42 protein-coding genes and 1 pseudogene (2 of these 43 cut by a window edge) are annotated in these 57,671 nt (G+C 42.1%); 28 read left to right on the forward strand and 15 right to left on the reverse strand.

The features are described from left to right. From A9267_RS14160 to A9267_RS14240, 17 genes are all read left to right on the forward strand, one after another. Nucleotides 1–138, forward strand: the end of a protein-coding gene (locus tag A9267_RS14160; protein ID WP_065109632.1) for a type II secretion system protein. Its footprint begins 360 nt before the window's first position; only the last 138 of its 498 coding nucleotides appear in the window; its start codon lies beyond the left edge, outside the window; it ends in the stop codon at nucleotides 136–138. Next, a complete protein-coding gene (locus A9267_RS14165; protein ID WP_065109633.1) occupies nucleotides 128–631 on the forward strand; it encodes a type IV pilus modification PilV family protein in 504 nt (167 codons plus the stop codon). Before A9267_RS14160 ends, A9267_RS14165 begins: the two co-directional genes overlap by 11 nt. After that, nucleotides 631–1,488 carry a PilW family protein gene (locus A9267_RS14170; RefSeq protein ID WP_065109634.1) on the forward strand — a complete coding sequence of 286 codons (858 nt, stop codon included), beginning with the start codon at nucleotides 631–633 and terminating at the stop codon, nucleotides 1,486–1,488. Before A9267_RS14165 ends, A9267_RS14170 begins: the two co-directional genes overlap by 1 nt. After that, nucleotides 1,478–1,957, forward strand: a complete 480-nt coding sequence (locus A9267_RS14175) for an MSHA biogenesis protein MshP (protein WP_065109635.1) — start codon at nucleotides 1,478–1,480, stop codon at nucleotides 1,955–1,957. The genes A9267_RS14170 and A9267_RS14175 overlap by 11 nt, the downstream gene beginning before the upstream one ends. 25 nt (nucleotides 1,958–1,982) lie before the next feature. Further along, complete coding sequence (locus A9267_RS14180; RefSeq protein WP_065110025.1) at nucleotides 1,983–6,581, forward strand: DUF6701 domain-containing protein; 4,599 nt, start codon at nucleotides 1,983–1,985, stop codon at nucleotides 6,579–6,581. A 292-nt stretch (nucleotides 6,582–6,873) separates the two neighbouring features. Further along, entirely contained in the window at nucleotides 6,874–7,923 is a 1,050-nt protein-coding gene (locus tag A9267_RS14185; RefSeq protein WP_055022908.1) for a rod shape-determining protein, read from the forward strand. A gap of 63 nt (nucleotides 7,924–7,986) precedes the next feature. Continuing rightward, complete coding sequence (gene mreC, locus A9267_RS14190) at nucleotides 7,987–8,883, forward strand: rod shape-determining protein MreC (protein ID WP_065109636.1); 897 nt, start codon at nucleotides 7,987–7,989, stop codon at nucleotides 8,881–8,883. Next, nucleotides 8,880–9,368, forward strand: coding sequence for a rod shape-determining protein MreD (mreD, locus tag A9267_RS14195; protein WP_055022906.1), 489 nt, complete (start codon nucleotides 8,880–8,882; stop codon nucleotides 9,366–9,368). The genes mreC and mreD overlap by 4 nt, the downstream gene beginning before the upstream one ends. Nucleotide 9,369: 1 nt before the next feature. Beyond that, on the forward strand, nucleotides 9,370–9,963 hold the full coding sequence (locus A9267_RS14200; protein WP_065109637.1) for a Maf family protein: 594 nt from the start codon (nucleotides 9,370–9,372) through the stop codon (nucleotides 9,961–9,963). 88 nt (nucleotides 9,964–10,051) lie between these two features. After that, on the forward strand, nucleotides 10,052–11,542 hold the full coding sequence (rng, locus tag A9267_RS14205; protein WP_065109638.1) for a ribonuclease G: 1,491 nt from the start codon (nucleotides 10,052–10,054) through the stop codon (nucleotides 11,540–11,542). After that, the gene (locus A9267_RS14210) at nucleotides 11,542–15,936 is read left to right on the forward strand and encodes a YhdP family protein (protein ID WP_065109639.1); all 4,395 of its coding nucleotides are present in this window, start codon (nucleotides 11,542–11,544) and stop codon (nucleotides 15,934–15,936) included. The genes rng and A9267_RS14210 overlap by 1 nt, the downstream gene beginning before the upstream one ends. Continuing rightward, nucleotides 15,860–16,699, forward strand: coding sequence for a carbon-nitrogen hydrolase family protein (locus A9267_RS14215; RefSeq protein WP_065109640.1), 840 nt, complete (start codon nucleotides 15,860–15,862; stop codon nucleotides 16,697–16,699). Before A9267_RS14210 ends, A9267_RS14215 begins: the two co-directional genes overlap by 77 nt. Nucleotides 16,700–16,792: 93 nt before the next feature. Continuing rightward, a complete protein-coding gene (tldD, locus tag A9267_RS14220; protein ID WP_065109641.1) occupies nucleotides 16,793–18,241 on the forward strand; it encodes a metalloprotease TldD in 1,449 nt (482 codons plus the stop codon). Nucleotides 18,242–18,394: 153 nt separating this feature from the next. Further along, entirely contained in the window at nucleotides 18,395–19,837 is a 1,443-nt protein-coding gene (locus A9267_RS14225; protein WP_156669172.1) for a TolC family protein, read from the forward strand. Continuing rightward, nucleotides 19,827–20,801: an HlyD family secretion protein gene (locus tag A9267_RS14230; RefSeq protein ID WP_065109642.1), complete on the forward strand. Its 975-nt coding sequence runs from the start codon at nucleotides 19,827–19,829 to the stop codon at nucleotides 20,799–20,801. Before A9267_RS14225 ends, A9267_RS14230 begins: the two co-directional genes overlap by 11 nt. A 51-nt stretch (nucleotides 20,802–20,852) precedes the next feature. Next, nucleotides 20,853–22,028 (forward strand): ABC transporter permease, encoded by a 1,176-nt coding sequence (locus A9267_RS14235; RefSeq protein ID WP_065109643.1) that lies wholly within the window; start codon nucleotides 20,853–20,855, stop codon nucleotides 22,026–22,028. After that, entirely contained in the window at nucleotides 22,025–23,164 is a 1,140-nt protein-coding gene (locus tag A9267_RS14240) for an ABC transporter permease (RefSeq protein WP_065109644.1), read from the forward strand. Before A9267_RS14235 ends, A9267_RS14240 begins: the two co-directional genes overlap by 4 nt. Nucleotides 23,165–23,267: 103 nt before the next feature. Here A9267_RS14240 and A9267_RS14245 read toward each other — a convergent pair whose 3' ends face one another. The 5 genes from A9267_RS14245 to yjgA all read right to left on the reverse strand — a co-directional run bounded on the left by A9267_RS14245 (nucleotide 23,268) and on the right by yjgA (nucleotide 28,680). Continuing rightward, on the reverse strand, nucleotides 23,268–23,762 hold the full coding sequence (locus A9267_RS14245) for a hypothetical protein (RefSeq protein ID WP_055022897.1): 495 nt from the start codon (nucleotides 23,760–23,762) through the stop codon (nucleotides 23,268–23,270). Nucleotides 23,763–23,890: 128 nt separating this feature from the next. Then, nucleotides 23,891–24,766, reverse strand: a complete 876-nt coding sequence (locus A9267_RS14250) for a LysR substrate-binding domain-containing protein (RefSeq protein WP_443018801.1) — start codon at nucleotides 24,764–24,766, stop codon at nucleotides 23,891–23,893. 196 nt (nucleotides 24,767–24,962) lie between these two features. Beyond that, the gene (locus tag A9267_RS14255; protein ID WP_055022895.1) at nucleotides 24,963–25,364 is read right to left on the reverse strand and encodes a hypothetical protein; all 402 of its coding nucleotides are present in this window, start codon (nucleotides 25,362–25,364) and stop codon (nucleotides 24,963–24,965) included. Between the two features lie 234 nt (nucleotides 25,365–25,598). Further along, nucleotides 25,599–28,115 carry an Ig-like domain-containing protein gene (locus tag A9267_RS14260; protein ID WP_065109647.1) on the reverse strand — a complete coding sequence of 839 codons (2,517 nt, stop codon included), beginning with the start codon at nucleotides 28,113–28,115 and terminating at the stop codon, nucleotides 25,599–25,601. Nucleotides 28,116–28,140: 25 nt separating this feature from the next. After that, nucleotides 28,141–28,680 carry a ribosome biogenesis factor YjgA gene (gene yjgA / locus A9267_RS14265; protein ID WP_065109648.1) on the reverse strand — a complete coding sequence of 180 codons (540 nt, stop codon included), beginning with the start codon at nucleotides 28,678–28,680 and terminating at the stop codon, nucleotides 28,141–28,143. A 247-nt stretch (nucleotides 28,681–28,927) separates the two neighbouring features. Between yjgA and pmbA the strand changes: the two genes are divergently transcribed. Both pmbA and A9267_RS14275 read left to right on the forward strand, forming a co-directional pair. After that, complete coding sequence (gene pmbA, locus A9267_RS14270) at nucleotides 28,928–30,271, forward strand: metalloprotease PmbA (protein WP_055022892.1); 1,344 nt, start codon at nucleotides 28,928–28,930, stop codon at nucleotides 30,269–30,271. A 209-nt stretch (nucleotides 30,272–30,480) separates the two neighbouring features. Continuing rightward, nucleotides 30,481–31,848: a hypothetical protein gene (locus A9267_RS14275; protein WP_065109649.1), complete on the forward strand. Its 1,368-nt coding sequence runs from the start codon at nucleotides 30,481–30,483 to the stop codon at nucleotides 31,846–31,848. 144 nt (nucleotides 31,849–31,992) lie between these two features. Here the strand turns inward: A9267_RS14275 and A9267_RS14280 are convergent, their stop codons facing one another. Beyond that, nucleotides 31,993–33,432 (reverse strand): methyl-accepting chemotaxis protein, encoded by a 1,440-nt coding sequence (locus tag A9267_RS14280; RefSeq protein WP_065109650.1) that lies wholly within the window; start codon nucleotides 33,430–33,432, stop codon nucleotides 31,993–31,995. Between the two features lie 188 nt (nucleotides 33,433–33,620). Next, nucleotides 33,621–34,604 carry a phosphotransferase gene (locus tag A9267_RS14285; protein ID WP_065109651.1) on the reverse strand — a complete coding sequence of 328 codons (984 nt, stop codon included), beginning with the start codon at nucleotides 34,602–34,604 and terminating at the stop codon, nucleotides 33,621–33,623. Nucleotides 34,605–34,800: 196 nt separating this feature from the next. Here A9267_RS14285 and A9267_RS14290 point away from each other — a divergent pair, with 196 nt between their 5' ends. Beyond that, nucleotides 34,801–36,363, forward strand: coding sequence for a S10 family serine carboxypeptidase-like protein (locus A9267_RS14290; RefSeq protein ID WP_082972396.1), 1,563 nt, complete (start codon nucleotides 34,801–34,803; stop codon nucleotides 36,361–36,363). A gap of 196 nt (nucleotides 36,364–36,559) precedes the next feature. Then, nucleotides 36,560–38,740 carry an ExeM/NucH family extracellular endonuclease gene (locus A9267_RS14295; RefSeq protein WP_156669173.1) on the forward strand — a complete coding sequence of 727 codons (2,181 nt, stop codon included), beginning with the start codon at nucleotides 36,560–36,562 and terminating at the stop codon, nucleotides 38,738–38,740. Nucleotides 38,741–38,810: 70 nt separating this feature from the next. Here A9267_RS14295 and A9267_RS14300 read toward each other — a convergent pair whose 3' ends face one another. Beyond that, entirely contained in the window at nucleotides 38,811–39,929 is a 1,119-nt protein-coding gene (locus tag A9267_RS14300) for a PepSY-associated TM helix domain-containing protein (RefSeq protein WP_065109653.1), read from the reverse strand. 62 nt (nucleotides 39,930–39,991) lie between these two features. Next, on the reverse strand, nucleotides 39,992–42,130 hold the full coding sequence (locus A9267_RS14305; RefSeq protein ID WP_156669174.1) for a TonB-dependent siderophore receptor: 2,139 nt from the start codon (nucleotides 42,128–42,130) through the stop codon (nucleotides 39,992–39,994). Nucleotides 42,131–42,445: 315 nt separating this feature from the next. Here A9267_RS14305 and A9267_RS14310 point away from each other — a divergent pair, with 315 nt between their 5' ends. Beyond that, a complete protein-coding gene (locus A9267_RS14310; protein ID WP_065109654.1) occupies nucleotides 42,446–43,600 on the forward strand; it encodes a DUF1624 domain-containing protein in 1,155 nt (384 codons plus the stop codon). Nucleotides 43,601–43,671: 71 nt separating this feature from the next. Here A9267_RS14310 and A9267_RS14315 read toward each other — a convergent pair whose 3' ends face one another. Then, nucleotides 43,672–44,775, reverse strand: coding sequence for a phosphoribosylaminoimidazolesuccinocarboxamide synthase (locus A9267_RS14315; RefSeq protein ID WP_065109655.1), 1,104 nt, complete (start codon nucleotides 44,773–44,775; stop codon nucleotides 43,672–43,674). A 244-nt stretch (nucleotides 44,776–45,019) separates the two neighbouring features. Here A9267_RS14315 and A9267_RS14320 point away from each other — a divergent pair, with 244 nt between their 5' ends. Then, nucleotides 45,020–45,970 (forward strand): DMT family transporter, encoded by a 951-nt coding sequence (locus tag A9267_RS14320; RefSeq protein WP_231919142.1) that lies wholly within the window; start codon nucleotides 45,020–45,022, stop codon nucleotides 45,968–45,970. Here A9267_RS14320 and A9267_RS14325 read toward each other — a convergent pair. The 4 genes from A9267_RS14325 to uvrA all read right to left on the reverse strand — a co-directional run bounded on the left by A9267_RS14325 (nucleotide 45,967) and on the right by uvrA (nucleotide 53,091). After that, nucleotides 45,967–47,043, reverse strand: coding sequence for a lipid A deacylase LpxR family protein (locus A9267_RS14325; protein ID WP_065109656.1), 1,077 nt, complete (start codon nucleotides 47,041–47,043; stop codon nucleotides 45,967–45,969). The two genes, A9267_RS14320 and A9267_RS14325, sit on opposite strands and share 4 nt — an antisense overlap. Before the next feature lie 127 nt (nucleotides 47,044–47,170). Next, nucleotides 47,171–48,985, reverse strand: coding sequence for a DEAD/DEAH box helicase (locus A9267_RS14330; protein WP_055022881.1), 1,815 nt, complete (start codon nucleotides 48,983–48,985; stop codon nucleotides 47,171–47,173). Nucleotides 48,986–49,151: 166 nt separating this feature from the next. Next, entirely contained in the window at nucleotides 49,152–50,156 is a 1,005-nt protein-coding gene (locus A9267_RS14335) for a M20/M25/M40 family metallo-hydrolase (protein WP_065109657.1), read from the reverse strand. A 40-nt stretch (nucleotides 50,157–50,196) separates the two neighbouring features. Continuing rightward, the gene (gene uvrA, locus A9267_RS14340; RefSeq protein ID WP_065109658.1) at nucleotides 50,197–53,091 is read right to left on the reverse strand and encodes an excinuclease ABC subunit UvrA; all 2,895 of its coding nucleotides are present in this window, start codon (nucleotides 53,089–53,091) and stop codon (nucleotides 50,197–50,199) included. A gap of 371 nt (nucleotides 53,092–53,462) precedes the next feature. Between uvrA and A9267_RS14345 the strand changes: the two genes are divergently transcribed. The 4 genes and pseudogenes from A9267_RS14345 to A9267_RS22070 all read left to right on the forward strand — a co-directional run bounded on the left by A9267_RS14345 (nucleotide 53,463) and on the right by A9267_RS22070 (nucleotide 56,113). Further along, complete coding sequence (locus A9267_RS14345; RefSeq protein ID WP_065109659.1) at nucleotides 53,463–54,830, forward strand: MFS transporter; 1,368 nt, start codon at nucleotides 53,463–53,465, stop codon at nucleotides 54,828–54,830. A gap of 121 nt (nucleotides 54,831–54,951) precedes the next feature. Beyond that, nucleotides 54,952–55,680 (forward strand): single-stranded DNA-binding protein, encoded by a 729-nt coding sequence (ssb, locus tag A9267_RS14350; RefSeq protein WP_065109660.1) that lies wholly within the window; start codon nucleotides 54,952–54,954, stop codon nucleotides 55,678–55,680. A gap of 178 nt (nucleotides 55,681–55,858) precedes the next feature. Beyond that, a pseudogene (locus A9267_RS21950) lies at nucleotides 55,859–55,975 on the forward strand (IS200/IS605 family transposase); the annotation flags it as partial. Next, nucleotides 55,961–56,113 carry an IS3 family transposase gene (locus A9267_RS22070; RefSeq protein WP_443018802.1) on the forward strand — a complete coding sequence of 51 codons (153 nt, stop codon included), beginning with the start codon at nucleotides 55,961–55,963 and terminating at the stop codon, nucleotides 56,111–56,113. The pseudogene A9267_RS21950 and the gene A9267_RS22070, both read left to right, overlap by 15 nt. A gap of 64 nt (nucleotides 56,114–56,177) precedes the next feature. On the opposite strand, the gene A9267_RS14355 is transcribed toward A9267_RS22070, so the two are convergent. Beyond that, the gene (locus A9267_RS14355) at nucleotides 56,178–56,876 is read right to left on the reverse strand and encodes an NUDIX hydrolase (protein ID WP_082972397.1); all 699 of its coding nucleotides are present in this window, start codon (nucleotides 56,874–56,876) and stop codon (nucleotides 56,178–56,180) included. A gap of 172 nt (nucleotides 56,877–57,048) precedes the next feature. On the opposite strand from A9267_RS14355, the gene A9267_RS14360 reads away from it, so the two are divergent. Next, on the forward strand, nucleotides 57,049–57,671 hold the 5' portion of the coding sequence (locus A9267_RS14360; protein ID WP_065109662.1) for an SPFH domain-containing protein. 385 nt of this gene lie beyond the right edge of the window; only the first 623 of its 1,008 coding nucleotides appear in the window; it begins with the start codon at nucleotides 57,049–57,051; its stop codon lies off the right edge, out of view.

Raw genomic sequence — 57,671 nt, forward strand, 5'->3', positions numbered from 1 at the left:
TCCAGTACCAGCTTTAGCATGGATTTCGATAATTTAGGCCGCTCAACATTGGCTTGTACTGGTAGTTGCTTTGTCGTTGTTGCTGATGAAAGCCTCACTATAGCCATGGAATCCGAGGGATATATTCATGGTTTATAAATGTCGAGGCGGAGGGTTTACGTTAATTGAGCTTGTTATTGGCATGCTGGTGCTTAGTATTGCCATCGTTATGTTGACGTCGATGTTATTGCCACAGGCTGATCGGGCTGTTGATACATTATCACGGGTTCGCTCTGCTGAACTTGCTCATTCAGTGATGAATGAAATCTGGGGTAAACGTTTTGATGAAAACACGAACTCTAATGGCGGTATTCCAGCGTGTAATTCCCCTTTAGGTGCCAGTTGCTCTTCTACACTTGGACCTAATGGCGAAAATCGCAATGACTTTAATGATGTCGACGATTATCACGGACTCAACATTAACAGCACCATGCTTGATTCTAGCCAGACCTATGCAGATGTTTATATTGGCTATCAGATGTCTGTCAATGTGGAATACGTAAATGGTCAAGCGCAAAAGCTGATTACCATTGATGTCACTACGCCTTCAAGCGAAGTTATTACTTACCAAGCGGTAAGGAGTAATTATTAATGAAGCAAAATGGCAAGCGTTATTCGAAGATGAAGCAAGCGGGTTTTACCCTAGTTGAAATGGTGACCGTTATTATCATTTTGGGGATTTTAGTGGTTGGGGTCAGCAGTTTCGTCATATTCGGAACACGTATTTTTGTTGAGTCGAGCTCAATTGACCAAGTCTTGGGGCAAAGCCGATTTGCTATGGAAAGAATGACGAGGGATATACGCAATTCAGTCCCCAACAGTGTCAGAATTAGGACGGCCAATTTAGGTATTTTTCAGTGTATTGAATTGCTTCCGATTGAGGCAAGCAGTAGCTATTTAGATTTGCCTATTTATCCAGATACATCATCAACGACAGGCACCATTGTTGATAATAATATTAATGTGGCGTCAGGCGTGTTTGCGATTGTTTACCCTCTAGCGAATGAAAGTATTGGCGGCGTTAACGATATCTATCAAGCGAGCCGAAATAAACGTTTTGAAGTGCAATCGAGTAGTTCTGCAGCAGACAAAATCACACTAACGTTTGCAAGTTCGGTTCAATTTGCTGAAGAGTCGCCTATTAAACGAATCTATTTTGCTAATGAGCCTGTGAGCTATTGTTTTGAAAGCGCAATTAACTCTTCGGTTGTCAATCTATATCGTTATGCCAACTATGGTTATTTCATTAGCCAACCAGTGCCATCAAGTATGGGAACTGGGGTATTAATGGCTGAAAATATTACCAATAATTTGTTAGTTGAACCGGCGATTAAAGTCACTGAGCAGAATTTAATGACGAATGCGATAGTCCACCTTGAACCACGCTTTAGTGTGAATGGGGAAACGTTTAAATATCAGCATCAAGTGCAGGTGACCAATGTCCCATAACTATCGACTTAATCGAAAACCACAGCAATATGTAAATCTTGGTGCGAGCAAGCAAAAAGGCAGTGCATTAGTTATTGCGGTTTTTGTCATTATTGTGATGTTTTTATTAGCAGGCACTTTGATTCGGATGCTTGAGGATGGCGATGCTTCTGTAAATGTGGAAGTTTGGGGGGCGAGGGCTTTGTTTAGTGCCAATAGTGCAGCAGATGCAGAGCTAGCAAAGTTATTTCCGCTCTCTGGTGCTGTTGGTGTATGTAGCGCTAATTCAACTTGGACACCGCCTAACTCTGTCGGATTTCATGGTTGCAGTGTCACGGTAACTTGCACACCTATTAGTGTTGACGGAGTAACACAATATCAAATTATTAGTAATGCTGTGTGTGAAACAGGTGACTGTGCGGGTAATGCTGCAACGACAAGTTGTTTAAGGGTCAATCGTCAAGTGGAGGTTGAAGCTCGTGGTAATTAATAAACTTCAGTTACTAAAAGCCTTTATGGCAATAAACTTCCTCATTATTTCATTCAATGTTTTTGCTTTTGATGATATCGACGAGTCAGCAATTTGGCCTGCTGTTGCGCAGGGACATCACTCTGAAAACGGAAGTGGCTGTAATAATATCAATAGTCCGCAATTAACAATTTATTCTGGCTCTAGTATCAGTGGCACAAATGGTGCTGATTTATCATATTGTTCCATTAACACGAATAGCGTCCCAAATGACAGTTGTGATACTGCAGCTGGCGGAAGTAGGGCATGTTCAATTTCAGGCAGTTCTATTCGTGGTTTAAAGATGAATGGTAATCAAGCCTTTAAAAGTAGTAATGGCTCTGCAGGCAGTATTGGTTTTTGTAATTCAGGAGATAATATTACCCTTGGCAACTCTGGTGATACTCAGTTTAATCAGTTAAGTTTTTTTTCTGACTGTACAGTGACCTTTACCAGTAGTAATTCAGAATACCGCTTTAACTCTATACGAGCTGGTGGCGGGTCAGTTCTAAACTTTCCTGAAGGTGACTATTGGATTGGTTCCTTACAATTAGATGCACCAAGTAAAATAGTAACTAGTGGTTCAGTAAGAATTTTTATTGATAATGGTTCTCAAATTAATGGTGGAACAATTAACTCGCTCGCTGAATCAGGAGTACAGGTTATTACTTATAATGACCTAACCCTTAATTCTAAAAACCTAGATGGTCAATCTATTCCGGGTACCATTAATGCAGATGTTTATAGTGAAAATAGAATTACCATCAATTCAGGCGATATTAATGGACGAGTCACTTCAAAGTATCTAGTCATGAATGCTGATGGACGGATAAATGAACCCATTGAACCAGTAGTTTCTTTTCATATTCAATATGGTAAATCCACCTCTGGTAGCGTGACTTTTGATACGGCTTTTCCTGACGGTGTTACGCCTCTTGTTTTTTTAATGCCGACTATCGAGCAAACGAATACTAATAGTGATGGCCCAGCTTCTGTATTTTTAGATGGCACACCGACGACAACCGGTTTTAGTTGGTCTCAACAGGAGTCTCCGTCACCCGCAAGTCGTTATGTTGAATCTGTAGATATGACAGAAATTCACTGGGTTGCGGTGAATGCGGGAACCCATGATTTATCCAATGGTACTCAGCTTATCGCAGGAACAGTAGAGCTTGATACCGCTCTGATTGGCTCCAATAGTCAATACGTTAATGTGGCGTTACCAAGCACACAGAATGTTGTGTTGAATCAATTGCAAACTCAGGTAAATGATTGTTGGTTGACGAGCTTGTCGCAATTTAACAATACAGGGATCCGTTTAGCGATGGATACTTCTGAAGTCAGGAGTAATAACAGTCGGTGCCAGCCAGATAATTTAAATAATAATCAGATTCAGGCGGAAACGGTTGCTTATTTGAGCTTGCAATCAGGCAGTGGCTCAATTGTATTAAACAGTGAAAACCTCAATTATCATTTCGGACAAGCGCAGACTTTTACCGCAGGTAGTGTTCAAGACCTAAGTTACCAATGCGGCTTTACGACTGCGCTTGAAGGGTTTACTAATCCCCCCATCTTTGTCGCAGGAAAAAACAGTCGCCGTGGCGGTGATGGTGGTTGGTTAAGACGGTGTCAGTTAACGAATGACCTTGTAAGTATGGTTAACGATGAAGATACCTATCGAGATTCTGATCGTGGTCATATTTGGGAAAACTATAGTTTTATCGCCTTAGAAAAAGAAGAACAGGTGTTAACTTGTTTTAATGATGATTTTCAACGCAGTGATGTGGGTGAAGATTGGGTGGTCTCAGAAAGTCGCGGTGGGTTTATTCCTACTATTGTGAATAACCGACTTCGGATAACCGAAGCTGCTGGAAATCAGGCTACGTCTTCGACATATCAGCGACTTTTCCCTGCCGCAGGAAACTTAGTGACCATTGAGTTTGATCATTATGCCTATGGGGGTAGTGGTGCTGATGGTATCGCTTTTGTGTTATCTGATGCTTCAATTACTCCTCAGCCTGGTTCATATGGTGGTCCATTAGGCTACGGTGCTCGTTCGAATGTCGACGGTTTTGCGGGCGGTTGGTTAGGTTTTGGTATTGATGAGTATGGTAACTTTTCTACCGAAGGAGGCCCTGGTGGACCTGGTAGAAGACAGCAGTCTGTAGCAGTTCGTGGCTCAGGTTCGGGGACTAGTGGTTACGATTATCTACGTGGTACCTGTAATAATGGGCAAGATAACCCTAGTGGAGGTTGTTTATCGCCTACGGTTGATAATAATGAAAATGCAAATCATCGTTACCGTATAACCGTTGATTCTCAGGTCGCTGGCCAATCAATGGTCAGTGTTGAGCGTGACACTGGCAATGGCTACGAAATGCTCATTTCTCCTTTTGATGCTGCATTAGAACCTAATCAGTCAGCTGTCCCTACTGATTTTTTACTTTCATTAACAGGTTCTACTGGCGGGGCAACTAATAACCATGAAATTGATAATGTTGAAATTTGTGCGCTTGATTCCAACCCAATAGGGGTTGTCATTGACCATTTTGAATTCACTCATACAGGTGCAGCCTTAACCTGTAATGCAGAGCCTATGACATTAAAAGCTTGTGCGAATGCAGACTGTACTCAAACAGTTCCGGACTTTGTTACTGCAACATTGAGTCCTGCAACAATAGCTACTGGTGGCGGCTGGATTGGCGGTAACGTCGTTAGCTTTAGTGGTGGAAGTACCAATTTAGAGTTAAGAAATAATACCGCTGGTTCAGTGACTGTGGATGTAACAGGTTCAACCCCTGGAGCCAAACCATTCAGTACCACTTTATGTAGTATCGCAGGTAATACTCCTACGGCTGCACAATGTACGTTTAATTTTGCAGATAGTGGCTTTATTTTTGATGTGCCGGATAAATTAGCGAATAAACCCACTGGGATGATAAATATCTCCGCAGTAGAGAAAGATAGCGAAACGCTGGAGTGTGTTCCTCAATTTGCCGATGTTACCAAGAGCGTGGGATTCTGGAGTGATTATATAGAGCCTAGTACCGTTATCTCAGGCCAAAATGTCTCTGTGACAGGGTCTGGTACTGCAACGAGTATCGGTACAAGTGTTGGCACACGAACGCCAATTAATTTGGATTTTGACAGCAATGGTGTTGCAGAAATTGACGTGAATTACCCTGATGCGGGCGCTATCCAACTTAACGCGCAATACGACGGAACAGGTGCTGAGGATGGCCTTGTTATGGTCGGGGCTGACACATTTGTCAGCTTCCCTGTCGGATTATGTGTTAGCCCAGTTGATGCTGCTGCGAGTTGTCCTGCCGGAAATCAGACTTGCGCCGTTTATAAAAAAGCGGGCGAAGAGTTTGAATTAACGATTCAAGGTATGGCGTGGGAGTCAGATGGAGATAGCGATTATTGCGATAACCTTGCAACACCAAATTATGCTCATGCAGGAATGACACTCGCAAGTTCCCTTGTAGCACCATCTCCAGGTATCGAAGGTGATATTGGCTTAAGCAGTTATGATCATCTTGCAGCAGCAAATAACAGCAACACGATTACTCAATCAATCAGTGAAGTGGGTGTATTTGAGTTTACCGTTAAGTCAGATTCAAGTTATTTAGGCTCGAGCTTTTATGATATTCCATTGGCTAGCTCAGGTAATATAGGCCGCTTTATACCCGATAGGTTTGCGATTAGTGGTGTTAGCGTATTACCAGCGTGTACTGTATTTAATTATATGGATCAGCCTTTTTCAATGGCGATGAATATTTCTGCATTTAACATTGGCTCAGATGTCACGGAAAACTATCAAGGCGACTTTGCTTTTGCCACGGCGATATTGGTCGGGGAAAACAGTAATGATGGTGATGATAAGCGAAATCGTTTAAGTGCTTTACCAGTATCTGCTAGTTCATGGAGTGCTGGAGTGGCCACAGTTGATAGCAGTTACATGGCCAGCTTATCCCGATTGGCTGCCCCTAATAAAGATGGGCCATTTGAAGACATGGATATCGGTGTGGTTATGGTCGATAACGATGGCGATAATAGCTTTGTGGCAGATCCTGACATGAATGCTGCTACTGCTGGTAGCTGTGGTAGCAATTGCGATGCTAAGCAAATCACAACCCAACGTTTTCGACATGGTCGAGTGGTGATGGATAATACCTATGGTGCAGAAAATGATACCTTGCAAATGCCCACTCGTGCAGAGTATTGGGACGGCGCTGATTGGAGTGTGAATATTCTGGATAACTGCTCCACGGTGACACCTGCTTTAGCTACACAAGTCGATGATTCAGCATTAGGCTATCAATTCGAGCCTAGTTTAACATCTGGGCAAACCATTGTTAGAACTGGGCAATCTTCGATGTTCGTTGCAGGTGAATTTACTTTGCTTTGGAATGCGGTTATTACTGGAACTGCTGCTGACTATCGTGGGCAAGTCACAGCACCACTTATCGTGCCTGAATGGTTACAGTGGTATTGGAACTGGGATAATGCTTCAACGACGACATTATATGATCCAAGAGCCAGTGCTTATTTTGGCCGTTATCGTGGTCACGATCGAATTATCTATTGGCGTGAAAAACGTTAATAGGCAAGTAGAAGCCGAGTGGTTATGAGTCAGTATTGAGCGTGAGGTCGTTCACTATGTCAAAAAATGTTGAAAGCGCGTTTTTTTGACACTAGATTGCCTTAAACATGCTGCTGTTTTTTTGCTCGAATAGTTGGTGTTTTTCTGCGCTGATGGATTAATTTAGCATTATTGTAAAAAAAACACCTAGATTAGCGATTGTTAACCTGTTCGGTCTTGTGGAAAACCAGTGGCATTGATAAAGTTACCTGATTTTTCTTTTTTCTGATGTTACAGAATACAGGCTAGATACATGTTCAAAAAGCTGCGTGGAGTTTTTTCAAACGACCTATCGATCGATTTAGGTACGGCAAATACATTAATTTACGTTCGTGACGAAGGTATCGTGTTAAACGAACCATCGGTGGTAGCCATCCGTGGCGAACGTGGCAGTAGCGGACAAAAATCAGTAGCTGCTGTGGGAACAGATGCAAAGCAAATGCTAGGTCGTACACCTGGCAATATTCAAGCTATTCGTCCAATGAAAGACGGTGTTATCGCTGACTTTTATGTGACAGAGAAAATGCTGCAGCATTTCATCAAGCAAGTGCATAACAATAGCTTTTTCCGTCCAAGTCCACGTGTGCTTGTGTGTGTACCGGTAGGTGCAACCCAAGTTGAGCGCCGTGCGATCCGTGAATCAGCCATGGGTGCTGGTGCGCGTGAAGTTTACCTAATTGAAGAACCAATGGCTGCGGCGATTGGTGCAGGCTTACCTGTTTCAGAAGCGACTGGTTCAATGGTCGTTGATATCGGTGGTGGTACAACTGAAGTTGCGATTATCTCGCTCAACGGTGTGGTGTATTCATCATCAGTGCGTATTGGTGGTGATAAATTTGATGACGCCATTATCAACTACGTTCGTCGTAATTACGGCAGCTTGATTGGTGAAGCAACCGCAGAGCGTATTAAACATACCATCGGTACTGCTTATCCAGGTGATGAAGTGCTTGAAATTGAAGTTCGTGGTCGTAACCTTGCAGAAGGTGTTCCAAGAAGTTTCACTTTGAACAGCAATGAAATTTTAGAGGCACTGCAAGAGCCTTTATCAGGTATTGTAAGTGCTGTTATGGTTGCATTAGAGCAGTCTCCGCCAGAACTGGCTTCTGATATTTCAGAGCGTGGCATGGTGCTGACAGGTGGTGGTGCATTATTACGCGATTTAGATCGTTTATTAATGCAAGAAACTGGCATTCCTGTCATGGTTGCTGATGATCCATTAACGTGTGTTGCTCGAGGTGGCGGTAAAGCCCTTGAGATGATCGACATGCACGGTGGTGACTTATTCTCTGAAGAGAACTAAAGAGCGAAACAACGGCGGTGTTTATTCTGACAAGTATGTTAAGAGTGTCACCGCCTACATATTATGAAACCCATTTTTGTTCGTGGTATATCGCAACAATTTAGATTAACACTGGCAATATTTTTGTCGGTGGTGTTGCTTATCGCCAATGATCGTCTAGATCCCATTCGTCAGTCCATTTCCTCAGTTTTAAGTCCCTTACAATATTTAGCGAATGTCCCCGGTTTATTGTTGGATTGGTCAGCTGACTCCATCGCTACGCGAAATATGTTGGCGATGCAAAATAAAGAATTATTGCGTCAACAACTTATGATGTCTGAGCGATTACAGCGCTTTGAACATTTACGTCAAGAAAACGAACGCCTTCGGGCGTTACTCGGCTCTCCAGTGCATATGGATGCTCGAAAAGTGGTTGCAGAAGTCATGGAAGTGGCAAGTGATCCCTTCAGGCATTATGTCGTGTTAAATCACGGTGCACGTACAGGGGTATTTGTCGGCCAGTCTGTCGTTGATGCCCAAGGGGTTGTTGGACAGGTGATTGAAGTCAGCGAGCTGACGAGTCGGGTGTTATTAGTAACTGATCCTACTCATGGGATCCCTGTTCGAATTACCCGTAATGATGTTCGCGCCGTAGCACAAGGCACTGGGGATATCGACGAAATTGAATTGCGACATGTTGCCAAAAGTACCGATATCGTAGTTGGTGATTTACTGGTTACATCAGGACTTGGGAATCGTTTTCCAGAAGGCTATCCTGTCGCACGAGTGATGACAATTGCACGGGATGCTGGGCAAAGTTATTCGGTTGTTTCAGCTCAGCCATTAGCGGCACTTGATAGGATCCGTTATGTGTTGCTCATATGGCCTGATGATGGCACACAAGAGCAAGTTGATCCTGCTACCATGGTGAACGAGGCTGAACTTGATATTGAATCAGCGGAAGATGAGGTAAGCCAATGAGTGCGCATATCGCCAATGGCCGCTTTGTCGTGCTAGTGACCATATTTATTGGCATGATGTTTCAGATTATGCCGTTACCCAAAATCGTCGAGGCGTGGCGTCCTGATTGGTTATTGATGGTAATGATCTATTGGGCAATGGCATTGCCACATCGCTATAGTATTTTAACAGCTTGGGTATTAGGAGTATTACTGGATGTGCTACTAGGTGCAACCTTAGGTATTCGTTCACTTGCTTTTTCGATTGTGATTTATGTGATTGTAATGCAATCACAACGATTACGTAATTTTACTCGCTGGCAGCAGTCTATTTTGGTCGCTATTTTTATTTGCCTGTATCATTTTATTATTTACTGGGTTGAGTTTGTAGTGAACGGCGTGGCATTTGATTGGTCAATGTTTTTGCCTGCAGTGTCCAGTATTTTCATGTGGTGGTGGGTATTTTGGGTTTTACGAAATATTCGTCGCCGATATAAGGTCCGTTAATATGGGATGGGTTCTCGCTTCGACTTCGCCAAGACGTAAAGCGCTTTTTGCTGAAGCAGCTTTTACAGAGTCAGATTTTACCTTTAGGCAAGTGGCACCAGATATTGATGAGTCGCACCACGATAATGAACCTGCTGCCGAGTTTGTTGTCCGTTTAGCTAAAGAAAAAGCCAGAGTGGGTTTGACCTTATGCAATGATGAGCCAGCTGCGAAAGTGTTGGGTTCAGATACTATTGTCGTTATGGGCGAGGAAATTTTAGGTAAGCCTGAAAACATTAATGATGCAAAGCGTATGTTAACCTTGTTATCGGGTCAAACTCATCAAGTTATGACGGCAGTAGCGGTGACCAACGGTGCAATAACGCTGACTCGTTTATGCCAGACTCAAGTGACATTTTGCGAGATATCAGCAGAGGCTATCGATGCGTATATCAACACCGAAGAACCTATGGATAAAGCCGGTGCATATGGCATACAAGGGCTAGGTGGTTGTTTCGTACAGTCTATCATGGGGAGTTATTCCGCCGTCGTAGGATTGCCGTTAGTAGAAACGCGTGAACTGCTCCATGAAATGAATCAAATTGAATTAACTTAATCTTTCGTTCGCCAACATGTGAATGTTACCACACCTATTTTTGCTGGTAATACATTATCCTTGAAGCGCGGCGTTAAACAGGTGGCTTATGCACACAAAAGCACAGCGTAAAAAAGGATCTGAATTACTGATTAACGTTACGCCAACAGAAGCCAGAGTTGCACTTGTTGAGCATGGCGTTTTACAAGAAGTTCATATAGAACGCCGAATGAAACGTGGCTTAGTTGGTAATATTTATAAAGGTAAAATCAGCCGAGTATTACCGGGTATGCAGGCCGCATTCGTTGATATCGGACTCGAAAAAGCTGCCTTTTTACACGCATCAGATATTGTGCCGCATACTGAATGTGTTGCCGRTGTAGAAAAAGGTAATTTCGTGGTGCGTGATATTGCTGAGCTCGTGCGCCAAGGCCAAGACATTATGGTTCAAGTGGTTAAAGATCCCCTTGGCACCAAAGGTGCTCGTTTAACCACAGATATAACTCTTCCTTCTCGATATCTCGTCTTTATGCCAGGCTCAAGTCATGTCGGCGTGTCTCAACGTATTGAAGAAGAAACAGAACGTGCTCGCCTAAAGAAAATTACCGAACCCTATGTCGATGAAGATGGTGGCTTTATTATTCGCACCGCAGCGGAGGGAGTGGGTGATGATGAGTTAGCCCAAGATGCTGCATTTTTACGTCGTGTTTGGGCGAAAGTGAGCGAACGCCGTAAACGTAAAGGTGCCACTCTCCTGTATCAAGATTTAGCGCTTCAAGTGCGTATTATTCGAGACTTTGTCGGTGAGGAGCTTGATCATATTCAAGTCGACTCAAGACGTACTTTTGCAGAACTTCAAGGGTTTGCTCAAGAGTTCATGCCAGAAATCGCAGACAAAATTGAGCATTACGCTGGCCCTTCTCCTATTTTTGAACTGTACGATGTAGAAAATGAAATTCAGCGTGCATTAGGTCGTAAAGTAGAACTGAAGTCGGGTGGTTATTTGATTATCGATCAAACAGAGGCCATGACAACGGTTGATATTAATACTGGCGCTTTTGTTGGCCATAGAAACCTTGCCGAAACCATTTTTAATACCAATCTAGAAGCAACTCAAGCTATTGCTCGACAATTACGGCTGCGAAATTTAGGTGGCATCATCATTATCGATTTTATCGACATGATGAATGATGATCATAAAAAGCGGGTGTTAGACAGCTTAACAGCAGCCTTAACAACTGATCGTGTTAAAACGAGTGTAAGTGGTTTTTCAGGCTTAGGCTTAGTTGAAATGACCCGTAAACGTACCCGTGAAAGTTTAGAGCATGTGGTGTGCGGTGAGTGCCCTGCGTGCCAAGGTACAGGCTCAATGAAAACGGTTGAAACGGTTTCATATGAGATATTCAGAGAGATTATTAGATTAAATCGAGCATACGCAGCAGATGAGTTTTTGCTGTACTGTTCACCGGCGGTATTCAAAAGTTTAAGTACTGAAGAAGGCCACTTATTAGCAGAATTAGAAGTGTATATTGGCAAACAGATCCGCCTGCAAAACGAGACTTTATATACTCAAAATAAGTATGACGTGGTGATGGTGTAGTGCCCAAAAGTAAAACCGTAAAAGTGTGTCGTTTTTTGTTCCAATTTGTAGCCGTAGTACTGGTACTATTTGCGCTAGCGGTGAGTCTCATCCGAGGATTAATACCTCAGCTTCCTGAAGCGCGATACGAAGTGGTGAATTACCTCAAAGAGCAATATCAGATTGAAGTTCAAGTGGGTAAACTCAGTGCCGAGTGGCAAGCGTTTGGACCTGCATTAACGGTTAATAATCTCGTTATTCCCCCACAGCCATCGCTACCTGTGACCTTAATCGCCAACAAAGTGCACTTAAAACTCGATTTTTGGCAAACATTACTCACTCTGTCCCCTAAAATTGAAACCGTAAAATTTGATGGCATCCATGTTGCGTTAAATGTAGATGAGCTTTCTAGTTCGAAAAGCGATGAGGATGCGAGTACCAATTTAGATTGGTTATATGCCTTGTTACTTGAGCAGCTTGAATATTTTTCTATCAGTGACGGTACGTTACAGTTGCTAAGTCATAGCCATGATTTTAGACCAATATTTATCAGTAATTTGATGTGGCATAACCAACCAGGCCTTCACCAAGCGAAAGGCTTTATGCATTTGGATTCAGAAGCGTCAGCAAGTGAATTATTGGCTCTCAGAATTGATGTCACTGGCGATGGCTACAAACCTGATGAATTAGTGGGTCAAATTTATCTCTCTGCTGAATCATTAGATCTAGGTGAGTGGGCTTCACGTCAACATGACCCTTTATTAAAATTAGATAGTATTGAATTTGAAGGTGTTGTAAATCTTAAAGCTTGGCTAGGTATAGAGCATCGAACTATCAATACAGGCTTGTTGATGTTCGAACCAAGCTGGTTGCAGTGGAATACATCTGATCAGCAAAATAATGAACAACTGCAAAAGTTTGCGATTAATGGCGGTGCGTTAAAGTGGCAACCAAATGACAATGGCTGGCAAGTTACAAGCCATGATTTAGACTTTTCGACCAATGGTGTTCCATGGCCTGAGCTTAATTTATCACTGAAAACTAACTACAGTGACTTATCGGTTAGCGTAAATGAAATTGCGCCTGAAGTGCTCACGCCATTGCTCCCTTTATTTCCTAAAATGGGAGAAAAGGGCGTGGCTCAATGGCAAGAGTTGTCACCAAGTGGCGTTATTGGGCCGCTGCAATTACTTAAAGAGTCAGGGAAACCATTCTTACTCAAAACCGAAATTAACCAACTCAAGTGGTCTGCTACAGAGGGAATACCCGGTAGTGCCCCAATTGATTTACGCTTTTCTTGGGCCAATGGCTTAGTCAATGCTGAGTTCCCAGCACAAGATTATCAACTTGATTTTCAAGATGGGTTTGAAGCTCCGCTTGCGCTTAAAGGTGATGCATTTCAAGTTCAATATAACGTCGATAAGTCGCGCCTGATATTACCTCATGTTCACTTTAGCAATGCCGATATCGATCTCGCTGCATCAATGCAACTGGATTTATTAGAGCAAGCACACCTTGCCTTAAATGCTAACTTAGCCATCAATAATGTTGAACATGCGGGTCGTTATTTTCCGTTAGATGCGATGAGCGATAACTTGGTAGATTATCTAAATGGATCGCTTAAAAAAGGCCAAATTCCTGACGCTGAAATTGTCTGGCACGGTCAACTTAATCAGTTTCCATATCAAGATCATTCTGGCATCTTTCAAGCAGGTTTTAATTTAAATGATGGTGCATTTTTGTTTCAACCCGATTGGCCAGCAGTTGAAGCGTTAAGCCTTTATGCATTATTTGAAAATGCGGCAATGGATATTGTTGTTAACAAAGGGAAGTTATTGGATGTGGATGCCGGCGGTGCACACGTTTATATTCCTTATATGGGTAAAGAAACGACCTTAAGAATTGAAGCTGAGGTTAGCGCAGATGCTGATGCTGCCAAAGCCGTTATTGATAATTCACCGCTTAAAACTTCAGTGGGCTCAACACTCAATGTTGTGCAAATCTCTGGTGACATTGTGAGTGATTTAGATTTAACCATTCCGCTTTATGATGGCGCGAAAGCGAACAATAAAGGCGTGATAACCTTCGATAATAATGCCGTATATATCACCTCTCCCGGGCTGCATTTAAACAGTGTGAGCGGCGCTGTCGAATTTATTAATGCTGAAGTGAGTGGTCAAGAAATCGCGGCAGATTTATTTGAGCAACCATTGCAGTTTAGTTTTGCAACAGAGCAAACGAATAGCGGTGATCTTGCTTTAAGCGTCGATTTGAACGGCCAATGGGACTTAGATAATTTACCGAATTACATTGATAATCCATTATCTGATTATTATTCAGGAAGCCTAGATTGGGATGGTGGGTTAACGATGATTTTTGATCCGCTTGGTTATCGTTTACAAGTACAATTAAATTCAGATCTCACAGGCACAGCATTGTCCTTACCAGCTCCTTTTACTAAAGCAGCCGACGAACCTAGAATGCTGCGTGCTGAATTAATTGGTGATAACAAGCAGTCTTCCTTAGGGATCAAGTTAGGCAAAGAAGCTGAGTTTTGGGGCGGGTTTAATGAGCAAAGTGGTGACTACCTCGCACATTATGATCTGTTACTCGGCCGTCATTTTAAACTGGGTGATAAGCTCGTTAAAAACCAAGGTCACATTCAAATTGACTTACCAGAAGCTGAGTTGACCACATGGCTACCTCTTATCAGTAAATTTACTGATAAAGTGACTTCCAGTATCGATGTTATCGTAGATAAAGAATCAATAGTCGTCAATGATGAAACTGCGCAAACTGCCCCTGATAATACTGCTAAAACGTCAAACATTGAGCCAATTGCTGAACTGGCTAATCAATCTTCTTCAGTAAACGTTGAATCAGAGCCAGTAGTTAACCTTACTGACCTTGATGACAAGGTGAGCTTTTTCCCGCCGTTAACCTTAATCAATGCCCAAATTGGTTCATTGAATATTTTAAGTCAAAACTTTGAGCAATTATCGTTTACAGCCAAGCCGCTTCAGCATGTATGGCGCTTCGATATTGAATCAGAGCAGATGGTGGGTAATATTGATTTTTATCCAAGTTGGCGCGAGCAAGGCCTTAAAATTGTTGCCAGTAAATTGCATTTAGCACCTAATGTGAAAGCGCCAGAAGATGCCGAATTTACCCCAGGCAATTTACTCGATAATTTACCGCCACTTGCAGTTGATGTAGATGATTTTGGTTTATATAAAACGCGTTTAGGCCACCTTGTGCTACAAGGAATACCGTATGAGAATGGCTACCGCTTCCAAACGTTGACCTTAACGAGGCCAATAGTCAGCCTGCAAGCCTCTGGAGATTGGACGTTCGCCGCAGGAAAAAGCATGACCACGTTTGATGTCAATGTAAAAGCCAGCAAGTTTGATGCGTTATCTGAAGCGTTAGGCATCAGTCCTGGTCTTAAAGATGCGCCTGTGGATATGGTGGGAGAGTTTTCATGGCAAGGTGCGCCGTATGAATTCTCATTAGAAACCTTAAACGGCAAATTACGCTTTGATTTGGGTAAAGGGTATTTATCTGAAGTGAGCGATAAAGGTGCTCGTATTTTCTCCTTGTTTAGTTTGGACTCGTTAGTGAGAAAACTCTCGTTAGACTTCTCTGATGTGTTTGGCAAGGGGTTATATTTCGACTCTTTTGGTGGCTCATTGGATATTGATAATGGCGTCGTAAAAACCACAGATACAGAAATGGATGCGATAGCAGGCAACATGAAAGTACGAGGCTATACTGACTTAACCACTCAAAGTTTGAATTACGATATTCGCTTTATTCCGCAATTAGCCTCGAGCGTCCCAACTGTAGTGCTATTAAGTACCAGCGCTTGGACATTAGGCTTAGGCGCCTTTGCACTCACAAAAGTATTGGAGCCAGTCATTGAAGTCATTTCTGAAATTCGTTTCAGATTAGGCGGTACAATGAATGATCCTTTGCTAGAAGAGTTAGAGCGTAAGAGTAAAGAAATCGAAATCCCTGAATCAATTTTACCTCGCGAAAAAGTGGAAACTGAGCCACAAAGCAATCTGCAAGGTGCTCAACAAGACCAATTGCAACAGGCGAGTGAGCGATTAGATGTCAATGACTCTGGCACTCAAACTGTAACTGAGATGACTGTACCAGACAGTTCCAATGTACCTGCAATCAGTATCGAGGCGGATAGCAGCAAAAACAGCGATAACATCATTATTAACAGCAATACTCAAACCGAGACTGATTCCGATAACGCTCCTAAAGGGGAGGGTAGCAGTCCGATATCATTTGTTGATTACCAGCAACGTCAAAGCCAAGGAGGCGCTAATGCAAGTCAACTTACTGCAATGTCAGAGCAGCAGGGATGTTCAAGCCAACTTAGCTTTTATCGACGAGCAGCTTAGTCAACTTCCAAGGCAAGAAAATCAGCCTCAGCTCGTTGTATTACCAGAATGTAGTTTGTTATTTGGTGGTCATGAACAGCAACAGTTATCAGTCGCTGGAGATGATAAAACCAGTGAGCTGAAACAGGCTTTAGCTGCATTGGCTAAACATCATCGAGTGTATATGGTGGCTGGAACCATTCCTATTTTAGCGAATGATGGACGGGTATATAGCCGAAGTTATTTATTTGATGATGCAGGTGATACCTTAGGCAGTTATGATAAGTTACACTTATTCGATGTCGACGTTGCCGACAGTACACGCTCATATCGTGAAAGTGATACTTTTTGTCCTGGCGATCGTATTAGTGTTATCGATACCCCGTTTGGTAAAGTGGGTTTAGCTATTTGTTATGACGTAAGATTTGCCGATTTATTCCGTGCTTTACGAGCTGCAGGTGCTGATATTATTGCTCTGCCATCAGCGTTTACTAAAGTGACAGGTGAAGCTCATTGGCAAGTGTTAGTGCAAGCTAGAGCGATTGAAAGTCAATGTTACATTCTGGCAGCTGATCAATGGGGCAAACATAATCAAGGCAGCCGAGAAACTTGGGGGCAGAGTATGATTGTCGATCCTTGGGGTCACATTGTCGCCGAACGAAAAACGGGAACAGGTTGGGTGCAAGGTCAGATAGACCGACAACAACTAAACGATATTAGACAACAAATTCCAGTCGTGGAGCACAACCGCTTTAACTTACCCGTGCTAACGACAGCACTTTAATCAATGTATTAAAGTCAGAAAGATAAATGAGACATCGCTGTTGCGATTGATGAATTACATTTTTACAAGCCAAAGGGCTTAAAGAGAGAATTAATGCCATTTCTAGCTCAAGTTGAACAAAGTTTATTACATGATGGGTTAACCCTTGATGGGCTACAGGATTACCTTAATATTATTCACCAACATAATATTGATTTTTCAGACTTATATTTTCAAGGTAGCCGCCATGAAACTTGGGCATTAGAAGATGGCATCATTAAAGAAGGCAGTTTTCATATTGAACGTGGCGTAGGGGTTCGAGCCATAACGGGTGAAAAGACAGGCTTTGCTTATGCTGATGAAATTACTCCAGCAGCGCTGCAATCAGCAGCTGAAGCTGCACGAGGTATCGCAACCGCTGGTCAGCAACATCAGGTGCATGCCTTTAAGCGTCACAATACTCACGCACTATACAAAAGTGACGATCCCATTGCAGCAATGGAAGAAGCGCCAAAAATCAACCTGCTTAAACAAACCGATGCATACATTCGCAGTCTAGATACACGTATTATCCAAGTCGTGGTTAGTTTATCAGGGGTGCATGAAGAAATTTTAGTTGCAGCCAGTGACGGTACGCTTGCTGCTGATATTAGACCTTTAGTTCGTTTCAACTGTAGCGTCATTCTTGAAGACAATGGTAAACGTGAGCGTGGCAGTGCTGGTGGTGGCGGTCGTCATGATTACAGTGTGTTTTTAGCGACAGATGAAGCTGGTTTACCTGTTTGCTTTGAGTTTGCTCGAGAAGCTGTACGTCAAGCGCAGGTGAATGTGAACGCCATTGATGCCCCAGCAGGTGAGATGCCCGTTGTCCTCGGTAATGGCTGGCCTGGTGTATTGTTACATGAAGCGGTAGGGCATGGCTTAGAAGGTGACTTTAACCGTAAAGGCAGTAGTGCATTTAGTGGCAAAGTGGGTCAGCAAGTGGCATCAGAGTTAGTGACGGTCGTGGATGACGGTACAATTGAAAATCGTCGTGGTTCATTGAGCATCGACGATGAAGGCGTGCCAACGCAAAAAACGACTTTGATTGAAAACGGTATCTTAAAAGGCTATATGCAAGATAAGTTAAACGCGCGCTTAATGGGACAAGCTACGACGGGTAACGGTCGCCGTGAGTCTTATGCTCATTTACCTATGCCACGTATGACAAACACTTATATGGAAGCGGGTACTTCGACGCCAGAAGAGATGATTAAGTCGGTTAAAAAAGGCATTTACGCTCCTAACTTTGGTGGCGGGCAAGTGGATATTACCTCGGGTAAATTTGTATTCTCAGCCTCCGAAGCGTATTTGATTGAAAATGGTGAAGTGACCGAAGCAATCAAAGGCGCCACATTAATTGGTAATGGACCTGAAGCCATGAGCCAAATCTCGATGGTCGGTAATGATCTTTCGTTAGATAAAGGTGTGGGTGTTTGCGGTAAGGATGGACAAAGTGTGCCTGTTGGTGTGGGTCAGCCTACATTGAAACTAGATAGCTTAACCGTTGGTGGAACGGCATAAACGGAAAAATAAAGGTGCTGTAATGGCACCTTTTTATTTTGTACTACACTCATTTAGAATATTTAAAATCAATCTCTTACGCTAGAAGTAAACAGTAAAACTAGTTATAATTCGCCAATTTAGAGTTATTACTCTAACTAAAGGATGAGGTTCATGAGGCATTTAGCTGTTTTCAATATCAAAGTAAGACAAGTCTTGTCACTAGTACCCATTGGGGTATTTGTTATCACTGCTTCATTATCCCATGTGGTTAGCGCTGAATCGCTTTCGTTTGCTAATGCATGGAAACAGTTATTAACTGTCAGTGATAAATTAAAAGCCCAATCTCAAGAAGTCAGCCGTGCTGAAGCTGAAGAGCGAGCCGGTGAAGACATGAATTTGCCTTCATTAAATCTTGCTGGTAGCTATACCCGTTTTGAAAAGCCCATTGAATTAGATTTACGAGATCTGAATCCCATTGCTGCAATTGACCCAGGTGCGCTTCCTCCAGCACTGGGTGAAGCGTTAGCGGCTATTCCTGGCTCTTTATTTGTGACTCCTTTTACTGAGCAGGATATTTTCCGTGCTAGCTTACAAGCTATGTGGCCAATCTATACTGGCGGTAAAATTACCGCGGCTCAAGGTATTCATGCTGCTCATGTCGAAGAGAAAAAACATCAATATTCGCTTACCTCTAGAGACATGTTTAATCAGCTTGTTGATCGTTACTTTGCTGTGGCGGTAACAGAAACCTTAGTGGCAACGAATCAGCAATTAGTGGACTCATTAACCGAACATGAGTCTCACGCACAAAAACTAGAACGTGAAGGACAAATTGCAAAAGTTGAACGCTTAAATGCACAAGTGGCACTAGAAAATGCCAAAGTAAACCTTGGCAGTGCAAAGCGTCAGCATGAAATGGCTCAAATTGCGCTATCAAGAATGCTGCATTTACCTGAATCTGATCCTACTTCAGGGTTATTCAGTTTGCCTCAGTCGCCGTCATTACCTCGGTTAAGTCAGTTGACCTTAACGCAGCACCCAGCGCTCAAATTACTGGAAGCGAAAGAAGCGCAAGCCAATGGTCTCATTCAACTAGAGAAAGGTCGCTACCATCCAACAGTGTTTTTATATGGTAATTACACCTTATATGAAGACGATAGCTTGTTCTCACAAATTGAACCTGACTGGATGGTTGGAGTGGGGGTAAACGTGCCTATCTTTAGTCGTGATGGTCGCAGTGGCAAAGTTGAGGCTGCACAAAGTGCTTTATTGCAAGCTAAGTATACCAAGGCGCAAACCCAACAAGACCTGAGTTTGCTGCTTGATCAAAGTTATCGACAACTACAGCAGGCCGATGAAGAAGTAAAAGCATTGAATGCCTCATTAGCGTTAGCAACAGAGAACCTTCGCCTACGTGAACTGGCCTTTAATCAGGGGCTATCAACATCCATTGATCGAGTGGATGCTGAATTAAAATTAAGTGCAGTTAAAACTCAGCAGCTTGGGGCGCAATATCGTTTCGTGCAAGCTTATGCAAGGCTAATGACAATTAGTGGCCAATTAGATGAATTTATCGGACGCACCCAACTTCAGGAGAATCAAAATGCGGGCTAATCGAATTATTGCAGTTATCGCCATTCTTATCCTGTTGGGGATATTGGGTTATGGTCTGAAACTAGCATTTGAGCCGAAAGAAAACCTGTTACAAGGGCAAATAGAGGCTCGTGAATACAATATCTCATCTAAAGTACCGGGTAGAGTTGAGCAAGTGATGGTGCGCCGAGGCGATAAAGTTGCCGTTGGTGATTTACTGTATGCGATTAATAGTCCTGAGTTGGATGCAAAGTTAATGCAAGCTGAAGGGGGGCGTGATGCTGCCAAAGCCATGCAACAAGAAGCGGATAACGGGGCACGTCAGCAACAAGTGACAGCGGCGAAAGAGCAATGGTTAAAAGCCAAAGCGGCAACCGATTTAATGGCAACCACCTATCAGCGAGTTGAAAATCTATTTGATGAAGGTGTTCTGGCCAGACAAAAGCGTGATGAAGCATTTACTCAGTGGAAAGCAGCGCAATATACCGAACAAGCAGCTTTAGCCATGTATCAGATGGCAGATGAAGGGGCGAGAGTAGAAACCAAAGCCGCTGCCGCTGGTAATGCTCGCATGGCAGAAGGTGCAGTAAAGGAAGTCAGTGCAATTTTAGCTGACAGTCAAATGCGATCGCCTAAAAATGCCGAAGTAAGCGAAGTCTTATTACAGGCAGGTGAGCTAGCACCGAGTGGTTTCCCTGTTGTCAGTTTAATTGATATCACTGATGCATGGGCTGTCATGCAAATACGTGAAGACCAATTGGCAGATTTCAAGCAAGGGCAAACGGTTGCCTTAACCATTCCTGCATTAAAGGTTACTGAGGACTTTACCATTGCTCATATTAGCGTGATGGGCAGTTTTGCGACTTGGCGATCCACTGAAAGTGGCCATGACTTTGATATGCGTACCTTTGAAGTTGAGTTACGCCCCAATCGCCCGATTGCAGATTTAAGAGTCGGCATGTCTGTGCTGTTAAGTGTCAATTAGCATCATTAGTTACAAACTGATTAAGGTGCTTCTTATGACTAAGGTGCGAAGATGCGGGTTTTACTAAAACAAGAATTGAAACGCTTATGGTGTTCACCCTGGCAACTGGCTTTGGTGACATATATTCCGCTAATCAGTATTTTGTGCTTGTGGTGGTTATTCAGTGCTGGGTTACCTCGGCAACTGCCTGTGGCTGTGGTTGATCAAGATAATAGCCAACTTACTCGAACCTTAACCCGTAATTTAGCCGCTAATGCCGTAATTAAGCCTATTACCTATACTCAGTTTGCTGATGCAAAGGCTGCGATGACTCAAGCAGAAGTTTACGCTGTGGTTGTGTTTCCGCATGAGTTTAAGCGTAAGTTGTTAACGGGTAGCAGTCCCACCGTCGATATTCGTTATAACAGTCAGTTTTTATTAGTCGGGAAACTATTATCGAGTCAGTTACAGCTGAGTGTAGGCGCTGGACTCATGGAAGTGGCTGGTATGAAGCAGCTTCTCAATGGTGCTAATCGTGCAACGGTTGCGGTCAACTTAAGTCCTGTCACCAGTCAAACCACGGCCTTGTTTAACCGTAACAACAATTACGTGGGATTTTTGGTTCCTCCCGTGTTAATCGCCTTATTGCAGCTTTTGGCAATGATGGTATTTGTAAACTCATTAAACGACAGCCTCATTCGTCAAGGCGAACAGTATTTATTACCAGCAAAGTTTTGGCGGCATGTTGGCGCTAAAGTGTTGTTTTATACCCCTGTAATGTTAGTGCATGGTGGCTTTATCTTAGCGTGGTTATACGGCGTGTTGCGTTTACCGATTGCGGGTAATCTATTGTTACTGATAGCAGCGCAAGCAATGATGTTTTTAGCATTGTGGACCTTGGTTATTTTGGTATTTTTATTGATGCGTGAACCAGCAAGAAGCGTCAGTTTTTGCACCGCTTTATTCGCCCCAGCTTTTGCATTTATGGGGATCACTTTTCCTGTCAATGATATGCCAGAGTTAGCGCAGTGGTGGCGTTTAATTATGCCTTCTAGTCATTATATCGACTCCCATGTCAGTATTATCAGCTACGGCGCTGGAGCGCTTCAGGTATTGCAGCAAAGTATTTCTTATGGCTACTTTATTATCGTTTTAGCGTTAGCTTGGGGGTTACATCGTGTTATTTGGAATAAGCAAATTGCGCTGACTACAACGTCACAAGGTGAAGCTGTAGGGGTCAAGTCATGAGCTGGTTGCAACTGCTATTTGTAGAGCTAAAAGCCATTTTAGCGGATAAAGCCATAGTCGTGACCATGTTTGGTGGCGTGCTGTTTTACTCGGTGCTTTATCCTCTCCCTTATCTGAACCAAGTTCCGACTCAACAACAAGTGGTTGTGGTTGATCACGATAACTCTTCATTAAGTCGCCAGTTGCTTAGACATGCAGATGCTTCTCCCAAAATTACTATCGTTGCTCAGGTGGGCAGTATTGATATTGCACAGCAATGGATATCAGAGTCGAAAGCCCATGGTTTATTAGTCATTCCAGAAGGGTTTAGGCGTAATTTATTACTCGGTAAAGGAGCCACCTTAAGTTACGGTGGCGATGCGAGCTATTTTTTAATTTATTCAGCGGTTGCTGAAGGATTAATTAGTGCAGGCATGGATGCGGGTCGGCAAATTCAGTTAGTGGGGTTGTTAGCACGAGGAGAAAACCCGCAGCAAGCTGAGCAAAGTTTACATTCAGTCAATATTAATAGCGTCCCTGCATTTAATCCCAGTTTAGGTTACACCCCGTATGTGGTGCCTGGATTGTTTTTACTAATTTTGCACCAAACGTTATTGATTGGTACGGGGATTTTAGGGGCAGGACAATGGCGCAAAAAGGGCTATTGGAATCACGTTTCACCTATGGCATTAATTGGTGCACGTCTGATTGTTTTTAGCGCCATTTATGCTTTGTTTGCGAGCTTTTATCTAGGTTATTGCTTTTATTGGTACGATGTCAGTGTGCAAGCGACTTTAACTGAGGTGGCCTTATTGATGGTGCCGTTTATTTTATCCACTGCGGCATGTGGCATTGCACTAAGTAGTCTATTTGTAAGGCGAGAGTTACCGACACAAGTCTTGCTGTTAGTGTCGATGCCCATTTTATTTGTGTCTGGCTTTGTGTGGCCTATCGCATTAATTCCTGATCTTTTGGTGCAATTATCCCAAGTGATTCCTGCCGTACCAGCTATTATGGCTATGTTAGAGTTAAGTCAAATGGGCGCAGGTTGGACGAGTGTATTACCTTTATGGATACATATGTGGACCCTGTTTGTGCTATTTCTGTTATTGGCTTTTATTGGTGTGAAGCAACGGCTGAAAACGGAGAATGGTTAAGTAAAAAAATAGGCATTAAAGTGTCCACTTAATGCCTATTGGTTCCACATTTACTGGTTGTCGACAGAGAAAGCTTTGCTGTCGCTGTTGGTCATCTTCCAAATTATAAGGTCCCCGTTTCTAGGCTATTAAGTGCAGCCTCTAAACGAGTCAGATTTTGCTTATAAATCGGGTCTTTAGTCGCTTTTGCGGCTTGTCTAAAGTCTTCTAAAGCACCAATATTATCATTTGCCAGCACTTTCATTACACCTCGGTTATTGAAGGCATATGCGCGCATTCTCATCGACGGTAATGTTTCTTCATTGACTGCCATTCTAACTGCATCACTACACGCTTTTTCAGCAACATCAAATTGAGATAACTTAGTATATCCCACGCATAAGTTGAGGTTACGAGTATAGGTATCAATGGCTGAGTGCTTTGCTGATTTCGTTAACTCAATGCCTTCAATTAAGTCGCCTGATTGAATAGCATCTACGCCAGGTGTGTCTTCAATAAGCACCATTTTATAACGACTATTTTCAGCGGCATCAGCCATAACCATAGGTGAGCTTGCAAGTAATAAGCTTGCTGCGATAAGAGTAGGTAATGTTTTCATTGTATATTCCTTTATAGGTAGTAGCGGGTTGCTACGTGGCTAATTTAGGGAATATCTGCTTGGCTGACAAACGAGAAAATTCATTGTGATAGATGAGATTTTTTCACTTATTAGCCGCGTGAGTCAGATTATTGTTGGCCAAAGCGGGCAACCGTCCAATCTATTAATTGCTGGACCTCCATTCTTGCTTCACTTTGCCCGTGTTGCAGTAAGTAGTATTTATCATGGCTATTTAAGGCTTCATTAAAGAGTGCTACTAAACTGCCATTTTCAAACCATGCTTTACTGATAGGCATTGGGATAAGTGCGATGCCAATACCTTGCTCTGCTGCGCGAGCAACGCTAAACATACTGTCCAGTTGAATCACTTGTTTTGGCGAAAAATGCGGTAAGTTAACTGATTCTGCCCATTGTTCCCATGAATGAGGTCTTGCTTGATGAACAATTAATGGGACTTTAGATATCACCGATAGTCCTTGAGAATGCAACTGCTGAAATTGGTGAGGGTTGCAGGCTGGGATGTACTTGAGCGGAAATAATTCATGACTATGCTGATCTTGTTGTTTAGAACCTGACAGAACAATTGATAGGTCGGTTTGCCCAGTTTGTGCCGCCCTAGTTTTTACTGTGTCTAATTTTAAATTTATCTGCGGGTATTCTTGAGACCAGCCGATAAGTTGAGGGACAAATAATTCACTGGCAAAAAACTCTGGCATCGAAATACTTACCTCTAAAGTGGTATTTGTTTGTGCGAATTGGTTTACGGTTTCTGAAAGTTTTACCATGATAGGTGCAACTTGCTGATAAAACTGCTTACCCGCATCTGTGAGCTTGATTGCCCGCGTTTGGCGTATAAAAAGAGGTTGCTGCAGGTTTTGCTCTAATTGCTTGATTTGATGGCTCACTGCTGAAGGCGTGAGGAATAATTGATTTGCCGTTTCTTTAAAGCTAAGGCATTCGGCTGCAATACAAAAACAACGTAGTCCTCTAAGGGACGTATGCAGTGGTAACATGATGGACTCGTATAATGAAAGCAAGAAATAAGCAATTGCCAAGCCAAGTCGCTTGAGTGCTTTAGCTGCCTTTATTCAGTGTGTTAAGGGCTTATAAGTCTAGTTCAGCGCACCAGTATAGTGCAGCCGAACTAGCCTACAATGCATTGTAAAGTTTGGGTTCGTTATTACAGCTTATGGTGATGTTTTAGAAATACAGGTTTTCAACAGGCTTGTTGTTTACAAGCATTTCGCACTTGTCGCCTGTGCTTGATTTTGAAGATTGAATGATTCCAGCAACGGCACCAAATGCACCACCTTGATCACCTAATACCGAACCAAAATAGCATTTACCTTCGATTTTTAAATCTCGATACTTACTCTTTAGGTTTTGAGTTGGTGTGTATGGTGGAAAGCGACCTTTCATTAGCGGATCGCCATTAACTGACAGTTCAAGTTTATTTTTTTCAGTATCATAGATACCTGAGAAGACCAAAGTTTGCCCTTCAAATTCAACAGTTTTCTCTTGAGCAACGATAGGTTGAGTTGATGCACATGCAGTGAGTAAAGCGCAGCCAGCAAGTGTGGCTAAAATAGCGGTAGTACGCATTTAAATATCCTTTTAAGCGGTTTTTTAGATTTAATTTTGAGTATTAAACCGTAAGAAAACGAACCCTGTTTTCCCAATTGCGAAAGAGTATATCCTAGTTTTATGATATTTCAATAATAAGAAGCTCGCCGAGGCGAGCTTCTAGATAGTGGGTGATTTACGGGTTAAGCTTGATGACACTAGCTTATGGCACAAGGCATTAGCCCTGTTAAACCATTAACCTATTATCAGATATCACTGCACAGTGACACTTAGGTCCGTTTTCGTAATCAAGCCACCTGGGGTTGTCACTGTTAATGTAATAGAGTCTTGACCCACTTCATCAGCAGCTGTGTAGGTAAACTTAGTGGCAACTTCATCACAGGCATGGCTTGCATCATTAGCTGCGAAGCTATAACACGTCGTGTTAGGAACGGTATAACCCTCGAAGTTGATTGTTCCGTTTATGGCAGTCACCGTTAATGTCGATCCTGCTGGCATGACCTGTCTGGCACTGTCATATAGCTCCACTAATACTGTCTGCATTGCTTCAGGTGCCAAGACTAAATTAGTCACTGGATTTCTATCCACGTCGGTAGCGATAATATTAGCGGCTGAACCTGACATGGTCAGTACAGTGGCTGCACGAATGTAAGTTTTGTTCGCTTGGCCTTCACCACAAAGACTGCCTTCGCATTGTGGTCCATTGAATTTACCATCTGGGCCAGAGTAACTGGTATTGCCTTCAGCATTGAAAAACGGTTTGCCAGAAACATAAACACCGACTTCATCATCATCTCTAAAGGCATCACCTAAATCGCTAAAGCCACTTTGATGATAGGTTTCCCTGTCCATGCCATTACCAGTACAAGCGATAGGAGCACCTGCGCTATCTAAACAAGCATTAGCTATGGCTGTTCCATCAGCATCATCAAAGATGTTATTGCCGTTAGTATCAAAGAAAGTTTCATGTCCTAACGCGTAAGCGAGCACAGTTACACGATGATCAGCTGGTCGTGGATCGGCTGATGTCCATATCACAGAACAAGTCCCATTAACCGTTGAGCATGAAGGCTGGATTTGGCCACCTTCAGTTGTGAAGTTGACCGTAGTGTCATCAGGTGCTGGGTTACCAAAGCTGTCTGATGCAAATACTGTTATGGTGACTTCTTCACCGTTATTGTTTCCCGCCTCTGGGTTAAATAACGAAGGAGAAATGCTAAAGCCTAATTGCTGAGGTAAACCGGTATTCACGGTTAGTTGCTCAGACTGCGTTGTGATGACATCACCCGTATCGCTGTCGGTTGCAGAGGCAAGCACACGCACAGGGGTAGGGATAGTGCCAGACTGAACAGTCACGGTAACTAACCCCTCACTATTGCTGGTTGCTTCACTGGTAATCTCACCATTTGAAAAGCTTAGCCCACCCACAATGGTATCTAAGCTGAAGTCAACAGATTGCTGGGCAGCAGGCTGACCGCTGGCACTACTTATTAAAAATGTCACTAATGACGTTTCTGTTGAGCCAGTTCCGCCTGCGCCTTTAATACGAATTTGTGTAGGTTCGGCAGATATAAAGCTTAGGCTACCAAGCGTTTGGCGTTCTAAGGAAAAATCAAATGTTGCACTAAAAGTTTCGCTACCAACAACCGCTGAAGCCACAATTTGCTCACTACGAACACTATTGCCGCTGCAGCTTGTATCTTGGTATGTTGAACTTGCACGCCCTGCAGAAGTGGTCACAGGAGAGTCTATACTGGCATCAGTACTGGCGACACAATCAGAGGTGAATGAAATGCTGGTTGGGGTTTGTAAAGGAGCAAAGCTGCCGTCATCAGCTTCTACAATAATATCAGCTATGACGCCAAAGCTTGCGCCCGCACCAATAACGTAATCGCCGTCAGTATCTGCAATTAATGTTGAGCCTAACTGATTTTCGTGGAAAGTATTACTGTCATCAATATAACCAAACTTGAGCGTACCATCAGGTATCACTTCATCACCGGCAAGTACTTCATATGCACTGGTGCCTGATACAGTTTCACCATTAAATTCAGTACTGGCTACTAAGGTGTAGGCACCTAGCTCTTCAGTCGATGCAGTATAGCTTATTGTCGCCACACCTTCGGCTGATGTGAGTGCTGTGTTTGGAGATAAACTCGCATTACCTGCTTGGAATGTTACTAGCTGATTGACGATGGGTTGGTTAGTGCCGTCGAGCACATTGGCCGTTAAGATAACCGCATCATCAATTTTGAAACTGGTTACCGTTTGACCCGCTTGAGTAATGCTAGAAACCACAGAAATGGTGTCAGGTGTCGGGACTGTATTGGTGTCTTCGAATTGATAATTACGGGTTGCCGTAACGCTATCTGCATCAGTTGGTGTATGGCTGACTAAAAGGCTGCCAGCACCGACATCGCCACTTGAACTAATAAAAACGCTTGCTAAGCCATCGCTGTCAGTGAGCTTACTATCAGCACTTGCTTCACCAAAGTCAGGTGAAAAGTTGATAATCGCACCACTAACATCACTATTAGAGAGTGTTAAATGGGCTACTGCACAAAAACTTTCGTTGATATCAAAAGTGAGTGAGTCGGTGGCTGCATCACATTGTCCGTTTACTACCGTTTGGTAGCTAACACTAATGCTATAACTGCCGTCTTCTCCTCCGTTATCACCATTGTCATCTGAAGGGCCATTACAACCGATGAGAAAACCAAGTGAAGCGATTGATAAAGGTAGTGCGTATTTTATTTTTTTTAGTAGCATCAGCAACATCCCTGTATGAGTATATTTAGTCTGCTAAACCAGCGCGTAAGTATTTGAATAGTTCTTTGTGAGATTTTGATTCTGCATCAGGACTCTTAGTGAGTTCTTTATTTGCTTGGCGAATCAGTTGACGTAACTTTTGACGTTCAAATGTAGGGTTGTCAGCCAATAACGCTTCTACTTCCTCATTTGGATTTTCAAGTAAACGAGCACGTAACTTCTCAATAATTTGTACTTGAGCAGTTTCATTGTTGTTTTTATTCAATACGTTATCAAGTGCTGTAATAATTGGTTCGTGATCGAACCCGCGCATAAGTTTACCGATGTACTGAAGGTGACGACGGTAAGCTTCTGTTTTAGGTTTGATGCTTTTTGTTTTTAGTACAGCATCATATAAAAATTCGTCTAAACCAACTTTGTCTAGCTGTGATTTACTTAGGGCAATAAGTCGCATGCCAAGCGCTTGAGCTTCCTCACTTTCTTTTTTGAACTCTGTTCTGCTGACGTAATCATCGTCATTGTCATATGGCTGATGGAAGTGGTCGGAATCGCCAACAATTTTCATAGTAAATAACCTCTAATAAATATCCGTGAATAATAACACTTCAAGGGGCATTGCGGCCACCGAATAACGGCTAAGTCGTCAATTTTGCGTAAATCTATTTGTGTTCATTAAGTGATAATTCAACATGATAACTAAAGGTTAGTTTATTTAAGGCAATTTGTGCGCTTAAATCCTTGTTTTGATGGTTATCAATACAGTTTTGAATTTGATATGCTAGTGCCAACAATGGAAACTGAAGAGTAAGTGTGTGTCTACCAATAAAATTGATACTGAATTAGCGGCGCTAAAAGATGCCGTTGCTGTTGCATTAGAGCATGCTAAAAAATTAGGCACCAGTGCTGCAGAAGTGGCGATAAGTAAGCAGCAAGGCTTATCGGTTTCAACCCGTGAAAAGGAAGTTGAAACGGTTGAATTTAATAAAGATGGCGCACTAGGTATTACGGTTTATCGTGATGGCTGTAAAGGCAGTTCATCCACGTCAGATTTAAGTCCTGAAGCGATTGCTGTCGCCGTTAAGGCCGCTGATGATATCGCAAAGTACACTTCATCTGATCCATTTAGCGGTCTTGCTGATAAAGCGCTTATGGCAGAAACCATTCGTGATTTAGACTTATACCATCCGCAAGACATTTCACCTGATGAGTTAGCACAGCTTGCTATACGTGCCGAAGAAGCCAGTTTGTCAGTTGATGAACAAGTGAAACATTCTGACGGCGCAACTGCTAACGCTCATACTGCAGCAAAGGTTTACGGGAATAGTCATGGCTTTTTAAACGGTTATTGTAGCTCTCGCTATAGTTTAAGTTGTGTCGTTATTGGTGAAGAAGCCGATGGCAATATGCAACGTGATTACGATTACACCATTGCCCGTAAATATAATGAGTTAATGACACCCGAGTCGGTTGGTTTATTGGCTGCAAATAAGACATTAAATCGCTTAAATGCACGTAAAATCCCTACGGCAAACTTGCCTGTATTGTTTTCTCCAGAAATTGCGACAGGACTCATAGGGCATTTAGTGGGGGCTATTAGTGGTAGTAGCTTGTATCGTAAATCAAGCTTTTTACAAGACTCAATTCATACCCAACTATTTCCTGAATGGTTTAGTATTGAAGAAAACCCGCATTTGATTGGTGCACTTGCTAGTGCTAACTATGATAGTGAAGGGGTGGCGACACAACAGCGTCAGATCATTGATCGTGGCCAATTAGAAACGTATCTCTTAACTAGCTATTCTGCACGTAAACTTGGCTTAACTAATACGGGTCACGCTGGTGGCATTTATAACTGGACATTAAGTCATACAGGCCAAACCTTTGATGAGCTCATTAAGCAAATGGGCACAGGGTTAATTGTGACGGAAGTGATGGGACAAGGCGTGAATATGGTCACAGGTGATTATTCACGTGGTGCTGCTGGATTTTATGTTGAAAACGGCGAGATTCAATTCCCAGTCGAAGAAATTACCATTGCAGGTAATTTAAAAGATATGTTTATGGGAATTCAAGCTGTCGCGAAAGATCAAGATTTACGCTCTTCTATTCGCACTGGCGGTATTTTATTAAGTGATATGAAAATCGCTGGTAGTTAAGCCAATTGTTGACTTAACCCATTAAAGCACTGCTTAGGCGGTGCTTTTTTATATCTTTAAAATAGTTGAGTTCCCCGAATAAATAGCCATTTACGCAGGCTTTATCTTCTTTACGCAGGCTTTATCTTCTTTACACTTCTTTACGGTCAATTACATCCGTGCTCTGTCCTATCTCCTGAGAATGTAATTAAACAGTTAATGGAGTGAGTATGTTTAACAAAAATGTATGTGGTTTGATGATGGTTTGCTTGGGAAGTGTTTCATTAGCAGCATGTGATTCGATTGATGGCAGCAGTGATGATGATTCGGATTCTGTTGCGTACGTACAATTTTATAATGCCTCAGCGGATAGCACAGCAACATCATTAGTTTTAGATGACTACCAATACACAGACGTTGAATTTGGTGATGCAATGCCACGTTACGGATATGATACGGGTAGTGTTGATATGGAAATCTATGGTCTAGATGAATATGAGGATACTGTCAGTATTTATAGCCAGACGATTAGTTTGAGTAATGAGGCAAATCACTTATATGTGCTTTACGGTGATTATGTTTCACCTGAGTTATTAGATATCGAATATGATCGCAGTGATATGGATGATATCAATGATGACGAGGATAGTGACGACAGTAAAATGCAGGTATTGGTTGCCAATGTAACCAGTGAAGATAACGCTTATGACGCCTATATCTCGCTTGATAGTGACAGTTATCAAGATGCCACTATGATAGGCAGTATCAACTACGGTGGTTATACCTCAGAGCTGATGCTAAATACCGATGAATACATCATTTACCTGACAGAGCAGGGCACTGATAACGTGGTTTATACCACTGATAGCATGAGCTTAACCAGTGAAACGGTTTATAAGTTTGTTCTAAGAAATAGTTTTGGCTCTGGCGATTTAAAAATCACTTTGGACAGTGTTGATTCAACATCAACCCCTGTGACTTACACCAATATTGATTCAACGGCCGACTTTAGAGTGTTCAATGGTTTAGAAGATACCACGTTAGATATTGATGTCGTAAGTAAGTTAGAGTCCCACTATTTGAAAGACATTACGCCATTTACTACCAGTGAGTATTCGCAAACAGGGTTTAATGATTATGGTGTGACGGTAACCAATGCGGAGACTAGCGAAGTCATTTTAGACAATGTACTTGTGACGTTTAACCAAGACGACATCCGCACTTTATTGTTGTATCGAGATGATACCGTCAAAGGCATGGTGATAGAGCATGACCTTCGTCCAAGAGCTTATGAATATAATGTTGATGTCGCTAACCTATCTCAAGATTACGATGATGTGATTGTGTACTTTGTCAGCAGCACTGAAACCATTGAGTCAGCACAATACACCATTGAAAACCTCGATTTTGAAGAGCAAGATAGCTTGGTTATGCCGCAAGATGACTATGAAATAAATGTCGTATATGAATCTGATAACGGCACACAGACCTTGCTATATCAGTCTGATTTAATCAGTTTTGATGGTGACACGAATTACAGCTTTGTACTTACCCAAGATAGCCAAAGTCAGTTTGGCTATACATTACACCAATTGTAATCTTTCGTAGAGTGCCAATAACATTACTGCGAATGGAAGCTGTTTCATAAAAAATGCCGATAGTTGATGCTATCGGCATTTTTGTTATAAGGCTCTGGCCTGTCGATGTTTGAGCTTTAAAGCATGCGTCGTTATCAAACCTATTTAGGCTGTTTGATAGTTACTTAAAATTCGGCCTAAGTTGGCTGATGCTTCAGATAAATCAGCAACACCACTTGATGACTGGTTAGCAAGATCTCTGATGGTATTAGACTTAACACGAATTTCTGTCAGCTCTTTAGCAATATCGTTTGCCACCGCGCTTTGTTCTTCTGAAGAGGTAGAAATATGGAAACTCATGTCCATAATCGAACGAGAAGACTCGGCAATTGAGTTCACGTCTGTCCCAATGTTGGCAATTAAATCGCTGCTACTTTGTGCTTGCTTAACTGTATCTTGGGTAATGCTATCAATGTTAAGGGTTTCAGATTGCAATTGCTCAATCATGCTTTGGATTTCAACCGTTGCTGATTGTGTACGACTGGCTAAGGTACGGACTTCGTCTGCAACGACGGCAAAGCCTCGTCCCATTTCACCCGCTCGAGCTGCTTCAATAGCGGCATTTAATGCCAATAGGTTCGTTTGTTCTGAAATAGCATTAATGGTAGTAATCACTTCATTAATTTTGGTCGCGTTTTCTTTCAAGCTGCCTACGGAGTCTGAGGTTTTTTCAATGTATGTTGATAATTGCTCAATCTCTTCGATTGCTCTTTTTACACGATTGTAGCTTTGCTTAGTGTATTCAGAATCTTGCTCAACTTGCTGCGTGGCGTTTTTAGCAATGTTTGATACCTCTAACGACGATGCCGTCATTTCTTCCATCGCAGTCGCAACAGAGTCTAAAGAGACATATTGTTGATCTATTTGCTCGGCGCTTTGCTGTGTTTCATCGGCAAATGAAGACGAGGTATGGTGCAAGGTATCTGCGCTTTGCTTAACCGTCACAACCAGTTCGGTTAATGTGTCCATCGCTTTATCTAATGCGCAACCTATGGTGCCGAACTCATCACGACCTGGGTGGAAGCCCAAGCGAGACGTTAAATCACCATTGCCAATTTTTTTAGTGGTATCCCACAGCACGAAAAGTGCGCCGCCAATAAAGGTCGCATTCCAATAAATCACTAATGCAAAAGGCAGTACCCATAAATACGTGAGCAATAAGCTATAAAGTGCCGCTTGTTTGGCATCTGCTTCTAGTTGATATACAGACTGGTTAAGCGAGAAGTATTGTCCATTTGATTGCATTACTGCGGTAATGTTGTTGCCATTACGTTCGCTTTGCTGATGATAAGTCGATACTGATAAGCCTGTGGTAGCAGCTTGTTCGAGTTGGTCAGTGGCGATAAGCGTATTAACTGTGGTGTTGACCTTTTCAGTTAACATTGCCATTGATTGTTGTTCTATCTGATCGATACGGTCAAGGTAGGTATTAATTGAGACAAAGCTCAATATTACTAAGAATAACCCGAAAATTGCCCAGAACTTGTCGTTAATAGACATTTTGATAAACAGTTTATCAATATTACGAAATTCAACTTGTTTCATAAAATCAGCACTTGAATAGAAGAAATTAATTGGATTCTAGAGCAGGTGGCGTCGATTTGATATGGTTTTTTCACAAAAAAAGCGCTTTTTTATCGGTTATGCTACATAGGGAACATTGACTCAACAAACGCTGGAGCAGTCTGATTATACACACCTTAAAACAGTGCTAAGTAAAGATGTGTTTTCATTTATTTATTCAATAAATTAACCATGAAACGCCTAAAGGCATTTTCGAAGGCATGTAATAAATCCATATCGTGATCGAGAATGTGGTTCATCGCGCCATAAGAGACTGCTTGATGGGCATAACAGATCCCTTCGGCTAAGTGCCAAGCTTCATGAAGCACCTCCATATCAGCATAACTTTGCCATTGGGATAAATAGGCTTGAACAATTTGCTGCTTTGCAGGTGTTTTTTCCATACGAAAGACATAGGTGCCATCGATAAATGGGTGGCTAATACATGCATCAMTCCAATCAAAATAGATAAACGGCTCGCTTGCTTGTTCAGTTGGTAATGCAGTATTGGGTGCAATATTTTCGATGTGTAAATCACTATGCACTAAGGTGTTAGGGAGACCAAGTTGCAGCAATGCATTAATCTGTTGTGTCAATTTAGTCATGACCTCGCTGATTTGCGCAGCAGATTGTGGTATGTCCTTAGGTAGGCGAGCGGTTATGTTGTCATCAGCAAACATGGCTGTTAATTGATCGGGTAAGTTACGAATATCACGTTGTATGCAGCCAGAATCGATTAATTTATCGAGATGCAGGATAGAGCGCTGCTGCAATTTTGCAAAGGCATTAAAGGGGAGCGCCCAATCTGACAATGGCACAGTATCAACAAAAGCAGTGCCAAAATCAGCGGTTAATAACCATTGTTGCTGAGGCTCATAAGCCAGCGTGGTTGCTATAGCATTTGGAAAAAGGTCATACAATGTTGCACATAACTGCGATTCATTAGAAAACAAAGGTAGTGAAGCAGTGGCTTTAAAAAATACATCACCTTTGTTTGTCTTTTGTTTATAAACGTACCCGAGACTCCAGCCTTTTATCAGCACTAACGAACCAATAACTTGGTAATCCAGCTCCCTTAATGATCGATTTACCCACTGTTGTGCTTGCTTGGGCCAATCAGGTTGTAACCAAGATTGAGATGTTACCTGTGTCATTAAGCGACCTTAAATGTGAATGTACGTTTGCTTACGATTATTGTTGATCTTTTTTATACTTTAAATTCAGTTGCTTATTTGACTTTGAGTGCAGTCGCGGGCTGAGGTTATATTACTGTGATTGCACTTCTCATGATTTGGTAATTTAATAAGATCACATCAATATCCTAATATAGATAACAAAAAGAGAACAGGTATGAAGCTAATTCCCCTCGCGGCTGTGATGGTCAGCGTTGCATCAATGATGACAGTAAGCGACGTTATTGCTGACCAAAGTAATGAAGCGTCAGCTCATAAGCAGACAAATGTCAGTATGCATAGTCGTCAAATTGCCATTGATGAAACGGTAGTCACTGAACATAAAACGAAAGTGAATGGTAATAGCTTTTCTTATACTGCAACGGTTGGTACCCAACCTGTGTGGAACGAAAATGGTGATGCGGTCGCAACCTTAAGTTATACCTATTATCAGCGAGATAACGTTAGAAATAACGCCAAACGTCCTTTATTGATCTCATTTAATGGTGGTCCAGGTTCAGCGTCTGTATGGATGGACATAGGTTACACAGGTCCTCGTGCCATTAACGTTGATGACGAAGGCTATCCTTTGCAGCCTTATGGGGTTAAAACCAACCCATATTCTATTTTAGATGTTGCCGATATCGTGTATGTAAACCCTGTTAATACGGGTTATTCACGGGTGTTACCTAATAAAGATGGCGAGATGCCATCAAAAGATGAACAACAGGAAATGTTCTTTGGGGTTAATGCTGATATTAAGTATTTAGCAGAATGGCTAAATACCTTTGTGAGTCGCAATGAGCGCTGGCGTTCACCTAAATACTTAATCGGTGAAAGTTACGGTACTACACGTGTATCTGGTTTGGCATTGGAGTTACAAGACCGTCAATGGATGTATTTAAATGGCGTCGTGCTGGTTTCACCAACCGATATTGGTATTGAACGCAAAGGCCCTGTAAAAGCCGCTAACCGCCTTCCTTATTTTGCCGCAGCCGCTTGGTATCACAAGGCGTTATCTGCCGATTTACAAAATACAGATTTAACTGAGTTTTTACCTGAGGTTGAGGCATTTACCATTAATGAATACATACCTGCGTTGGCAATGGGTGGTTTTATTGCGCCTGATCATAAGCAAAAAATTGCTGAGAAAGTGGCTTACTTTTCAGGCTTAAGTGTCGATGCTGTATTGAAGTCTAATCTAGATGTTTCAACTCGCTTTTTCTGGAAAGAATTATTACGTGAGCGTGGTCAAACTGTGGGGCGTTTAGATTCTCGTTACTTAGGGATTGATAAGCAAGATGTTGGCGATAGTCCAGATTACAATGCTGAGTTAACGTCATGGTTACACTCTTTTACACCAGCAATTAATGCGTACATTCGTGAAGAGTTAAACTATAAAACCGATATTAAGTATTACATGTTAGGTGATGTGCATCCGTGGGATCGCACTAACAACAAAACCGGTGAAAACTTACGTCAAGCAATGGCACAAAACCCGTATTTAAATGTCATGGTACAAGCTGGTTACTATGACGGTGCGACCAACTACTTTGATGCCAAATACACCATGTGGCAACTTGATCCAAGTAGCAAGATGAAAGACCGTTTAAGTTTTAAAGGTTATCGAAGTGGTCATATGATGTACTTACGTTCTGAAGATCTAAAACAGTCAAACCAAGACTTACGTGAATTTATTGAGAACACCATGCCTAAACCAGATATGGCGGCAAAATATTAATAAATCATGTTTCAGTTGCGCAAGCGGCGATTTAAGCTTGACTGGATGACACTTAAAATGGGAGCTTCGGCTCCTATTTTGATTAGGAAATCAACCTAGTTGTTGATTGAGTTATTTAGTTATTTAGTTATTTAGTTATTTAGTTATTTAGTTATTTTGTATTACAAAACAGAAAGATAATGAGTTGGAGTGGTCAATGAGATTAAGGATGTTATCGGCAGTATCGCTAGGGATTACGTTGTCCATGCCGATGTGGTTACAAGCTAAAACGGTCAATGAAGCAGCATCAACGGCGAGTGATGTGTTATGTGAAGCTGCCTCGATTACCCCGATTTCTCAGATCCAAGGCACAGGAAGCAGTAGCCCTTTTGTGGTGGAAGGCACCAATGAATCGGTTAATGAATTAACCACTCGAGGCGTGGTAACAGCTCGAGCTGATAGATTATACAAAGGTTTCTTTATTCAAGATCCTCTCGCTGCAGGTTCACCTTTAGCATCAGACGGTATTTTTGTGCATTGGGGAGCGTCTGCACCCGCAGAAATCGTCCCAGGGATGGAAGTCTGTGTCACAGGTAAAGTACAAGAGTATTCAGGCTTTACCCAAATCAATATAGAACAACAGCAAAAATTTACACTCGGTAACCATGTTGGTGAGCTTGCTGCTACGCCTTTATTGGTTCAAGAAGGTCAAAGTTTGGCTCAAGCTCTTGAGCGATTTGAAGGCATGAAAGTTGTGTTAACAACAGCGAGTGACATGAAAGTCACACGTTCATTTAGCCTCGATTATGATTCATACCGTAATAACATGGTGTTGTCACATCAAGCACCATTAATGAAAGCCACCCAGGTTTATTCACCTTTATCCACTGACGCAATCGCATTACACAGTGCCAATCTCAGCAATCAACTTGTGGTTGAATCTGACTATAAAGCTGCGCATGGCGAGGTGCCGTATTTTTCAAATTTTAATGCCGATAACGGTTATATTCGTATCGGAGATACCTTGACCAACATTGAAGGAGTCATTGGCTATAGCTACGATCAATACCGTTTGATGCCAATCAATAGCATCAATGCTAGCGACTTTATTCGTAATCAAGACAGAACGGCGGCACCTACGATTGCAAACCAAGGTGATATTCGGGTCGCCAGTTTTAATGTGCTGAACTTCTTTAATAGCGAATTTGGCGGAGATGCTAACCCATTAGGCCATAACCGAGGGGCAAAAGTTGAATCAGAAATGCGATTGCAGCGGACCAAAATCGTTAATGCAATGGCTGCAATGAATGCAGATATTATTGGTTTAATGGAAGTTGAGAATAATGGCTTTGGTGAATTAAGTGCCATTCAAAACTTAGTCACAGCGCTTAATGCAAAGCTGCCTGCTGAACTTGCTTATCAATTTGTTGAAGTCACTGACAATGGCGGTTTTGTCGGCTCAGATGCTATTGCTGTCGGTCTATTATATCGACCTTCTGTGGTGACTTTAGATGGAAAAGCAAAGGTGATACCAACGCCTGAACAGCACCTAGAAGAAGGGGTGATTACACGTAACAATGGCGATGTAAAAGAAACGAACCCTGCATATCATAAATACCAGCGCCATAGCTTAATGCAAGCTTTTATGATTGATGAGCAAAAACTGACAATCGTAGTGAATCACTTTAAATCTAAAGGCTCAGGCTGTGTCGAAGATTGGTTAAGCTTCAATGAAGAAACAGAGCCAGTAGATTTACAAGGCAAGTGTAATGCGTTTCGAGTCTCTGCTGCTAAGGTCATAGGCGAGTCGGTTAAAGACATAGAAGGGGATGTATTGGTTATTGGTGATTTAAATGCCTATGGCAAAGAAGATCCATTAGCAGTGCTAACTGATTATGATGCCGCGCGAAGTGAACGAGTCATTAAAACGGCATCACATACCCGTTTAAATGGCGTTGAGTATGAAGCAACAGGCCAGGTAATTGATAAAGGCTATGGGTTTATTAATTTAAATACGCAAGCCCATGGCGCAGCGACGTACTCATACAGTTATCGAGGTGAACTAGGCAATTTAGACCACGCCTTAGGTAATGCCAGCTTAGCAGCACGTTTGGTCGCCATTGAAGATTGGCATATCAATGCGGTTGAATCTAACTTGTTCGAATACAGCAGTAAATATACCGGAGAGCTAGCCAAGTCTGACAATGTTTACTCTTCATCAGATCATGATCCAGTGCTCGTTGCGCTGGCATACCCTCAAGCGGCAGTATCAAAAGTAAAAGTCGGTGAAATTAAACAAAATGCTGGTGGCAGTTTAGGTTACTTGGGTTTATTACTTTTATTGATCTTATGCCTTCGCCGTACGTTTACGCTTCAAAATGAGTCAACTCATCACTAATGGCGAGATTGGGTATGGTAGATTAGTAAAAAGGAACCTTAGGCTCCTTTTTTTATTGGTTGTTGTCACTTCAAGCCACTGACTGAGAGTCTATGGCCACTCTGGCCCGTTTGGATGCGGATTTTTGCTGACGCCGATTCCAATATAAATATAAGCCTGTGAAGCCTAGTAGTACTGGCATTAACCCTACAATACACCAAATAATACGAGTAATAAGTCCGCCAAAGTAACCAAAGTGCAGTTTTCTAAAACTGTCTAAAAACACCATTAATAAACCCGCTTCTCGAATATCTTGTTTATTAAGGAGTTTGCCTGTGGTTTTGTCAAAACTGACAGTGCTTGCGTACTCACTATGCAAAGGGTTACTGCTTTGTACTGCGCCATAAAAAGTAATATCACGTTCGGGTTCATGGGGCATAGCCAAGTAGCCAGCTTGGTAACTGGGAATTTCAGCATGGCTTTTTAGCCGCAATGACTCGAAAGAAATCTCAGGGCTATGAAGTGGAGCAGTGATGTAAACATGGCCGCCATCACCGTGTTCGTTTATTTCATGCAAGATGCCAGCAATGTTCCAGTAGCCGCCGGTAAAAGCCATGATGATTAAAATTGGTGAGCTTAAAATGCCGATGAACTTGTGAATATCACTGAATAAAACACGCTTAACGGCTTTAAAGCGCATGGTGAACAACTTTGCCCAAAAACGACGGTATAAAATGATGCCGCTGACCCCTAAAAATAACATGATCAGTGCGGCAGCAAAGCCAACCCAAGCGCCTTTAACATCGAGTAAAAAGGTGTAATGCAATTCGAGCAACCAATCAGTGATGTAGTGTCCCATTGACTGGGAGACTGACAATAACTCGCCGTTATATTGATTGATATAAATCTTTTCCCATTGTTCAGTGCCATGCTTAATCAAGTAACCTGCATCTGAACGGTGCTTATCGTCAAATAATTCCCATCCACCGAGCTCATAACCTGGATTTGCAGCTAGTGTCGTTTGCATTAAGGTATCTAAGCTGACTCGTTCGCTGGTTGCTGTGGCATCAACGACCATATGCGATGGGCGCAATAGGCTGTCTATTTCGACCTTAAAAACCAAAATGCTGCCAGTTATTGAAATGATCAATAACGGCAGCATCGCAATTAAGGCTCCATAGGAGTGCCATTTAAATAATGTTTTTCTCATAATTGACTCTAATTGGATCAAAAAAGGCTTCTTGCTTTACAGCAAGAAGCCCCTACATCAGCTTATAATTTCCAGCTTAATGTCGCGCTATAATTTGTTGGAGCACCATAGAAACCTTGCGCCCAGAATAGGCTCGTTAAGTATTTCTCGTCGGTGATGTTTTTAGCATTAACGCTTAGCTCAATATTTTCGTTAAACTCATAACGAGCCATCAGATCAACAATGGCATACGCATCTTGCGTAGTCACAACTGTTTTCGTTGGTTCTTGGTAACGGAAAATATCATCCTGCCAGCGCATGTTTGCACCAATTGTTAAGCCTTCTAAGAATGGAATTTCATAAGTGGTGCCTAACTTGAATAATTTTTCAGGAGTGTAATTAGCTACCTGATTCGTTTCGTCGCTAGTACTGATATCAAAGTCAGTGTAGCCAAGACTCACATTTAACCCTGGGTAAACTTCGCCAGCGACATCAAGTTCAAAGCCTTTACTCTCGATGCCATCTGCACCGTAATAACGCTGTTCAGTCGGTGGAAGCTCAGCGGTATCTGGGTCTAGTGTCGCTAAGTTGGTTTGAATGACATTGAAATAAGCCACAGTGGTGATCAACCTGCCATCAAATAACTCACTTTTTAGCCCTATTTCGCTGCTTTCGCCCGTAACAGGTTTCAAGATGCTGTTATTGATATCTTTTTCTGTTTGAGAGGTGAATGTTTCGGTATAACTCGCATAGGCTGAAAGTTCAGGAATGATATTATAAACTGCGCCAATATAAGGAATGAATTCAGCATCTTCTACAGTTTGATCATTACCATAAGCTTCTCCATCAACCTGCCAATCGTTAAAGCGACCGCCAGCAATCAAGTGGAAACCTTCGAATAAATTAAATCTACCGGTGAAGTAAGCCGCTTTTTGGGTCGCTTCAACATCACTGCCACTCAGGCCGTCAGCAAAAGTTGGTTTAGGAGTATTACCATCCCAGGTGTTGAGATCTGGCATTGCTGGGAAACCATTACCAGTGGTGTAATCATATAAGGATGTGTCGATATAACTTACTTTCGCATAGTTCACACCCACGACCAGCTGATGGTCTCTGCCAAACAATTCAAAGTCACCATTTAAATAAACGTCGACTAAATCATGTTCATCATCAAGATCATACTCACTGCCATAACCGGTTAATCCGAGCTCCGTTTCTTTATCAGGTGTGCCATATACATAGAAGAGCTCAGTATCTTCATCGGTGGTGCGGTGTGAGTAGGTTGCACGTAAATGCCAGTCATTATTAAAGTAATGGCTTAGCTCTGCGACAGTATTGTTTTTGACAACTTGCCAATTTGACCAGTCAGCTGAAGTATTGGTTGAGCGATCATAATTGGTTGGGCTGCCATCAGTATAGAAAAGTGGTAAAGCGCCCCAATTATTGCCTTTAGCATCATTATTTATATAACTGTGGCTAATAGACAGTGATGTATTGTCACCCAAGTTGGCTTCGAGAAAGGCATACATAATTGTCTTGTCAGTTTCATACCTGTCTAAATATGAATCTTTGGTTTGCTTGACGGCAACAGCTCTTGCTGCAAAAGTATCATTAATTACGTAAGTGCCATCGGCTTCTATGCGTTTGTTATCCCAGCTTCCGTAACTCGCTCGTAAATTAAGGTTACTTTGTGCCGTAGGGCGTTTACGAATAAAGTTAATGGTGGCAGATGGATTACCGACACCCGTCATTAGGCCATTTGCACCACGGATAACTTCAATACGGTCATAAATCGCTGTATCTTCATCTGCGTGGTTATTACCATTGGTTAGTGGTAAACCGACGCCATCAATTTGAAAGTTGGTGACATCAAAACCACGTGCAGTGTAGTAAGTTCGATCCGTTTCGATACGCTCAACATTAATACCGGTAGCGCTATCTAATGCAGAGTTAATATCATATAGCTGAAAATCCTGTAGCTGCGCGCTTGTGATAACAGAAACGGATTGAGGAATGTCAATAATTGCTAAGTCTAATCGAGAAGCACCACTTGCTGAGTGCGCGTTATAACCTTCAATATATCGGCCTTTAACTTCTATCTTTTCTAAGTCAGTAACTTGTTCAGCATCCTGAGCAGAAGTTAAATCTTGAGCAAAGACAGTGGCTGGGAGCATTAAGCTTAATGCACAACATATAGATTGAGATAGTAAATTGAGTTTCATAGTTTTTATCATCTTAACTAGAGTTTAAGCGCGGTGCTTATGACTAAAGTGGGAGTGTTGAGAGTGGGTTAATTTTTCGATGTAGATGATAATAAAAAGTGAATCAAAATTAAATAATAATGGTTATCATTTACAAATGAGGCTGTTTGTAAATTAATTGCGGTGATTGCATCGCAGTCTTTATCGTTAAAAAAGCGGATAAATGCGAAATAGCACTGCTTAACGATGAGTTTTGTTATGATATATCATTTATAATTATGTGCTAAACCTTGCGCTTTATAGTCGCAATGTAATCGATGAGTCTGAGTGAGATAAATGAATACGGTAAGCCAGTCAGTATTGAAAAAACGGATTGATAGTATTGATATCATGCGTGGTATCGTGATGTTAATCATGTTGTTAGATCATGTCAGGGAGCGATTTTTCTTTCATGAACAAGTGACTGACCCAATGACCTTGGACAGTACCAGTACAGGGTTATTTATCAGTCGATTTGCTGCACATTTTTGTGCACCGACTTTTGTCTTCTTAACTGGTGTGTCAGCTTGGTTATATAGTCACCCTCAGTTTGGGCCTGAGCGCTCAGCAAGGTCTTTTTTAATTAAACGTGGTCTGTTTATTATTGCCTTAGAATGCACCGTGATTACTTTTCAGTGGATGGGTAATTACGAGATGATTTGGCTACAGGTTATGTGGGCGATTGGTATTAGTATGCTAGCACTCGCGTTACTGATTGGCTTACCACGATTTTGGCTAGGGCTTATCGGTTTAGTGATTGTGTTTGGCCATAATATGCTAACACCGATTAACTTTGCTCCTGGCGAGTGGGGTTACACCTTATGGGCGATATTGCATGATCGCGGTAATATTTTACCTAATGACTTTATTGGAATTAGAGCCAGCTATCCAGTACTGCCTTGGATTGGGGTGATACTGTTAGGTTATGTGGTGGCACCGATTTACAGTGCGACATTTGATGATAAACAGCGCCATAAAATCCTTATTCAACTGGGATTAGCCTGTTTTGCTGTTTTTGCTGTTTTACGCGGTTTTAATATATATGGTGAAACCTTGGATTGGCAGCAAGGTGATAATTTGCTGATGACGCTGAAATCGGTATTTAACTTAACCAAGTACCCACCTTCGTTAGGCTTTTTATTAGTCACAATTGGCGGCACTTTATTATGCTTAAGGGCGCTTGAAAAAGTGAACCCACGCTACGGTAAAGTCTTGTCTACTTTTGGTTCTGCACCGATGTTTTTCTATATTGTCCACTTGTATTTATTACTGTTCATGTACCAATTTGCGCTTAATGTGATTGGGCCAAACTATGGTGATGTATATGGTTTTACTGATATTAGTTGGGTATGGATTACGACGGTGATTTTAGCGGTATTACTTTACTTACCGACCAAGTGGTTTAGTCAGTACAAGCATCAAAGCAAGCAGGCGTGGATTAAATACTTCTAATTGTTAATGAGTAAACAAAAGGCGCCTCATGGCGCCTTTTTAGTGTGTAGATTTATATCGATTCAGACGAATTAGTCGATTAAGTCGTACTGCTCAGCTAACACTTTAATAATATCGGCTTTAGGGTTTTCAGGAAGCTTAATGCTGCTACCTGTGACTTTTTCTGCAACACCGGTATAGGTACGCGATACATTCATCATCGCTTCAAGAGGTAGATCGTTGTCACGTGCTAATGCTTCACGTTCAGGCATTCTGTCTTTATTTAATAAAATGTCAGCATCATCAAAGTGATTGAGTAAGAACTGACGGAAACCTTCTTTGGAGTTTTCTACAATCTTACCGTCACGGTAAGCTGGGCCATCCCAAATACGTGATGAATCAGGCGTACCCACTTCATCCATGTAAATCAGTTTCGAATTACCTTCTTTGTCATCTACGTAACCAAATTCAAACTTGGTATCGACAAACATCTGGTCTTGGCTAGCTAAGGCATCTGAAATTACGTTAAAGCCCTCTTTAAGCAGTTTTTCGTATAAATCGATATCGGATGACTTTTCAAACCCAAATGCTTCCACATTGGCTTCAATATCTGCACGACTGATGTTGACATCATCTTGCTCTGGAACCCCAGGAATACCTGTTAAAATCCCTTTGGTAGAAGGAGTGATTAACAGCTCAGGCAGTTTTTGATCTTTTTCTAAGCCTTCAGGTAAGGTGATGCCGCAAAATTCACGCTCACCTTTTGCATATGCACGCCACATCGAGCCAGTAATGTATTGGCGACAAATTGCTTCAACTTTAATTGGTCGTGCTTTTTGTACTATCCAAACAAATGGATGTGGGATGTCTAGGATATGACTGTCTGCTAAGCCATGCTCTGCAAACAAGGTAAACCAGTGGTTAGAAATCGCATTCAGTGCTGCGCCTTTACCAGGAATACCTTGCAGGTTACCTTCGCCGTGGAAAATACAATCAAATGCTGAAATGCGATCACTGATCACCATGATGGCTAACGGTGTATCCGCTGGAACATCGTAGCCTTTGTCTTTAATAAGGCGGCGACTATCAGTATCGGTTAGCCAATAAACACTGCGGACCTTGCCACTGTGTACCGGTTTGTCGGTACGAATAGGCAAATCATTGTTAATTGCGAGAACTGAATCAGCAAGACTCATGACCAGTATTCCTTAGAGGTTAAGTGTAGGGAGCTATCCGTTAATAACAGGATATGTCGGTATTTTAATGGCGGCTATTTTACCTTTATTAAGCCAGATTTCCATGCTTATAACAGGGCTAAACTCTTAATCCTGTATAGCGAATACTGAGGGGCTTAATATTAGTTTTTAATGCTTTATTCGTTGGTCTGTATCAGGCAAGATATTGCAGCTTATACTCTTGTTAACATCTGTGAGACATTCTGTGCATCCTACCAAACTCGGTTTATTTTTTGTGTTTATTGCCGTCATTTTTTGGGGCATATTACCGATAGCGTTAACACTCTCTGGAAATTTTATCGATCCGGTTACCTTGACTTGGTTTCGATTTTTAGTGGCATTTATCGTGACCTTTTTGGTGATGTGGCATCTAGGGTATTTACGTCAGTTCATGTCACTTTCACGAGGGGATTGGGTTAAGCTCAGTGCTGCCGGCATTTTACTCATGTGTAACTACACTTCGTTTGTGTATTCCTTAGATTATTTATCGCCAGGTACTGCACAACTTAACTTTCAGACTGCGCCATTTTACCTTGCTTTCGGTGGTGCGTTATTTTTTAAGGAGCGTTTAACTGCGGTGCAGTTGAGCTGTTTTGCAACTCTGGCCTTGGGAGTATTACTGTTTTTCCACCCAAGTCTTGATATGTCTGCCAGTGATAATAGTCAAATTGGTTTTGGGGTGTTAATCGTGCAGTTCTCTGTACTTTCTTGGACCAGTTATGCTTTATTGCAAAAGTCGCTGATCGCTAAGTTATCGCCTAATAACGTATTGCTATATATCTATGGTTTGGGTGTTGTCGTGATGGCGCCATTCTGTGATTTCAGCCAATTCTCTAAGATGAACTCACCTGAGTGGTTTATTATCTTATTCTGCGCAGCCAATACGTTGATTGCTTACGGTAGCTTTGGACAAGCCATAAAGTATTGGCCCACAGCGCAAGTCAGCGCTATGCTGGCTCTGACACCTGTGTTGAGTTTCATTGCTAATAGTCTGGTGGTAAAGATGAACTTATGGCCCAACACCTTTAGTGCTGATGTCATTGATGCTTGGTCATTGCTTGGGATTATCTTAATTGTCGGCGCTGTTTTTGCCATGCAGATATGGCCTTTATTACAGCAAAAACGCAAGCAGCCATCAGCTGACAGGTATCGTTAGAAACGGTAGTTGATATTGACTGCTGCAAAATTGGCAGTACTTGGCTGATCTTTATATTGCTCAGTGCCACGAATGACTGAAAAGGTTAACCCCCAGTTTTGCCAGTTAAGCATAAATCCTGAATTGATCATTGCTTGTTGGTTCGTTAGCTCGACTGAGTGGCTATCTGTAAAGTTATTGCCATCAAGGGTTATATCGTTAAATACATAACGTCCATACAAGGTCAAAAACAGCTGCCAGCTTAACTCGCTAGCAGGTTTTACTTGGTATCCATTGTTACTTCTTGATGCCGCTTGCGTTACGAAGGCATAACTGTGAGACAGAATATTACCGATACGAAATGACATACCAGCACCAACATCACTCATTAAATTACCTATTGCCGCATTTCCATGAATAACAGTATCAAATTCGACATTTTCTGAAATTGGGGTGTATGCCCATTGATATAGGCGTTGTGCTTCAACTCTGAATACAAGCTCATTACTTAGCTGATTATCCCAGCCCATTGGCTCTTTGGCATCAATGATTTCGTGAACTTGTTTTTGAGTTTGCTCTGCAAGTGAGCCTGGCCCGACAAGACCTAAAGTTATACTTAAGTTATCGGCGATACCATCACTAAAACTACGTAATGTAGATTGCCATAATAAGGTGCCAGCATATGGCCTGTCTGACTCTATGAGTTCCGCTTGTTGTAGGTCATCAGGGGTGTACATGCGCTGGGATACACTATAGCTAATTTGATACTGTCTTGATGCACCATGGTTTAAATAGCTGTAACCATAAAGACCAGTGAGCCAAGTGGGCATGTTAAGCTCATCAAAATCATCGACGATTGCCTTACCCCAACTCCACTCTAAACCATTGCTGTAGCCATTATCACTGGTATTAATAAGGCCAAATGCATCATTCTCAAAACTGAACTGTACCCAGTCACCATTTGATGTCGCTAAAACCTGCTGATGTTGATCTTCAGCGTTGCCCCCTGCTGCAGACACAACAATAGGTAAAACACTGCATATTAGTGCAAGTGCACGAGTAATATGTTTGGCTGGGTATGTACTTAGTAACATGAAACAAAACTATGTATCAGTAGGTATCGAAATGAGCGAAGGATTATACAGAAAACAGCATAAAAAAATGGAGCCTAAGCTCCATTTTTATTACAGGGTTTCAACAGATTGTTGATACTGTGATCAATTACTCGCTGTCACGTGGTTTACGTGGACGACGGTCGCCACGAGGACGATCATTACGATCACCACGAGAACGGTCATTACGTGGACGACGTGGACGGTCGCTACGTGTAGACTCTGGGAATGGAGTATCACTTGCTTCTTTGATGTTAAGTGGCTTACCACAAACACGTACTTTACGAAGGTGTGTTAACACATCTTTTGGCATACCGTCTGGTAAGTCAATTGAAGTCACTTGGTCGAATAACTGAATTTGACCAATGAACTGACTGTCGATATTAGCTTCATTAGCAATTGCACCAACGATATTACCTACACCAACGCCATTATCACGACCTACTTCAATTACGTAACGACACATTTTAACATCAGGCTTATCTTTTAAGCCTTCTGCACTACCAAAGCTTGTAGGCATTGGGCGGCCACCACGTGAATCACGACGGCTGTTGCGATCTCTGCCACCATCACGATCGCGGTCACGTGAATCACGTTGACGCTCTTGAATTGGAGGAAGTTGTAAAGGACGTTCAGCCTGAACTTGTTGTAATAATGCCGCAGCAAGTAAATCTGTATCGATTTCAAGCTGTTGACATAATTCAGCTACTGCGTTCTTCATGAAGTCTAAGTCACCATTAATGGTTTCTTGAACTTGCTCGCCTAAACGAGATAAACGACGCTCTGTTACTGTTTCAGGGCTAGGTACTTTCATTGGCGAAATACGGCTGTTCGTTGCACGTTCAATGGTACGTAACATACGCATTTCACGATTAGTAACGAAAAGAATTGCCATACCAGTACGGCCAGCACGACCTGTACGACCAATACGGTGTACATAAGCTTCTGAATCATATGGGATATCGTAGTTTACTACGTGTCCAATACGTTCAACGTCAAGACCACGGGCTGCAACGTCTGTCGCAATAAGAATATCTAGCTTGCCACGTTTTAGCTGGTCAACAGCACGTTCACGTGCTTGTTGGTTCATGTCACCATGTAATGGTGAAGAAGCGTAACCACGAGCTTCTAATTTTTCTGCTAGTTCAACACAGCTATTACGAGTACGCACGAAGATGATAATACCTTCTGTATTTTCAACTTCTAATACACGGACTAATGCTTCAAGCTTGTTGTGTTGAGATACTTGAACAAAACGTTGTTCAATAGATTCAACAGTCGTATGACTTGCTGCAATGCTGATATGAACAGGCTTGTTAAGGTGCTTGTTAGCAACACGCTTAATTTGCTCTGGCATAGTTGCAGAGAAAAGTGCTAATTGGCTTTCAGCTGGCTTGTGCTCAAGTACCCATTCGATATCGTCGATGAAGCCCATTTTTAACATTTCATCAGCTTCATCAAGTACTAATGCTTTAAGCGCATCAAGTTTCAGTGTGCCACGACGCATGTGGTCCATTACACGACCTGGCGTACCAACAACGACTTGTGGGCCACGACGTAGCGCACTAAGTTGTTGATGCATGCTTTGACCACCGTAAATAGGTAGTACATGGAAGCCTTTCATGTGTTTTGCGTAGCTACCAAATGCTTCAGCAACCTGTACTGCTAACTCACGAGTTGGAGCCAATACTAAGATTTGAGGCGCATTGAGTTTTTGATCGACACTATTAAGTAGTGGTAGTGCGAATGCACCAGTTTTACCAGTACCAGTTTGAGCTTGGCCTAAAATATCTTTACCTTCCATTAAAGGATCGATACTAGCAGCTTGAATTGGTGTTGGTTTTTCGTAACCTAAATCGTCAAGGGCACGAAGCAAATTCTCGGATAAACCAAGTTCGCGGAAAGTTCTTTCATCGGATGACATTGAGTTGTAGCCTTGTGGGTATGCACGAAAATAGTCGCATTCGTGCTAAAGTTTCACAGACAGAAAATCAACCCCGTGTCGATTTCCCGCGTCAAAGGGGCAATATTATAGCAAGCTTTAGCCTCTATGACTATATATTTTCAATATAAAACTAAAATTGGCCTGATTATTGAAAAGCAATTTGTTGCTTATCCACTGAGACTAATTCAAAAGCGGTCTCAGTGACGGCGGCTAAAAATCCGATATCCAGTGTTTCAATTGTATCTTCTACCGTGTGGTAATATTTATGGGTAGGAACACCTAAATAAAGCCATGGAATCCCTGCCTTATGAAACGGGTAATGATCTGAAGCTCGTAACCAGTCAATTTTTACCATGCTGCCGTTTTGCATTCTTGAACGACTTTCTCTGACACATAATTGATTATAGTCTTGGAGTTGGTATTTAAGCTGATTAAATTCAGTTAAATTTCTCTCACCTTCTATATAAATGGACTTTGGTCTTGAAGGGTGACCTACCATGTCTAAATTTATCGACATTTCTATCTGCATGCTAGGTTGTGCAGTTAACTGTTCAACCACTGCATAAGAACCATATAAGCCTGACTCTTCAGCGTCGGTTGCTACGACCATTAAGTTAACCTTGTCATCACCGTTTGACTGCCAATGCTCGGCGATGGCTAGCATAGCAGCAACGCCTGAAGCATTGTCATCTGCACCAGCAAATATTTTATTGCCTTTTTTGCCAAGGTGGTCGTAATGGGCGGTAATCACTCGCCATCGTTGGCTATCATTTTTGGCTCTAATTGTGCCAATAACATTTATCCCTTCTTTATCAGCGAAGTTTGACCGATATTGAAAGGGGACTAAAAACGAATCTTGCCAAGGGGTAAGTTCGAGTTCTTGAAAGCGTTTGATGAGATATTGCCGAGATTGTTCGGCGCCAAGCGAATTGGTTATACGTCCTTCAAATTCAGGGCTAGTTAAAATACGTATATCTTCGAGCAGTTGGCTTTTATCTGCCCAAAGACTGATAGGTTGATTGCCGCAGTTTTTAGATGCACAAGCAGATAGCGACAATATCATCATCAGGCTCAGTAATTTAAGCGCGAAGCGCATACCCTTGTTGATAACAGTATGTGCATTAGCCAGAGGCTTGATTAGAAATTCCATTTCGTTCCCTCTGGCTTATCGTCCGATGTTGCTTGATAGCTTATTTTTTAACAGATTTTTTTATCGTCTTTTTTGCCGCTTTCTTGGGTTTTGCCTCAGTAACTTGTGGCATTTTCTCCAACAGTGGCTGTAAAAAGCGTGCGGTATGCGACTCAGTATTTTTAGCCACATCTTCAGGCGTACCTGTTACGAGTATTGTCCCGCCGCCTGAACCACCTTCTGGCCCTAAGTCCACAATCCAGTCGGCTGTTTTGATCACATCTAAATTGTGCTCAATAACAACAATAGTATTACCTTTGGCTTTTAGTCTATGTAATACATCAAGTAATAACTGAATATCAGCAAAGTGCAACCCGGTTGTTGGTTCATCAAGAATATACAAGGTTTTACCCGTATCACGCTTAGACAGTTCTTTAGCAAGTTTGACTCGCTGGGCTTCACCGCCTGACAAGGTCGTGGCGCTTTGTCCTAGGCAAATATACGATAAGCCGACATCCACTAAGGTTTGCAGTTTACGTGCAATGGCTGGAATAGGGTCAAAGAATACACGTGCTTCTTCGATGGTCATTTGCAGCACTTCGTGGATGTTTTTGCCTTTGTATTTCACGTCTAAGGTTTCACGATTATAGCGTTTGCCTTTACATGAATCACATGGCACATACACGTCAGGTAAAAAGTGCATTTCTACTTTAATGAGACCGTCGCCCTGACAAGCTTCACAGCGTCCACCTTTTACGTTAAATGAGAAACGGCCAGGTTGGTAACCACGGCTACGCGACTCTTGTGTTGCGGCAAATAGCTCACGTATCGGAGTAAAAATGCCCGTATATGTGGCTGGGTTTGAACGAGGTGTTCGGCCGATTGGGCTTTGATCGATATCAACGACCTTGTCGCATTGCTCCATGCCCTTAATACTTTTATGCGGAGCGGGCTCATCAATTGTGGCGCCATTAAGCATGCGGTGAGCAATCTTATAAAAAGTATCGTTAATTAGGGTCGACTTACCAGAACCAGATACTCCAGTTACACAAGTGAATAGCCCGATAGGAATCGTTAAATCGACATTTTTAAGGTTATTACCCGTTGCTCCAGTGAGTTCAATGACCTTTTTCGGGTCTATTGAGGTGCGCTGCTCACTGACATGGATCTGTTTTTTACCCGAAATGTACTGACCTGTGATCGATTCTTCACATTCGATGATATCGTTTAAGCCACCAGAACAAATAACTTCACCACCGTGCACTCCTGCGCCAGGGCCAATATCGATAACATGATCTGCCATGCGAATGGCATCCTCGTCATGCTCAACCACAATCACGGTATTACCTAGATCACGAAGATGGATTAAGGTATTAAGTAAGCGCTCATTATCACGCTGATGCAGGCCAATAGAGGGTTCATCTAATACATACATGACACCAACGAGTCCGGCGCCAATTTGGCTCGCTAACCGGATCCGCTGCGCTTCACCACCTGATAGTGTGTCTGCTGAACGATCTAAGCTTAAGTAATTTAATCCCACATTGACGAGGAACCCGAGTCGATCACCCACTTCTTTTAAGATTTTTTCGGCAATTTGTGCTTTTTGCCCTGAAAATTCGACACCGTTAAAGTAGGTCATGGCTTCGCCAATAGACCACTGCGTCAATTGAGGTAATGTGAGTTCGCCAATAAAGACATTACGTGCTTCTTCACGTAAGCGAGAACCACCACAACTTTTACACGGTTGTGTATTAATGAATTTAGAAAGCTCATCACGAACCGAGTTACTTTCAGTTTCACGGTAGCGGCGATCCATGTTATTTAAGATGCCTTCAAATGGATGATTTCGGATCACCACATCGCCACGGTCATTAATATATTTAAAGGCAATACTTTGCTTGCCAGAGCCGTGGAGTACAATTTTTTGCACTTTATCTGTAAGTTGTTGGAACGGTGTTTCAACATCAAACTTATAATGTTCCGCCAGTGAGCTGAGCATTTGAAAATAATAGAAGTTACGTTTGTCCCAGCCGCGTATTGCACCTCCAGCAAGTGATAGCTCACCATTGGTGATCACTCTGTCGGCATCAAAATACTGTTGAACCCCTAAGCCATCACAGGTTTGACAAGCGCCAGCTGGGTTATTGAATGAGAAAATACGTGGCTCAAGTTCTGCCATTGAATAGCCACAATGAGGGCAAGCAAAATTTGCTGAAAAGATTATCTCTTCCGTTTCACCAGCCATATCAGCGACCACAGCAATACCACCTGACATTTCAAGGGTGGTTTCAAACGATTCCGCTAAACGTTGTTTAAGATCGTCACGCACTTTGAAGCGATCAACAACAACTTCAATGGTGTGTTTTACATGTAAGTCTAAGGTTGGTGGGTCTGATAAGTCACAAACATCGCCATCAATACGCGCCCGCACATAACCTTGGGCTGCGAGACTCTCTAGCAGTTTTACATGCTCACCTTTACGTGCTTTAACGACAGGCGCCAACAGCATCTGACGACTACCTTCAGGTAACTCAAGGACTTTATCGACCATTTGACTTACTGTTTGTGCGGCGAGGGGCTGACCATGAGTGGGACAGCGAGGTTCACCCACACGGGCAAATAGTAATCTTAAGTAGTCATAAATTTCGGTAATCGTACCCACAGTTGAACGTGGATTATGTGAAGTGGATTTTTGTTCAATTGAAATCGCTGGGCTTAACCCTTCAATATGATCAACATCAGGTTTTTCCATCAAACTCAAAAATTGGCGTGCGTATGCTGACAAAGACTCAACATAGCGGCGTTGACCTTCGGCATATAAGGTGTCGAAGGCCAATGAAGATTTGCCTGAACCTGACAGCCCGGTAATGACAATGAGTTTGTCACGGGGAATTTTGAGGTCAAAGTTTTTTAGATTGTGGGTTCGTGCACCGCGAATTTCAATGGTATCCATTCTTCACTCTGATGTTGTTCTCAGGGGCTTGGTAAGAGATCTACTTCTTTAAGCCGCCGAATTTTAAATGGGTTTAAGCTATTTTTGTCTAAATAGTTTATGTTGGTTTGTCGATTTTATGATGTATTTATACAGTATTTTATACAGTGTTGTATAGGGCTAAGTGCTTAGTTCATTTTCTGCGGTGTCATTCCTATTCGGGATAACCTGAACTGGGATATAAAACACATTATAACCTGTTTGTTTAATCTCATTAGCAAATACGACAATCAGTTGCTGCTTGGTTCATTATTCCTTTTGAGCTAAATTAGGACGCTGTGATAATATGCGCAACTCAAAATTTTTACTGTGACAAAATTAAGGGCAAGTGAATGGCCAAGAATGGACTATCCGGCATAGAGAAAAAAGTCGCTTTTTCGTTAGCCAGCGTGTTTGGTTTACGAATGATGGGCTTATTTATGATCATGCCTGTGTTTGCGCTTTACGGCCAACACTTAGAAGGATTCTCGCCATTATGGGTCGGTATTGCCATAGGGGCATACGGCTTAACGCAAGCTTGTTTGCAAATTCCCATGGGCATGTTGTCTGACAAATATGGCCGAAAACCTATCATTTTAGGTGGTTTGGTCATTTTTGCTATTGGTAGTATTGTCGCTGCGATGTCTGATCATATTTACGGTGTGGTGCTGGGCCGTGCTTTACAGGGCATGGGAGCCATTGCTGCGGCGGTATTGGCACTCGCTGCCGACTTAACCCGTGATGAACAACGAACCAAAGTCATGGCAATCATTGGGATGTGTATTGGCTTTTCTTTCGCTTTATCCTTACTTGCTGGGCCGATAGTCGCTCAATATGCAGGCCTTGAAGGCTTATTCTTTTTAACTGCCATTTTAGCTGTGTTAGGCATGGTGATTGTACAGGTCTTAGTACCAAACCCTGTGTCTCAAGCCCCTAAAGGGGATACTGTTGCTACGCCGACCAAGCTTAAACGTATGCTGATGGATCCTCAGCTATTTCGATTAGATGCGGGCATTTTTATTCTTCATTTAGTATTAACAGCGGTGTTTGTCGCATTACCTTTAGATTTAGTTGATGCTGGCTTAGTCAAAGAAAAACACTGGATGTTGTACTTCCCCGCTTTTGTTGGCGCATTCTTTTTAATGGTGCCTTTGATCATTATTGGGGTTAAGCGCAATAACACTAAAACCATGTTCCAAATCTCATTGCTTATAATGATGCTATCACTCGCTGCTATGGGAATTTATGCTGATAATTTGTGGGTGCTCAGTGGCGCTGTGGTGTTATTTTTTACCGGCTTTAACTATTTAGAGGCATCATTACCTAGCTTAATCGCAAAGTTTTGTCCTATGGGCGATAAAGGTTCTGCGATGGGGGTTTACTCGACCAGTCAATTTTTAGGTGCTTTTTGTGGCGGTATGTTAGGTGGCGGCGCTTATCAATTGGTCGGCGCTTCAGGTGTCTTTTATGTCGCGTTAGCGTTGATGTTTGTGTGGTTATTATTGACCATTGGCATGGAAAAACCAGTCCTTCTTAAAAGCTATACGCTTGAAGCTGAAGCGAAAGATAGAAATCATGCCCAAGATATGGCAACTCAACTATCACAACTTACAGGGGTTGCTGAGGCAATTGTCGTGATTGAAGAGAAAGCGGCTTATTTAAAAGTAGATGATCAATTCGATTTAAGAGAAGCCCGAGCTGTGTTAGGCTCTGTCAGCTAAGAATTAAATTCGTATTTTTGTGTGATAGTTGATGTGTCAACAGGCATAAAAATGGCATAATTGATTCAACAGAATTTGAACATAAATAAATGTAGAACATGGTAAATCGCAGGAGATTTCAATGGCCAGTCGTGGTGTGAATAAAGTAATTTTGGTTGGTAATTTAGGTAAAGATCCTGAAGTTCGTTACATGCCAAACGGTAACGCAGTCGCTAACTTTACTGTAGCAACAAGTGAATCTTGGAAAGACCAACAAGGTCAGCAACAAGAACGCACTGAATGGCACAACATTGTGATGTACCGTCGACTAGCTGAAGTAGCTGGCGAATACCTGAAAAAAGGTTCTAAAGTTTACTTAGAAGGTAAACTGCAAACCAGCAAGTGGCAGGATCAGACTACGGGTCAAGATCGCTATAAAACCGAAATCAATGCAATGGAAATGCAAATGCTTGATAGCCGTGGCCAAGGCGGTCAGCAAGGTGGTATGAACCAAGGTCAAGGTGGCTATGGTAATGCGCCTCAGCAAAGTGCACCGCAATCTCAAGGCGGATACGGCCAACAGCAGCAATCTCAAGCTGGTTATCAGCAGCCTGCTCAACAGCAAGCAGCTCAAAAGCCTGCTTACACGACTAAGCCTCAAGCGCCAGCGCAGCAGCAAGGTAGTTACCAGCAGCCTGCTCAACGTCCAGCACCTGCCCAGCAACAAGGTGGTTTCCAACAACCTGCTCAACAACAGCAAGGTGGTTTTCAGCAACAATCTGCTCCAGCGCAGCGTCCTGCACCAACACCACAACCGCAGAACACTACGCCAGATTTAGGCGGTGATTGGGATGACGATATCCCGTTTTAATTCACAGTATATTTAATATTGAGTGAATAGTTTAAAGCCCCGTTTTTACGGGGCTTTTTTGTTTTCAGCCCTAAACCACCTACTTGAGTAGGTGGTTATCATCAATTAGGCTTTGCCTGAAGATCTACTCATGTTAATTGGACTCTGACTTTTAGCGAAGTAATAGAGGACAAAAAACATGAGTAGATACGAGAAAGCATCGGATGTGTATTGGCGACGTCAATATCACATAGTGTAGACTCCAAAATGTAGTTTTTTGATTTTAAGGAATAAAATCGGTATAGATGTTTACAGAAGATATCAAACAAGACAACAAGCAAAAGCAGATATTATTGATTACATCGAGCCGTTTTATAATCAAAAAAGACGACATCATAAACTGGGAAACATCTCTCCTGTAGAATATGAGAAGAAATTAATGAAAAGTGCCTAACAAAGTGTCCAAAATTAGTTGACCATTACAATGTCGATATAAACTATCATCTTTTTTCCCTTAGTTATGTACTCAAATTACGCTCAAAATTAACGATATCAACGCCTGGTTTCACTTTGTACTGCTTGGCTAAACGACCACCTGATTTTACCTTTTCATCGATTGTTTCAAACATATCTGCCGATTCAATACGTCTAATTAAGCTTTTCCGTTGAATCGTTTTGCCGATGATTGTTTCAATAACAGATTTCAGCTGGCCCACAGTGAAATACTCAGGTAAACAATAAACAGGCACCATCGAATAAAGAGCTTTTTGTTGAAGGCGCTCTTTGGCTTGTTCAATGATAACCTTGTGATCAAAGGCAATTGATAAACTGTCTATTTTATCAATATCTATCCATTGAACGTCATCAATGGTTTCGATGTGTGAAGAGACTTCTTGAGCTGCTATTAGGGCAAAGTAAACCAAGGTTACACTAAAGCCTCTAGGATCACGGTCAATACCAGAAAAGGCTTGTAGCTGTTCGAGATACTGAGGTGCAACATTCGTTTTTTCTTCTAGCTTTCTTAAAGCTGTTACATCTGTTGTGGTATCTGAATCTACATCGACAAAACCACCTGGAAGACCCCAACTACCGATAAACGGCTCATTTGCTCGCTTAACCATCAGAACTTTTAAAGCATCATCTTTTACGGTAAATAGCACACTATCAACTGTAAATAGGGGATTCTTAAATTCATTAATATCGTAAGTGTTCGTCATCGTACTCATTCAAAGTAAACTTTATGTCTTAATGACACGTTAAATCAATTTCTCTTTTATATCAACAAGAACAGTTCACTAAATTAAAGAAAAAATAATATTTGACAACTTAATGTCCTTAGGACATATTTAAAATAATGTCGCTGTGACACATTTGTAAAAGGAGATTATTATGTTTGGTTTTAAATATATAAAAGCAGATCCTTCAACACACCTCATGTTATTCAAAGAAGGAAAAATTAAGTTAGAAGGAGTCGGTGTGAATTTTTTCTATTACGCGCCTAGCTCTTCACTTGTCGCTATACCAAGTAATAGTAAAGAGTTGCCGTTTGTTTTCAGGTTACAAACGTCTGACTTTCAAGAGCTGACAGTGCAAGGACAAGTTACTTATCGAATTGAACAACCACATGAAGCGGCAAAAATGCTGAACTTCACTATTGATACAAAAGGTAAGTACACATCAGAAGACCCTAAAAAAATGGATGAACGCGTTCAGCGTGCTGTACAGGTATTATTGCGAAACCATATTGAATCTAAATCACTTAGAGATTCTCTAGTTTGTGCTCGCGAACTAACCATCGATTTGAAAAAAGATCTAGACGGTGCTGAAGCGATAGCGAGCCTTGGCATAGAGATCACTGATGTTGCATTAACATCAATTAAACCAACTCCTGAAACTGGAAAAGCGCTCGAAGCTGAAATTAGAGAAAGCTTATTAAAAGAGGCAGATAATGCAATTTATGCAAGACGCTTATCAAGCATTGAACAAGAAAAAAGCGTTAAAGAATCTGAATT

Origin of the sequence: Shewanella sp. UCD-FRSSP16_17 (assembly GCF_001675935.1) — a bacterium.
GTDB lineage: Bacteria > Pseudomonadota > Gammaproteobacteria > Enterobacterales > Shewanellaceae > Shewanella > Shewanella japonica.

Excerpts from the sequence above, each read along its gene's own strand:
- A9267_RS14165 (WP_065109633.1), top strand. The coding sequence starts at position 128 with ATGGTTTATAAATGTCGAGGCGGAGGGTTTACGTTAATTGAGCTTGTT.
- uvrA (WP_065109658.1), bottom strand. The coding sequence starts at position 53,091 with ATGGATACCATTGAAATTCGCGGTGCACGAACCCACAATCTAAAAAAC.
- A9267_RS14200 (WP_065109637.1), top strand. The coding sequence starts at position 9,370 with ATGGGATGGGTTCTCGCTTCGACTTCGCCAAGACGTAAAGCGCTTTTT.
- A9267_RS14235 (WP_065109643.1), top strand. The coding sequence starts at position 20,853 with ATGCGGGTTTTACTAAAACAAGAATTGAAACGCTTATGGTGTTCACCC.
- tldD (WP_065109641.1), top strand. The coding sequence starts at position 16,793 with ATGCCATTTCTAGCTCAAGTTGAACAAAGTTTATTACATGATGGGTTA.
- A9267_RS14215 (WP_065109640.1), top strand. The coding sequence starts at position 15,860 with ATGCAAGTCAACTTACTGCAATGTCAGAGCAGCAGGGATGTTCAAGCC.
- A9267_RS14240 (WP_065109644.1), top strand. The coding sequence starts at position 22,025 with ATGAGCTGGTTGCAACTGCTATTTGTAGAGCTAAAAGCCATTTTAGCG.
- mreD (WP_055022906.1), top strand. The coding sequence starts at position 8,880 with ATGAGTGCGCATATCGCCAATGGCCGCTTTGTCGTGCTAGTGACCATA.
- A9267_RS14260 (WP_065109647.1), bottom strand. The coding sequence starts at position 28,115 with ATGCTACTAAAAAAAATAAAATACGCACTACCTTTATCAATCGCTTCA.
- A9267_RS14355 (WP_082972397.1), bottom strand. The coding sequence starts at position 56,876 with ATGACGAACACTTACGATATTAATGAATTTAAGAATCCCCTATTTACA.
- A9267_RS14295 (WP_156669173.1), top strand. The coding sequence starts at position 36,560 with ATGAGATTAAGGATGTTATCGGCAGTATCGCTAGGGATTACGTTGTCC.
- A9267_RS14175 (WP_065109635.1), top strand. The coding sequence starts at position 1,478 with ATGTCCCATAACTATCGACTTAATCGAAAACCACAGCAATATGTAAAT.
- A9267_RS14315 (WP_065109655.1), bottom strand. The coding sequence starts at position 44,775 with ATGAGTCTTGCTGATTCAGTTCTCGCAATTAACAATGATTTGCCTATT.
- A9267_RS14230 (WP_065109642.1), top strand. The coding sequence starts at position 19,827 with ATGCGGGCTAATCGAATTATTGCAGTTATCGCCATTCTTATCCTGTTG.
- A9267_RS14300 (WP_065109653.1), bottom strand. The coding sequence starts at position 39,929 with ATGAGAAAAACATTATTTAAATGGCACTCCTATGGAGCCTTAATTGCG.
- mreC (WP_065109636.1), top strand. The coding sequence starts at position 7,987 with ATGAAACCCATTTTTGTTCGTGGTATATCGCAACAATTTAGATTAACA.
- A9267_RS14335 (WP_065109657.1), bottom strand. The coding sequence starts at position 50,156 with ATGGAATTTCTAATCAAGCCTCTGGCTAATGCACATACTGTTATCAAC.
- A9267_RS14180 (WP_065110025.1), top strand. The coding sequence starts at position 1,983 with ATGGCAATAAACTTCCTCATTATTTCATTCAATGTTTTTGCTTTTGAT.
- A9267_RS14290 (WP_082972396.1), top strand. The coding sequence starts at position 34,801 with ATGAAGCTAATTCCCCTCGCGGCTGTGATGGTCAGCGTTGCATCAATG.
- A9267_RS14225 (WP_156669172.1), top strand. The coding sequence starts at position 18,395 with ATGAGGCATTTAGCTGTTTTCAATATCAAAGTAAGACAAGTCTTGTCA.
- A9267_RS14325 (WP_065109656.1), bottom strand. The coding sequence starts at position 47,043 with ATGTTACTAAGTACATACCCAGCCAAACATATTACTCGTGCACTTGCA.
- A9267_RS14185 (WP_055022908.1), top strand. The coding sequence starts at position 6,874 with ATGTTCAAAAAGCTGCGTGGAGTTTTTTCAAACGACCTATCGATCGAT.
- ssb (WP_065109660.1), top strand. The coding sequence starts at position 54,952 with ATGGCCAGTCGTGGTGTGAATAAAGTAATTTTGGTTGGTAATTTAGGT.
- A9267_RS14330 (WP_055022881.1), bottom strand. The coding sequence starts at position 48,985 with ATGTCATCCGATGAAAGAACTTTCCGCGAACTTGGTTTATCCGAGAAT.
- yjgA (WP_065109648.1), bottom strand. The coding sequence starts at position 28,680 with ATGAAAATTGTTGGCGATTCCGACCACTTCCATCAGCCATATGACAAT.
- A9267_RS14345 (WP_065109659.1), top strand. The coding sequence starts at position 53,463 with ATGGCCAAGAATGGACTATCCGGCATAGAGAAAAAAGTCGCTTTTTCG.
- A9267_RS14310 (WP_065109654.1), top strand. The coding sequence starts at position 42,446 with ATGAATACGGTAAGCCAGTCAGTATTGAAAAAACGGATTGATAGTATT.
- A9267_RS14255 (WP_055022895.1), bottom strand. The coding sequence starts at position 25,364 with ATGCGTACTACCGCTATTTTAGCCACACTTGCTGGCTGCGCTTTACTC.
- A9267_RS14170 (WP_065109634.1), top strand. The coding sequence starts at position 631 with ATGAAGCAAAATGGCAAGCGTTATTCGAAGATGAAGCAAGCGGGTTTT.
- A9267_RS14280 (WP_065109650.1), bottom strand. The coding sequence starts at position 33,432 with ATGAAACAAGTTGAATTTCGTAATATTGATAAACTGTTTATCAAAATG.
- A9267_RS14305 (WP_156669174.1), bottom strand. The coding sequence starts at position 42,130 with ATGAAACTCAATTTACTATCTCAATCTATATGTTGTGCATTAAGCTTA.
- A9267_RS14245 (WP_055022897.1), bottom strand. The coding sequence starts at position 23,762 with ATGAAAACATTACCTACTCTTATCGCAGCAAGCTTATTACTTGCAAGC.
- A9267_RS14275 (WP_065109649.1), top strand. The coding sequence starts at position 30,481 with ATGTTTAACAAAAATGTATGTGGTTTGATGATGGTTTGCTTGGGAAGT.